Annotated in this window: 46 protein-coding genes and 1 rRNA gene (1 of these 47 only partly in view); 3 read left to right on the top strand and 44 right to left on the bottom strand. The window is 29.6% G+C overall.

What is annotated here, in order from left to right; genetic code table 11:
• A 16S ribosomal RNA gene (locus RDX53_RS00440) occupies positions 1-944 on the bottom strand; the annotation flags it as partial.
• 475 nt (positions 945-1,419) lie between these two features.
• On the opposite strand from RDX53_RS00440, the gene RDX53_RS00435 reads away from it, so the two are divergent.
• Positions 1,420-1,617 (top strand): hypothetical protein, encoded by a 198-nt coding sequence (locus RDX53_RS00435; protein ID WP_195931472.1) that lies wholly within the window; start codon positions 1,420-1,422, stop codon positions 1,615-1,617.
• A gap of 454 nt (positions 1,618-2,071) precedes the next feature.
• Here the strand turns inward: RDX53_RS00435 and RDX53_RS00430 are convergent, their stop codons facing one another.
• A complete protein-coding gene (locus RDX53_RS00430) occupies positions 2,072-3,214 on the bottom strand; it encodes a S41 family peptidase (RefSeq protein ID WP_195931473.1) in 1,143 nt (380 codons plus the stop codon).
• Positions 3,215-3,387: 173 nt separating this feature from the next.
• Here RDX53_RS00430 and RDX53_RS00425 point away from each other — a divergent pair, with 173 nt between their 5' ends.
• Complete coding sequence (locus RDX53_RS00425) at positions 3,388-3,957, top strand: 5-formyltetrahydrofolate cyclo-ligase (protein WP_195931474.1); 570 nt, start codon at positions 3,388-3,390, stop codon at positions 3,955-3,957.
• Positions 3,958-4,040: 83 nt separating this feature from the next.
• On the opposite strand, the gene RDX53_RS00420 is transcribed toward RDX53_RS00425, so the two are convergent.
• From RDX53_RS00420 to RDX53_RS14005, 9 genes are all read right to left on the bottom strand, one after another.
• Positions 4,041-4,481 carry a hypothetical protein gene (locus RDX53_RS00420; RefSeq protein WP_243269618.1) on the bottom strand — a complete coding sequence of 147 codons (441 nt, stop codon included), beginning with the start codon at positions 4,479-4,481 and terminating at the stop codon, positions 4,041-4,043.
• A 133-nt stretch (positions 4,482-4,614) separates the two neighbouring features.
• Complete coding sequence (locus RDX53_RS00415; RefSeq protein ID WP_195931475.1) at positions 4,615-5,553, bottom strand: transketolase family protein; 939 nt, start codon at positions 5,551-5,553, stop codon at positions 4,615-4,617.
• Positions 5,546-6,373, bottom strand: a complete 828-nt coding sequence (locus RDX53_RS00410) for a transketolase (protein WP_195931476.1) — start codon at positions 6,371-6,373, stop codon at positions 5,546-5,548. Before RDX53_RS00410 ends, RDX53_RS00415 begins: the two co-directional genes overlap by 8 nt.
• 221 nt (positions 6,374-6,594) lie before the next feature.
• Positions 6,595-6,960, bottom strand: coding sequence for a type II toxin-antitoxin system PemK/MazF family toxin (locus RDX53_RS00405; protein WP_195931477.1), 366 nt, complete (start codon positions 6,958-6,960; stop codon positions 6,595-6,597).
• On the bottom strand, positions 6,953-7,234 hold the full coding sequence (locus RDX53_RS00400) for an antitoxin (protein ID WP_195931478.1): 282 nt from the start codon (positions 7,232-7,234) through the stop codon (positions 6,953-6,955). The genes RDX53_RS00405 and RDX53_RS00400 overlap by 8 nt, the downstream gene beginning before the upstream one ends.
• 421 nt (positions 7,235-7,655) lie before the next feature.
• Complete coding sequence (gene gerS, locus RDX53_RS00395) at positions 7,656-8,252, bottom strand: germination lipoprotein GerS (protein ID WP_195931479.1); 597 nt, start codon at positions 8,250-8,252, stop codon at positions 7,656-7,658.
• 73 nt (positions 8,253-8,325) lie between these two features.
• On the bottom strand, positions 8,326-8,706 hold the full coding sequence (acpS, locus tag RDX53_RS00390) for a holo-ACP synthase (RefSeq protein WP_295574779.1): 381 nt from the start codon (positions 8,704-8,706) through the stop codon (positions 8,326-8,328).
• A gap of 51 nt (positions 8,707-8,757) precedes the next feature.
• A complete protein-coding gene (locus tag RDX53_RS00385; RefSeq protein ID WP_330593248.1) occupies positions 8,758-9,135 on the bottom strand; it encodes a LysR family transcriptional regulator substrate-binding protein in 378 nt (125 codons plus the stop codon).
• Positions 9,135-9,332 (bottom strand): LysR family transcriptional regulator, encoded by a 198-nt coding sequence (locus RDX53_RS14005; RefSeq protein WP_331606420.1) that lies wholly within the window; start codon positions 9,330-9,332, stop codon positions 9,135-9,137. The genes RDX53_RS00385 and RDX53_RS14005 overlap by 1 nt, the downstream gene beginning before the upstream one ends.
• 214 nt (positions 9,333-9,546) lie before the next feature.
• Here RDX53_RS14005 and RDX53_RS00380 point away from each other — a divergent pair, with 214 nt between their 5' ends.
• Positions 9,547-10,485 carry a DMT family transporter gene (locus tag RDX53_RS00380; protein WP_307993456.1) on the top strand — a complete coding sequence of 313 codons (939 nt, stop codon included), beginning with the start codon at positions 9,547-9,549 and terminating at the stop codon, positions 10,483-10,485.
• A gap of 65 nt (positions 10,486-10,550) precedes the next feature.
• On the opposite strand, the gene RDX53_RS00375 is transcribed toward RDX53_RS00380, so the two are convergent.
• The 33 genes from RDX53_RS00375 to RDX53_RS00215 all read right to left on the bottom strand — a co-directional run.
• Entirely contained in the window at positions 10,551-10,835 is a 285-nt protein-coding gene (locus RDX53_RS00375; RefSeq protein WP_195931148.1) for a hypothetical protein, read from the bottom strand.
• A 3-nt stretch (positions 10,836-10,838) separates the two neighbouring features.
• Entirely contained in the window at positions 10,839-12,230 is a 1,392-nt protein-coding gene (atpD, locus tag RDX53_RS00370; protein WP_195931149.1) for a F0F1 ATP synthase subunit beta, read from the bottom strand.
• A gap of 12 nt (positions 12,231-12,242) precedes the next feature.
• On the bottom strand, positions 12,243-13,109 hold the full coding sequence (gene atpG, locus RDX53_RS00365) for an ATP synthase F1 subunit gamma (RefSeq protein ID WP_195931150.1): 867 nt from the start codon (positions 13,107-13,109) through the stop codon (positions 12,243-12,245).
• A 29-nt stretch (positions 13,110-13,138) separates the two neighbouring features.
• Positions 13,139-14,641, bottom strand: coding sequence for a F0F1 ATP synthase subunit alpha (gene atpA, locus RDX53_RS00360; protein ID WP_195931151.1), 1,503 nt, complete (start codon positions 14,639-14,641; stop codon positions 13,139-13,141).
• A gap of 18 nt (positions 14,642-14,659) precedes the next feature.
• On the bottom strand, positions 14,660-15,199 hold the full coding sequence (locus RDX53_RS00355) for a F0F1 ATP synthase subunit delta (protein ID WP_195931152.1): 540 nt from the start codon (positions 15,197-15,199) through the stop codon (positions 14,660-14,662).
• A complete protein-coding gene (atpF, locus tag RDX53_RS00350; RefSeq protein ID WP_195931153.1) occupies positions 15,196-15,696 on the bottom strand; it encodes a F0F1 ATP synthase subunit B in 501 nt (166 codons plus the stop codon). Before atpF ends, RDX53_RS00355 begins: the two co-directional genes overlap by 4 nt.
• A 95-nt stretch (positions 15,697-15,791) precedes the next feature.
• Complete coding sequence (atpE, locus tag RDX53_RS00345; protein WP_007287638.1) at positions 15,792-16,037, bottom strand: ATP synthase F0 subunit C; 246 nt, start codon at positions 16,035-16,037, stop codon at positions 15,792-15,794.
• 86 nt (positions 16,038-16,123) lie between these two features.
• A complete protein-coding gene (gene atpB, locus RDX53_RS00340) occupies positions 16,124-16,828 on the bottom strand; it encodes a F0F1 ATP synthase subunit A (RefSeq protein WP_195931154.1) in 705 nt (234 codons plus the stop codon).
• Between the two features lie 3 nt (positions 16,829-16,831).
• Complete coding sequence (locus tag RDX53_RS00335; RefSeq protein ID WP_195931155.1) at positions 16,832-17,221, bottom strand: ATP synthase subunit I; 390 nt, start codon at positions 17,219-17,221, stop codon at positions 16,832-16,834.
• A 4-nt stretch (positions 17,222-17,225) separates the two neighbouring features.
• Positions 17,226-17,453 (bottom strand): AtpZ/AtpI family protein, encoded by a 228-nt coding sequence (locus RDX53_RS00330; RefSeq protein WP_295676491.1) that lies wholly within the window; start codon positions 17,451-17,453, stop codon positions 17,226-17,228.
• A 293-nt stretch (positions 17,454-17,746) separates the two neighbouring features.
• On the bottom strand, positions 17,747-18,376 hold the full coding sequence (gene upp / locus RDX53_RS00325; RefSeq protein WP_195931157.1) for a uracil phosphoribosyltransferase: 630 nt from the start codon (positions 18,374-18,376) through the stop codon (positions 17,747-17,749).
• Between the two features lie 74 nt (positions 18,377-18,450).
• Positions 18,451-18,903: a ribose 5-phosphate isomerase B gene (gene rpiB, locus RDX53_RS00320; protein ID WP_295574763.1), complete on the bottom strand. Its 453-nt coding sequence runs from the start codon at positions 18,901-18,903 to the stop codon at positions 18,451-18,453.
• Between the two features lie 307 nt (positions 18,904-19,210).
• Entirely contained in the window at positions 19,211-20,251 is a 1,041-nt protein-coding gene (locus RDX53_RS00315; RefSeq protein ID WP_307993453.1) for an L-threonylcarbamoyladenylate synthase, read from the bottom strand.
• A 20-nt stretch (positions 20,252-20,271) separates the two neighbouring features.
• Positions 20,272-20,952 (bottom strand): ZIP family metal transporter, encoded by a 681-nt coding sequence (locus tag RDX53_RS00310; protein WP_295676488.1) that lies wholly within the window; start codon positions 20,950-20,952, stop codon positions 20,272-20,274.
• Positions 20,953-21,121: 169 nt separating this feature from the next.
• Positions 21,122-22,186 (bottom strand): peptide chain release factor 1, encoded by a 1,065-nt coding sequence (gene prfA / locus RDX53_RS00305; RefSeq protein ID WP_195930122.1) that lies wholly within the window; start codon positions 22,184-22,186, stop codon positions 21,122-21,124.
• Between the two features lie 12 nt (positions 22,187-22,198).
• Positions 22,199-23,050, bottom strand: a complete 852-nt coding sequence (gene prmC, locus RDX53_RS00300; protein ID WP_195930121.1) for a peptide chain release factor N(5)-glutamine methyltransferase — start codon at positions 23,048-23,050, stop codon at positions 22,199-22,201.
• A 10-nt stretch (positions 23,051-23,060) separates the two neighbouring features.
• Positions 23,061-23,972 (bottom strand): DUF1385 domain-containing protein, encoded by a 912-nt coding sequence (locus RDX53_RS00295; protein ID WP_307993452.1) that lies wholly within the window; start codon positions 23,970-23,972, stop codon positions 23,061-23,063.
• A gap of 210 nt (positions 23,973-24,182) precedes the next feature.
• Complete coding sequence (rpmE, locus tag RDX53_RS00290; protein WP_039906460.1) at positions 24,183-24,383, bottom strand: 50S ribosomal protein L31; 201 nt, start codon at positions 24,381-24,383, stop codon at positions 24,183-24,185.
• A gap of 182 nt (positions 24,384-24,565) precedes the next feature.
• Positions 24,566-26,227: a transcription termination factor Rho gene (gene rho, locus RDX53_RS00285; protein WP_195930119.1), complete on the bottom strand. Its 1,662-nt coding sequence runs from the start codon at positions 26,225-26,227 to the stop codon at positions 24,566-24,568.
• 275 nt (positions 26,228-26,502) lie between these two features.
• Entirely contained in the window at positions 26,503-27,504 is a 1,002-nt protein-coding gene (gene glpX / locus RDX53_RS00280; RefSeq protein WP_295574752.1) for a class II fructose-bisphosphatase, read from the bottom strand.
• Positions 27,505-27,865: 361 nt separating this feature from the next.
• Positions 27,866-28,804 carry a UTP--glucose-1-phosphate uridylyltransferase GalU gene (galU, locus tag RDX53_RS00275; RefSeq protein WP_195931356.1) on the bottom strand — a complete coding sequence of 313 codons (939 nt, stop codon included), beginning with the start codon at positions 28,802-28,804 and terminating at the stop codon, positions 27,866-27,868.
• A 112-nt stretch (positions 28,805-28,916) separates the two neighbouring features.
• Complete coding sequence (pepF, locus tag RDX53_RS00270; protein WP_307993451.1) at positions 28,917-30,866, bottom strand: oligoendopeptidase F; 1,950 nt, start codon at positions 30,864-30,866, stop codon at positions 28,917-28,919.
• Positions 30,867-31,200: 334 nt separating this feature from the next.
• Positions 31,201-33,567, bottom strand: coding sequence for a stage II sporulation protein E (spoIIE, locus tag RDX53_RS00265; RefSeq protein WP_307993450.1), 2,367 nt, complete (start codon positions 33,565-33,567; stop codon positions 31,201-31,203).
• Positions 33,568-33,653: 86 nt separating this feature from the next.
• Positions 33,654-34,580 carry a Ppx/GppA phosphatase family protein gene (locus RDX53_RS00260; protein ID WP_307993449.1) on the bottom strand — a complete coding sequence of 309 codons (927 nt, stop codon included), beginning with the start codon at positions 34,578-34,580 and terminating at the stop codon, positions 33,654-33,656.
• Positions 34,581-34,728: 148 nt separating this feature from the next.
• A complete protein-coding gene (locus RDX53_RS00255) occupies positions 34,729-35,010 on the bottom strand; it encodes a septum formation initiator family protein (protein ID WP_195931359.1) in 282 nt (93 codons plus the stop codon).
• A gap of 1 nt (position 35,011) precedes the next feature.
• Entirely contained in the window at positions 35,012-35,506 is a 495-nt protein-coding gene (gene yabQ, locus RDX53_RS14095) for a spore cortex biosynthesis protein YabQ (RefSeq protein WP_195931360.1), read from the bottom strand.
• On the bottom strand, positions 35,507-35,761 hold the full coding sequence (locus RDX53_RS00245) for a YabP/YqfC family sporulation protein (protein WP_295574743.1): 255 nt from the start codon (positions 35,759-35,761) through the stop codon (positions 35,507-35,509). It abuts the gene before it with no gap.
• Between the two features lie 57 nt (positions 35,762-35,818).
• Entirely contained in the window at positions 35,819-36,061 is a 243-nt protein-coding gene (locus RDX53_RS00240) for an RNA-binding S4 domain-containing protein (protein ID WP_039906471.1), read from the bottom strand.
• 201 nt (positions 36,062-36,262) lie between these two features.
• On the bottom strand, positions 36,263-36,544 hold the full coding sequence (locus RDX53_RS00235) for an HU family DNA-binding protein (RefSeq protein ID WP_007287615.1): 282 nt from the start codon (positions 36,542-36,544) through the stop codon (positions 36,263-36,265).
• An 81-nt stretch (positions 36,545-36,625) separates the two neighbouring features.
• A complete protein-coding gene (gene mazG / locus RDX53_RS00230; RefSeq protein WP_195931677.1) occupies positions 36,626-38,074 on the bottom strand; it encodes a nucleoside triphosphate pyrophosphohydrolase in 1,449 nt (482 codons plus the stop codon).
• A 76-nt stretch (positions 38,075-38,150) separates the two neighbouring features.
• Entirely contained in the window at positions 38,151-39,767 is a 1,617-nt protein-coding gene (locus tag RDX53_RS00225; protein WP_295574733.1) for a polysaccharide biosynthesis protein, read from the bottom strand.
• Positions 39,768-40,033: 266 nt separating this feature from the next.
• Positions 40,034-40,573, bottom strand: coding sequence for a stage V sporulation T C-terminal domain-containing protein (locus RDX53_RS00220; RefSeq protein WP_195931679.1), 540 nt, complete (start codon positions 40,571-40,573; stop codon positions 40,034-40,036).
• Positions 40,574-40,898: 325 nt separating this feature from the next.
• On the bottom strand, positions 40,899-41,762 hold the 3' portion of the coding sequence (locus tag RDX53_RS00215) for a peptidylprolyl isomerase (protein ID WP_295574729.1). 159 nt of this gene lie beyond the right edge of the window; only the last 864 of its 1,023 coding nucleotides appear in the window; its start codon lies off the right edge, out of view; it ends in the stop codon at positions 40,899-40,901.

Genomic DNA, 41,762 nt, shown 5'->3' with positions numbered 1-41,762 from the left:
GTAAGGTTCTTCGCGTTGCTTCGAATTAAACCACATGCTCCACCGCTTGTGCGGGTCCCCGTCAATTCCTTTGAGTTTCACTCTTGCGAGCGTACTCCCCAGGCGGAGTACTTAATGCGTTAGCTGCGCCACCGAAGGGGGTAACCTCCGACAGCTAGTACTCATCGTTTACGGCGTGGACTACCAGGGTATCTAATCCTGTTTGCTCCCCACGCTTTCGTGCCTCAGTGTCAGTTACAGTCCAGAGAGCCGCCTTCGCTACTGGTGTTCCTCCTAATATCTACGCATTTCACCGCTACACTAGGAATTCCACTCTCCTCTCCTGCACTCAAGTCCTCCAGTTTCAAGAGCTTACTACGGTTGAGCCGTAGCCTTTCACTCCTGACTTAAAAGACCGCCTACGCACCCTTTACGCCCAGTAAATCCGGATAACGCTAGCCCCCTACGTATTACCGCGGCTGCTGGCACGTAGTTAGCCGGGGCTTCCTCCTCAAGTACCGTCATTATCTTCCTTGAGGACAGAGCTTTACGACCCGAAGGCCTTCATCGCTCACGCGGCGTTGCTGCATCAGGCTTTCGCCCATTGTGCAATATTCCCCACTGCTGCCTCCCGTAGGAGTTTGGACCGTGTCTCAGTTCCAATGTGGCCGATCACCCTCTCAGGTCGGCTACTGATCGTCGCCTTGGTGAGCCATTACCTCACCAACTAGCTAATCAGACGCGGGTCCATCCTGTACCGCCGGAGCTTTGATAAGAAAAACATGCGAATTTCTTATGTTATCCCGTATTAGCATACCTTTCGGTATGTTATCCGTGTGTACAGGGCAGGTTACCCACGCGTTACTCACCCGTCCGCCGCTCTTCTCCGAAGAGAATCGCTCGACTTGCATGTGTTAGGCACGCCGCCAGCGTTCATCCTGAGCCAGGATCAAACTCTCAAATAAAAGTTGTTTACCTGCTCAGACTAATCATTATCTGAAATATCTGGCTTGGTTTGTTGTTGGTTTTAATTCGTGTGAATTAAAGTTTATTAATTAACCTACTGTTTAATTTTCAAAGTTCATTTGCTTAACTTGCTTAACTTTTTAAGTTGTTTCGCTCGTTTCAGCTTCTTTAGTTTAACAAACTTAGTTTTGTTTGTCAACTCTTTTTTTAAAAACTTTTTTAGCTTTCGTCGCTCTTTCAGACTTACTCGCTTTCTAAGTTCTTGCCCTCTCTCAAGGACAAGTAATACTATACCACCATAAAATATATACGTCAACACTTTTTTTGATATTTTTTCATTTTTTTAATTCTAATGAAATTATGTATTATCTAGTCTATTGATAATACATAATTTCCAACTTATCATCAATACATATTCTTTTATAAAAAACCATATAATAAAAATAACCTTAAGATAAGGAAAGGTGATTTTTTATGTATGATTTTGAAAGTGTTAAAAACTTATATGAAGACGGATATAGATGTATCTACTATGACAATAACCAAAGTAATCCTGCTGTTTACTTAAAAAATTTTGAAAGCGAAGATTCTAAAGAAATCCAATTTGAAGATGAAGACCAATTCACACAATTTAAAGATTATCTAGATTCTTTAAATTCTCTTAGAGGATAATAAATCTTTGCATAAAAAAACTATACATATTTTAAAAAAAATATGTATAGTTTTTTATTTTTTAAATTTTAATAAAAGCGCTAAATTTCCTATTTTAATGTTGCTATCTGTTTAATAAGAGCTATTAGTTCATTTCGATCTATTTCTGTTTGTTTTCTTTTTTCTTTATATTCCTGGATGTTAACAACTTTTTTCTTAGTTTCTTTCATAAATTTCACTTCCTAATACAAATTATTAACTTATTTATAGATATTCTATACTAGATTATAATCTCCTTTATTTTTAAAAACAAATTTCCAATATTTTATCTAAAAAAGGATATATTTTTCAGAGATATGGTGTCATAAATCGAAAAATACAAAAAAATAGTATAAAATATCAATTTTTTAATATATTCTTAACTTATATTGTACTTAAAATATAAATTTAAAAGCTAGATAGAAATGTAATAAATTTATTTATTAGTTTTTATATATTCAATTGCTCTGTCTAATTGTTTCTCTTTATCCTTTTCTACTATGTCAGGCTTAATTCCTTGTTTGTTTATATAATCTCCATTTGGAGTATAGTATTGTGCTGTTGTTAATTTATATCCTGTTCCATCGTTAAATTCTTTAACGCTTTGAACAAGACCTTTACCATAACTTGTTGTACCAACTGCTATACCTGCTTTATTATCAACAATTGCTGCAGTTAATATTTCTGATGCTGATGCACTATTTTCATTTATTAAGACAACTATAGGTAAATCAACTTTATTTTTATCAGATTTATAGTATTGAGTTTCTCCTTTATTGTCTTTTGTATATACTATTGTTCCTTCTCCTAATAGATAATCAGCTATATCTACACATATATCTAATAATCCACCTGGATTATCCCTAAGGTCTATAATTAATGATTTTATATTTTTCTTTTGTAAAGAAGTTACAGCTTCTTTAAATTCTTTATATGTATTTTTATCAAATGATGTTATTTGTATATATCCAATATTATCGTCTTTTACTTCACTATGTACGCTATCGACGATTATTTCTTCTCTTTTTACTGTTACATCAAATTGTTTATCGTCTCTTTTTATAGTTAATACAACTGAAGTTCCAGCTTTGCCTTTTATTTTACTCGCTGCTAATGTAGATTCTGAGTATTTTACTTTATCTCCATCTACTTTTAAGATAATATCTCCTGCTTTAAGTCCGCTTTTTTCCGCAGGATAGTTTTTTATTACTGATTGAACAACAATGTTATCATTATCATTGCCACTCATATAAATTCCTATACCTACAAAAGAGCCTTGAGTTTGTTCTTTTAATAAATTAAATTCTTCTTTTGTATAATATTCAGAATAAGGGTCTTCTAAAGATTGTACTAACCCCTTTTCTGCACCAAGTATTAATTTATCTTCATCTACATCTTGATAGTAATCTTCTTCAACAATATTTTCTAAAGCTATCAACTTGTCATATTTTTTATATTTTTCGTATAAACTTCTAGACATAAATACCCCTTTAAATAAGAAAACTTGGACTAAAATAGTACATATTACAGTTGCTACAACTAAGCTTACAGACCCTATAATGAGCTTCTTCTTTGACATATTTCCTACATCTCCTTTTAAATAAACTATTACTATTATATGATAATCTATCCTTTTTATTACTATTTACCAAATTTGTTGATTTAAAGCAATCAACTATACTAGAATTTATAGTAAAGGATATTAATTATATCTTCAATATTATATCATATATATACAAAGGGGTAGATTTTATGAAAAAAGAATTTAGAAAAAAAGTAATTGCAGCAAGACAAGCTAAAGACAAAGACTTTATTGAAAAAAATTCAGACATAATAACAGAAAAATTACTTCAAATGGATTGTATAAAAAACGCTCAAAATATAATGCTCTATTTAGACTTTAATAATGAGGTTCAAACTGATCATCTAATTAACAAGCTTATCTCTCTTAGAAAAACTGTAACATCTCCTATAACTATTGTAAAAGATAGAGTATTAATTCCTGCACAAATTACAGATTTAGAAAATGGAATCAAGGTTGGAGCTTATAATATTAGAGAGCCAAAACCTGATGCTCCAACATTAGATGTTAAAGATTTAGACTTAGTTATTGTGCCTGCAGTTGCTTATAGCGAAGATTGTTATAGACTTGGCTATGGAGGTGGGTATTATGATAGATTTATTGAAAGATTGAGAGATGATGCAGTCACTATAGGTATTGCTTTTGAACTTCAGATTTTCCCAGAGGTACCAAAAGAACCTCATGATGCTCAACTCGACTACATAGTAACAGAAAGTAGAATATTAACTCCAAATAAGTAATCATTTATTTTTAAATTTATATAAATATTGATATATAAAAAGCACATGGGCATTATACTCATGTGCTTTATATTTTAAGTATATTATTTGCTATTATTTTGTCCTTGGAATTTCTGATTTAACTCAATCTTATCAGGTAATGATTCCATGTTTGTCTCTAAAACAACAAAAGGATATGCATCCTCTTTTTCTTTATATACAGCTTCAACTATCATAACCTGTTTTCCATCTTTATCTTGAAGATTTATTTTTTCAACATCTATACCATACTCTTCATTTTGACCCCTAGTTACTATAACATATACTTTGCCATCGATTATGGTAGCTAGTGCTCTTTCTTGGTCTATGTAATCATCCATCATATCCAGTATTTTATCTGGAATGGAATCTCTTTGAACTATAACATAGTCTACAGCTTTTATATCCTCACCAAACATTTTTGGAAGTATTATAAATCCTGCCAATATAAATATAATTAAACAAATGCCATAGACCATACCCTTCATATTGAATTTAACATCCAATTATATCACCCCCATATATTTAAAATATATGAGGCTTATATTTTTCCTATTCTAAAATTTTCAAATTAAAAAAACTGATTAATTCAAGATTTTTAATGTATCTTGCATAATCAGTTTATATTTATATTCAAAACTATGATTTATATTCTATAGCTTCTTTTACTTTTTTAATAATATTATCAGATGTTAATCCATATGCTGATATTAATTCTGATGGTGTTCCAGATTGTCCAAAAACATCAGTAACGCCTATTTTCTTTACTATAACAGGATATTCTTCCGTTACTACCTCACTTACTGCACTACCTAGTCCACCTATTGTACTATGTTCTTCAGCAGTGATAATTGCACCTGTCTTTTTCGCAGAATCAATTATTAATTCTCTATCAATCGGTTTTATTGTAGGCATATTAATTACCCTAACATCTATACCTTCTTCTTCTAATTGTTCGCTTGCTTTAATAGCTTCATTTACCATTATTCCACAAGCTATTATTGTTGCATCCGTACCATCTTTTAGTATTACACCTTTTCCTATTTTAAAGTCATAATCATTATTAAATATTGTTGGAACTGAACTTCTACCTAATCTTACATATACAGGTCCAGTATAATTTGATATTTCGAAAATCATCTTTCTAGCTTCAACACCATCTGCTGGAACTAAAACAGTCATATTAGGTATTGATCTCATTATCGAAATATCTTCTATACTTTGGTGTGATGCTCCATCTTCACCAACAGTTATCCCTGCATGTGTAGCACATATCTTTACATTTAAATTAGGATAGCAAACCGAGTTTCTTATTATTTCAAAAGCTCTCCCTGTTGCAAATACAGCAAAAGTACTTACAAAAGGTATTTTTCCAGTTGTAGATAAACCACAAGCAGCCCCTATTAAATTTTGTTCGGCTATACCCATATTAAAAAATCTCTTTGGAAACTTTTTAGCAAATTCACACGTTTTTGTCGATTTAGATAAATCTGCATCTAAAACTACTATATCATCTCTTAAATCGCCTAATTCCACTAAAACCTGTCCATAAGCCTCTCTTGTTGCAATATTATTCACGGCAAACACCTCCTAAATCCAATAAAGCTTGTTTTAATTCTGAATGACTTGGCGCATTCCCATGCCAACTAGCTTGATTCTCCATAAAAGAAACACCCTTTCCTTTTACTGTTTTTGCAATTATCATAGTTGGTTTACCTACTGTATCTTTTGCAATATCTAAAGCAGCAAATATTTGGTCATAATCATGTCCATCTATTGTTATTACATTCCATCCAAATGATTTAAATTTACCTTCTATTGGATTTACATTCATAACATCTTCTATGTTGCCGTCTATTTGAAGTCCATTATGGTCTAAAAATACAATTAGGTTGTCTAGTTTATAATGTGATGCACTCATAGCAGCTTCCCACACTATACCTTCTTGTATTTCACCATCTCCTAATAGTGCATATACATTCCATGGCGCATTATCTAGTTTTGACCCCATTGCCATACCACAAGCTACTGAAAATCCCTGACCTAAAGAACCTGTAGACATCTCAACTCCTGGCACCTTATTCATATCAGGATGTCCCTGTAACATTGCCCCAAATTTTCTAAAGCTCAATAATTCATTTTTATCAAAAAATCCTCTTTCCGCCAAAGTAGCATATAACACAGGTGCAGCATGTCCTTTAGACAAAATAAATCTATCTCTATCTTCCATTTTAGGATTTGTTGGATCTATATTCATTTCATCAAAATATAATGCCGTCAAAATTTCAACAGCTGATAAAGATCCTCCTGGATGTCCAGATTTTGCTCCATGTATCATAGTAACGATTTCTTTTCTTATGATACTCGCAATCTCATTTAATCCCTTATGGTCTCTCATGTGATTTACCTCCTAATTTTAAACTGATATCACTATATAGTACTATTATAATACTCATTCTTACTTATTATATCATTATTAAAATTATTTTTTAATCTTTATATTTTTATATATTAAAAAATTCGCTTCGCTCATGGCTCCAACGAATCAAAGATTCCGTTGCTTTAGTTAATAAGTTGGAAATTAAAAAAGACTATTGATTTTCTAATTTCAATAGTCTTTTACATATTAAACAAACCTAAACTTATTTGAAGGCTATTATCTATTTTTAACATCATGTTTTTATCTAGACAACCTATTTTTTCTCTCAGCCTCTTCTTATCTATAGTTCTAATTTGTTCTAAGAGAATAACAGAATCTTTATTTAGTCCATATTCATTGGCACTTATCTCGATATGTGTAGGCAACTTAGCTTTATTAATTTGTGATGTTATCGCCGCTACAATAACTGTAGGACTGTATTTATTTCCGATATTGTTTTGAATTATTAAAACAGGCCTCACACCTCCTTGTTCAGAACCGACAACAGGACTTAAATCTGCATAATATAGATCTCCTCGTCTTATCTCAGAGTTGAGATTACTCAACTTTTGCTATATCTCCTTTAGAGTCATTTTCTAAAGAAATCTCATCTGTCATTCCTAATTCAGCTAATGAAAGATTAATCCTTCCCATTTCTTTATAACCTTTTATCATAGTTTCTTTTAAGTTTAATTTCTTCTTTTGGGTTATATAAAATTGAAATGCAGCCTTTGCAAAATCTTCTCTATTACTATTTTCCATTTGAATAATTTTATCTACCTCTGATAAAATTCCCTCTGGCAAAGTAAATACAATTTTTTCTTTATTTTTATTGTTCACAAAACCGCCTCCTAGGAATACTATCTATTCTAATTTTACCAAATAGATACACGAATGTAAAATTGCATTTCTTACCATCCAATATACGTCTATATCCGATCTAGCTAATAGTATTCTATTCATTTTTTTATTTTTAATATTACTCCTTAAAGTTATAAAGAAACCTTTATTATAAAACCTTTTAAAGATGTATATTTTTTAAGGCATATTTAATGAAATTATATTTATATGAAGTATATAAATGAATATAATTTTTATATGCTATAAAAAATCTTCAATTTAAATATTTATAATATAGATTTTTAAACACTTTGCAATTTAAGTATTATAATCCTTTAAATTAGATTATTAGCTTAATTATATTAATGAGATTCTTATAAAATTATAGAGACCTTGTTATCTAGACTCAATTTAGAGGTTATTAATTCTTTGGTTGAAAATCGGTATAATTTACAATAAACTTTTTTTCACCTTCACTATTTAGTATTTCCATTTTTACAGGATTTTTAGTCTTTTTATCTATATACAATATTTGCTTGCTTAGACAAGAATTTTCATGTGATAAATCTCTTTCTAAAATTAACTGTTTTTCTGAAACACTCATATTTATAGAATCCTCTTGTAAAAAATCTTGCACAAAGTCACCTATAAATAAATATAGTTTATTATCTCCTACGTTTGGAAGTTCTATTACATCATCTAACTGTTTATTTTTTATAATTATTTTATCTTTATAGTACTCTGTAGTTTTACCATTTAAGTTCTTTGGTTCAATTATTTCTAGTTTATAGTATGACGGCTTTTTATAGGTATGATTCATTATGTATTTACTTTCACTTTTATTATTTATTATTGTTATTTCTGCTTTGCATGTATACGACGTCATCTTTGTTATTTTCTTTTGGAAATCTTCATATATATCTTCTTTTGTTTGTTTGCTTAAGTTTTTACATCCTACTAAGTTTATTACTGTAAATACTAATAGAAAAATTAATACTATCGTTTTTCGTTTTTTCATATAGTTAACTCCCTCCCCTTTTATATTAATATTCATGGAGGAAGTTAATTATTAATATTATTAGGACATTCTGTTAATTTCCACTTATTATTAGTGAATTTGCTACAGCATAATTTTTACTATGGGATATACTTACTTTTATTTCTTTAATGTTATATTTTATGCAAATTTCACTTAAATTATTATAAGTATTAACAATTGGTTTTCCTAATTCATCTCTTAAAATTTCTATATCTTTTAGCTTAAATCCCCTGATTCCTGTTCCGATAGCTTTACTTATTGCTTCTTTTGATGCAAAATTACCGGCAATACTTTCAAATTTAAAATTATTTTCTTTAAAATATAAAACTTCTTTTTCTGTAAAATTTCTCTCTAAAAACCTAGGATTTTTTTTAATAGCATTTTCTATTCTATCTATTTCTATAATATCTATCCCTATTCCAAATATATTCATATTTATTCTCCTTAAAATAAGTATGTTCTTCTATATATTTTTTAATACAAATTATTCTATATACTCCAAAAATTTTTTAACAGCTAATGACAAACTTTTTTTATTTCTATATGCTAGCCCTATATTTCTATAAGTAGCTACTTCTAATCGTTTTGCTGTAATTTTATATGGATTTCGTTGCAAAATTAGTCTTGGTAATATACTTATTCCCAAACCATTTTCAACCATAGACATTATCACATAATCATCTAATGTAGTAAAATGTATATCCGGTGTAATATTATACTTTTCAAATATCTCCGTAATTTCCATTTTTACTCCCTTTTCTAATAACATAAACGGATAATTTGATAATTCTTTTATTGGAAAATATTCTTTGTCAGCCAATTTATGATTTTCTGGTAAAACAACCATTAGCTCATCTTCCATTAATTCAACCCTTCTGATGTTAATTCAACACCTGATTTGCTGCGTTCAAGAAGTGATATATTCCATTCTTTTTCTAAATCACTAATCATTCTACTTATTCCAGATTGTGAATAATTAAGTATTTCTGCTGCTTTTGTAAAACTTCCATATTCAATAGTTTTAACAAAAGCCATATATTTTTGTATGTTCGTATCCATACATATTTCCCACCTTTTAAATCTGTTTTTGTAATGTTTAACATGATAAATATTCGTTTTTGTAATTTATAAACCAATGATATACTATAATTAAAGAGTTTTCAACGAAAACAAACTAATTGGTTGCGCAACCTTTTTAAATTTATAATATCTACAATTAAATAAAAAAGGCGGTGAATTCTTATACACTTTAATGCTAAGTGTATAACTAAAAATGAAAAAATCATATCTAAAATATATATCAGCATTATTTATTTTTGGTTCAAATGGAATTGTTGCAAGCTATATTCATTTAAATAGCTATGAAATAGTATTTTTAAGAACGCTAATCGCTAGTATATTTCTTTTATGTGTATTCCTGTTATCTAAACGTAAATCAGAAGTATTAGAAAATAAAAAGGATTTTTTATATTTAGTAGCTCTAGGAGTAACAACTGGAGTCTCTTGGATATTTTTATACCAAGCATATGCAGAAATTGGTGTTAGCTTAGCGACTTTAACTTATTATTGTGGTCCGATAATTATAATATTATTGTCACCTTTTGTTTTTAAAGAGAGTTTAAATATTTATAAGATATTAGGTTCTGTAGTTATTTTTATAGGAATGATTCTTACAAATGGTAACCAATGCTCAAATGCGGGTCTGTCATTTGGATTAGTCTATGGTATATTTGCAGCATTAACTTATAGTATATTAATTATATTTGCAAAACAAGTTAAAGTTGTATCTGGAATTGAATATACTTTAATACAACTTATCTCATGTTTAATTACAGTTGGTATATACTTAACAATAAAACAAGGACCTTATATTCCAAATCTTATGCAAAATATATTCCCTGTTTTATTTTTAGGAATTGTAAATACAGGCATTGGATGTTGTCTATATTTCTCAGCTATAAAAGAACTTTCTGCTGGAAGTGTTGCTATTTGTGGTTATTTAGAACCACTATCTGCATTATTATTTTCAGCACTATTATTGAGTGAGAGATTATCATTTATACAAATAATAGGTGCAATTTGTATCATTGGAGGCGCAATATTTGCAGAATCATATAAATATATAAAATTATCTAATTATCAATCAAAAGATTCATACTGTGAAATAGAGGATTCATGTGAATTATCAGCTGATAAATCAGTAAGCAAGTAAATAAAAAGGAGTTATCTTTTTAGTATTAAACTATTCTAGATAACTCCTCTTTTATTTATATTTTACTATATAGTTTCTTTTGCAGCTCCATTATCCCATGATGCTGATTCAGTTAATATAGTAGTTTTTTCTTTAGTAACAGTGATAAATCCTCCAGAAATTCTTCCTTCTTTAAATTTACCATCTTTTTTTATTCTTAATTGTCCTTCAACTAATCCTGCTACAAATGGTATATGGTCTTTTAAAATAGCTCTATCGCCTTTTGTAGTTCTCATTATTACCATTTCAACTTGATCGTTGTAAAAGATATTTTCAGGAGTTACTATTTCTAATGCAAATTGGTTTGCCATAGACTAATTCTCCTTTCCTTTCTCAACTGCTTCATCTATACTTCCTACGAATAAGAAAGCAGACTCTGGTAAATCATCATGTTTACCTTCTAATATTTCTTTGAAACCTCTTATAGTTTCTTTTACTGGAACGTATTTACCAGGTATACCTGTAAATTGTTCACCAACTGTAAATGGTTGAGATAAGAATCTTTGTATTTTTCTAGCACGAGCAACGATTAATTTATCTTCGTCACCAAGTTCATCCATACCAAGTATAGCGATTATATCTTGTAATTCTTTATATCTTTGAAGTATAGATTGTACTCCTCTGGCAACTGCATAATGCTCTTCACCTACTATATTAGGGTCAAGTACTCTTGAAGTTGATTCAAGTGGATCAACTGCTGGGTATATACCTAATGATGCTATAGATCTTGAAAGAACTGTTTTTGCATCTAAGTGAGTGAATGTTGTAGCTGGTGCTGGGTCAGTTAAGTCATCGGCAGGTACATATACTGCTTGAACTGATGTGATTGACCCTTGTTTTGTTGATGTTATTCTTTCTTGTAATGCACCCATTTCAGTAGCAAGTGTTGGTTGGTAACCAACTGCTGATGGCATACGTCCTAGAAGTGCAGAAACTTCTGAACCTGCTTGTGTGAAACGGAATATATTATCTATGAATAATAACACGTCTTGGTTTTCTTTATCTCTGAAGTATTCAGCCATAGTAAGACCACTTAATGCAACTCTCATTCTTGCCCCAGGTGGCTCATTCATTTGTCCGAATACTAGAGCTGTTTTATTTAAAACTCCAGACTCTTTCATTTCGAAGTATAAGTCATTACCTTCTCTTGTTCTTTCTCCAACACCTGAGAATACTGATATACCACCGTGTTGTTTAGCTACGTTGTTTATAAGCTCTTGTATAAGAACTGTTTTACCAACTCCGGCACCACCGAATAGACCGATTTTACCACCTTTTAAGTAAGGAGCTAATAAGTCAACTACTTTTATACCTGTTTCAAGTATTTCAGCACTACCTGCTATTTCATTAAATTCTGGTGCAGCTCTATGTATTGGATCTCTTGGAGCATCTTTTGGTGCTTCAAATCCATCAACTGGTTCACCAAGAACATTGAATATTCTTCCTAAAGTTTTATTTCCAACAGGAACCGCTATTGGTTTACCTGTATCTATAACTTCCATACCTCTAACTAGTCCGTCAGTAGCACTCATCGCTATACATCTAACTGTATCATCACCGATATGTTGTGCAACTTCAGCAACTATTTCTTGATCCCCTAACTTTATAACTAATGCGTTTAATAAGTTAGGTAGGCTTTGTTCATTTTCAAATTTAACATCTAGTACAACACCTACGATTGATACTATTTTACCTACGTTGGCCATTTCCTAACCTCCTTATTTTAGAGCTTCAACTCCACCTACGATTTCTGTTATTTCTTGAGTAACCGCACTTTGTCTTGCTCTATTGTAACTTAATTCTAGAGTAGAAAGCATTTCATCTGCATTGTCTGAAGCCGACTTCATAGCATTTCTTCTTGCTGATTGTTCTGATGCAAAAGATTCTATTACACCATCATAAACTACACCTGATACATATTTAGGTATTAGGTAGCTTAAAACTGCTTCTGGTGATGGTAAATATTGAACCCTAGCTCTACTTCCTGAATTATCTTTTGATTTTCCTTCTTCTTTATCGAAAGCTAATGGTAAAACCTTCATTAATTTAGGAGTTTGAGTTAGAGGTGATATAAACTCTGTATAACAGATATATAATTCATCTATCTCACCTTTTTTATATAAATCCATTGCTTGATTAGCAAGTGCTAATGTGCTATCATAATCACATTTTTCAACACTTTCTTCAGCGGCTAATATATCATAGCCTCTTTTTTGGAAAAATTCCGTTGCTTTCTTACCTACTGTCATAACTTTTTCTTGTTTTCCATCCATATGAGCAGTTGTAAGTTTGAATATATTTGAGTTATATCCTCCAGCTAGACCTCTATCTCCAGCTATTACGATATAACATTTATTTTTTACTTCTCTTTGTTTTAAGAATGGGTCTCTAACACCTCTTGTGTTAGAAGCTATATCTTTAACCGTTTCATACATTGTATTAAAGTATGGTCTACTAGCTAAAGCTCTATCCTTAGCTTTTCTCATTTTTGATGAAGAAACTAATTCCATAGCTTTTGTAACTTGTTTTGTACTTTGAACACTGCCTATACGGTTTTTAATCTCTTTAATTCCAGCGCCTGCCAATTAGTTTACCTCCTTTTTAAAAAGGATTCTTAAGCTTCAACAACAAATGTCTTTTTGAATTCATTTATTGCTGCAGTTAAATCAGTTGTGAAATCCTTATTTGCTAGTATTTTTTCACTTAATTCAGGATAATTTGCATCTACGAATTTAAATAATTCAGATTCAAATCTAGATAATTCACTAACTGGGATATCATCTACAAATCCATTTGTAACAGCAAATATTATCATAACTTGGTTACTAACATGAAGAGGTGCATTTTCGCCTTGTTTTAATACTTCAACGATTCTTTCACCTTGAGCAAGTCTTCTCTTAGTATCAGCATCTAAGTCAGAACCGAATTGAGAGAATGATGCAAGCTCTCTATATTGAGAGTAAGCAAGTTTTAATGTACCTGAAACTTTTTTCATTGATTTTATTTGTGCACTACCACCAACTCTTGATACTGATATACCAGGGTCAACTGCTGGTCTTACACCTGAGTAGAATAATTCTGGTTGTAAGTATATTTGTCCGTCAGTGATTGATATAACGTTTGTTGGTATATATGCAGAAACGTCACCTGCTTGAGTTTCTATTATTGGTAAAGCAGTCATTGATCCTCCGCCTAATTCGTCAGATAATTTAGCTGCTCTTTCTAATAATCTTGAATGTAGATAGAAAACATCCCCTGGGTATGCTTCACGGCCTGGTGGTCTTCTAAGTAATAATGACATTTCTCTGTACGCAACTGCTTGTTTACTTAAATCATCATATATTATTAGAACGTGTTTTCCATTGTACATGAATTCTTCACCCATTGCAGCTCCTGCATATGGTGCTAAGTATTGAAGTGGTGCAGATTCTGAAGCTGTTGCAGAAACAACTATTGTGTAATCCATTGCTCCACCATTTTCTAATCTAGTAACTAATTGTGCTACTGTTGAACGTTTTTGTCCTATTGCAACATATATACATATAACATCTTTACCTTTTTGGTTTAGTATAGTATCTATTGCTATAGAAGTTTTACCAGTTTGTCTATCTCCGATTATAAGCTCCCTTTGACCTCTACCGATTGGTATCATTGAGTCAATTGATTTTATACCTGTTTGTAATGGTTCAAAAACTGATTTTCTTGCCATTATACCAGGTGCTGGAGTTTCAACTGGTCTAGTTTTGTTAGTGTTTATAGGTCCTTTACCATCTATAGGTAAACCAAGTGGACTTACAACTCTACCTATCATAGCTTCACCAACTGGAACTTCTACTATTCTTCCAGTTCTTTTTACTATGTCTCCTTCTTTGATTCCGCTGTCATCACCGAATAAAACGGCCCCAACAACATCTTCTTCTAAGTTAAGTGCCATCCCAAATACTTCACCTGGGAACTCAAGTAATTCACTTGACATAACATTTTCTAATCCATAGACTGTAGCTATACCATCCCCAACTTTTAGGACACTTCCTGTATCTGTTAATTCTATTTTATTATCATAGTTCTTTATTTGTTGTTTAATTATAGAACTGATTTCTTCAGGTCTTAAGTTCATGGGTTCACCGCCCTCCTACTAAATTACTTGTGAAAGTTGATTTTTTAATCCATTTAAACGAGTTCTTATTGTTCCGTCTATTTCCGTATTACCAAGTCTTACTAAAACTCCACCTAATACATTCTTATCAACTTTATTTTCTAAAGTAACATTTTTATTATATTTTTTAGAAAGCTCTGTCTCAAGCTCTTTGATTTTCTCGTTATCCATTTGAACTGCACTGATTACATATCCTTCTAAGATATTGTTCTTTTCATTTAACAGTCCTTTATATGTTGCCTCTATTGCACTTATAGATGTGATTCTACCTTTTTCAATTAATATTTTTAAAAAGTTTTTTAAATCATTGTCTATTTTTCCAGCAAATAAAGTATCAATTAATTGGATTTTTTCCTTTTTTGATACTAATGGAGACTTCATAACATTGTTTAATTCGTTATTTGTAGTTATTAGAGAAGATACTTCTTTTAGTTCATTATATAGGTTATCAGTTTTATTTTCTTCTTCACCTATTTGAAATAGAGCTTCAGCGTATCTGTTAGCTATTACATCTATCATTCAGCTTCCCCTACCTCTTTTATAAATTTTTCGATTAAATCTTCATGTTTAGATTTATCTATATCTTCTTCTAATACTTTTGATGCTGCTAGTATAGCTATATCTGATATATCATTTCTGATTTCAGCAATAGCTTGTTCTTTTTCTTGAGCAATTTCTTTTGTTGCTTTTGATTTTAATGAAGATGCTTCAGCTTGTGCATCTGCGATTATTTGGTTAGATTTTTGTTCAGCTCTAGCAGTAGCTTGTTTTATTATCTCTTTACCTTCTTCTTTCGCTAAGCTAACTTTTTCTTCATATTCTTTTCTTAAAGCTATACCTTCATTCTTAGCTTTTGCCCCAGCAGCTAAATCATCTTGAATCATATTTTCTCTTTGTTCAATTATGTTTAGAACTGGCTTGAATAATACTTTTTTCAATACTAAGAATAGTATAACTGTATTTATAATCTGGAATAATAATTCCCATGATATGGTTACAACCGGTTTAAAATCCATAACTATTCCTCCTCTTGACAAATCCTAAAACTTACATTTAGGAGATGACCAAACACCTCCCAATTGTAAATTTGAAAATATTTTTATTTGATTTTTTATACCCATGGATTTGCGAATAAAAGGATTATAGATATAACTAGACCATATATACCTGTAGATTCTGCAACTGCAGCCCCAAGTAACATTGTAGAGATTATATCTCCTTTAGCTTCTGGTTGGTTCCCAACTGCTTCTGCACCTTTCCCAGCTGCGTATCCTTGTCCTATACCTGAACCTATACCTGAGCAAACCGCTATTCCTGCTCCTATAGCAGATCCTAATACCATTAATGCTTGTTCCATAATAAATTCCTCCTTGAAAGATATAATTTTATTTTCTTTTTGTTTTTATTTTTTGTTTTAAATTTTAAAATTTTAAATTTAGCTTACTACTCTGTTGCATTTGAAATAAATACCATTGTTAACATTACAAATATAAAGGCTTGTAGACAACCTGAGAACAAGTCAAAATATAGATGTAAAGGCACTGGTATTACTAATTGTAAGAATGGAATTGATACACCAGGTATTAGTGTTGATATAAATGCTAATAACTGATAAAGAAGTCCCATAATTACAGTACCACCTAATATATTACCGAATGGACGGAATGTAAGTGATATTGGAGTTGCTATCTCACTGACTATATTTAAAGGTAATAAGAATGGAACTGGTTCTAACAGACCTTTCCAATATGCAAGTCCTTTTGACTTCATACCTTCGAAATAAATTAAAAATACAGTAAGTAATGCCCATCCAAGTGTTGTGTCGACGTCTGTTGTCGGAGATTTAAATCCAACTAGTCCAATTAAGTTCGAGCATACGAAGAATAAAAATAATGATCCTATATAGTAGAACATATTAGGCATTTTCTTAAATATATCTTTACCCATATTGCTCTCAACTAAATTTTTAAGCGTAACAACTGCATATTCCAACATAATTTGTACTTTACTAGTTGGGATTAACTTTAAATTTCTAGTTAGGAAATATGATGCTATTATTAAGAACGCCATGATTATCCAGCTCGTAACTACAGTCTCACTTATACGGAAACCATTTGAAAATGTAATAATCCATTGTGCGTATTTCACAACCTATACCTCCTTTCTCTTAAATTTTGAAACTATAAATGTTTTTATAAATATAACAACTTGAGTACTTATTAATCCTATTGCAGTACCTATTATATGTAAATTAGGATTCTTAATAGATACAATAAGTGCCGCAGCGGTTATTGTAAGCCTTATCATATATCTAACGCCAGTATATGCTTGTGCCTTTCCTGGTGGTAGATTTACTGCTTTTTCTAATGTCAGCGCTAACAGCCTAAAGTTTAAAACAGCTATAATGCTCCCAAATATTATTCCCATAAGCATAGGAATACTAAATTGTGATATTACCATTAATAAGATAACAGCCACAACATCAAATATAGGAACTCCAGCTGTAACAGCTTTGACCTCTTTTGCTACTTTGACATCCATCTAATCACTTCCCTTTTGTGTATTTGCGAAGATATCTATATACAGAGTTAAATCCACTTGCAACTCCCAATACTAAAAATATAATTGTAAATATTGGCTTAGTATTTAGTTTGGAATCTATGAATTTTCCTACAAAGAAACATCCAAATATACAAACTAATACGATTATTCCAAGCTGACTTATCAAAGATAGCATTTCTGCTGCTATGCTAAATACACTTCTGTTTTTCATGATATAAACACACCTTTTTAATTTATTAAAATATAGCTACAATTCACATATTTACTACATAACTATGCTTTTAAATTGATAAATAAATTTAATTAAAATTATTTATTTATTTTATCATACTATTAAAATTTTTCAAATATTTTCTATGAATTTCGCTAATTTTATTCATTATTTTTCCATTTTATAGACACATTTCGCTAATGTGTCTATTTTCTATTGTGCGCAATTATGTATACAAAATATTCAGCCAATTTCCAATTTTGAAGGACCTATATTTCTATAGATCCCCCTTATTATTTTGTTCCGAATATTCTATCTCCTGCGTCACCTAATCCTGGCACTATATATCCATGATCATTTAACTTTTCATCAATTGATGCAACATATATATCTACATCATCATGATATTTTTGTACTTCTGCTATACCTTCTGGAGCTGCAACTAAATTAACTAATTTTATGTTTTTTGCTCCCCTTTCTTTTAATACGTCTATAGCAGCTATAGCAGAACCACCTGTTGCAAGCATTGGGTCTACAACTATCATTTCTCTTTCTTCTATATCTTGTGGTAATTTACAGTAGTATTCAACTGGTTTTAAAGTTTCTGGATCTCTATATAGTCCAACGTGACCTACTCTTGCAGATGGCACTAATGTTACGAATCCTTCTACCATTCCTAAACCAGCTCTTAATATAGGTACTATTCCTAATTTTTTACCTGATATAACTTTAGATTTTGTTTTTACGATAGGTGTTTCTATTTCTGTGTCTTCTAACGGTAAATTTCTTGTTACCTCATAACCCATTAACATCGATATCTCTGTTAATAACTGTCTAAAATCTTTTGATCCTGTTGTCGTCTTTCTCATAAGAGTTAACTTATGTTGTATTAATGGATGATCTGTAACTATTACTTTGCTCATCATTTACCTCCTAGATTATTGTATTTTAATTATATTTTTAGCTTGTTCTATTTCTTATAATTCCTATAAGTTTATTATTTATTATATTTCTTTTCTATGTCACCAAGTAAATCTACTCTTCTTTGGTGTCTGTCACCTTCAAATTCTGTATTTATCCATGCCTCAACTATCTCTAAAGCCAAACCTTTGCCTAATACCCTTTCACCTAAAGATAGCATATTAGCATTATTATGAGCTTTTGACATTTTTGCAGAGAATGTATCTGATACTACTGCGCATCTTATTCCTGGAACTTTATTTGCTGCTAGTGATATTCCTATCCCCGTTCCACAACATAATATTCCATAATCAACATCTTTTGCTACAACTGCCTCTGCAACTTTTTGTCCATAGATAGGATAATCTACAGATTCTTCAGCATTATTTGTACCATAATCTACACATTCTACTCCCTTAGATTCTAAATATTGCTTGATTTCTAATTTTAAATTGTAACCGCCATGGTCGCATCCTAAACCTATTTTCATTTTATAATACTCCTATATATATTTTAAAATGATTGATTATTTTTTAACTATTACATTATAATAGTACAATCATTTTTTGTAAACCACCATATATTTTTTTAGATTTCTAATTTATATTATGAATTTTTAACATTTACCTATTATAAAGTATGTATTATTTGCTCTCCCTGTTTGAATTTTTTGCTCTAATTTATTGTATTTTTTTTAACCAAATTTATAATTATTGCTTATTAATTCATTTAGGAAAACCATTCCAAGGTAATAATAACTTAAATTTATATATAATTTCAATAAAATTAAATTATTATCAAGCGTTTATAATCTTATATCCGGCAGACTTTAAAAGCCTGTTCATTATTGCACATCCTATACCCTCATTTGTAAACGATTCAGAGTATATTATATCACATTTTTCCTTATCTGCTTGTATTAATGCATCAAATAGATTTGAAGCTACATCATCTAAAGTTTCTCCTAGACATATAGTTTTTCCTATATAGCGTTTTTCGTTAGATTTTAGACATATAATACATGTTTTTAAATTTTTAGCATTATTTTCTTCTGTTAATCTATTTATTTTATCAATAACCTTCGATTGTTCACCATCTACTATGTATACATCTGCATTTGGTGAATAGTGTGTATATTTCATTCCAGGTGCCTTAGCTTTGATATTATCTTCTTTTTTTGCTAATGCTGGGTCTAATTGAACGTTTCCTAATTCTTTTTCTAGTTGTTCTTTTGTAATACTTCCTGGTCTTAAAATTGTTGGAATATCACCAGTCAAATCTAAAACTGTTGATTCTAATCCATATACACAGTCATTTCCCATTATTATACCACTCACTCTATGATTCATCTGTTCATAAACATGGACTCCTCTTGTTGGTGATGGTCTACCAGATATATTTGCTGATGGAGCTGCAATTGGAAGATTTGCTTCATTTATAAGCGCACTTGCTATTTTGTTTGAAGGCATTCTAATTGCAACTGTATCTAAACCACCACTTGTTCTTTCAGGAATTATATCCTTTTTCTTTAAGATGATAGTTATAGGTCCTGGCCAAAATTTATCCATTACAATTTCAGCTTGTTCAGGCACATCACAAACTAGATTATATATTTGTTTTTTGTCCCCAATATGTACGATTAATGGATTATCGCTCGGTCTACCTTTAGCTTCATAAATTTTGCTAACTGCATCCTCATCTAAAGCATTGGCTCCTAATCCATAAACTGTTTCTGTTGGAAATATTACCGTTTTACCAGCCTTCAAAATTTCTGCTTGTTTTTTTATTTGTTCCATGTCTATATTGTCTACGTCAATTTTACTAATCAATGTATCCATTTTATTCCACCTCTTTTAATTTAGATGCAATATACAATTATTGTTCCTATTAAAAATCCTATTATGCAAAAAAGATTTGTAGTTCTTGGCAATATTTCTTCAAGAACAACATACAACATAGTTCCTGCTGCAATTGATAAAAATACACCAATTAGGTAATTAAAGTTTCCTGCAAAATATACACCTAGAAAACTTCCAATTCCCATAGGAATTCCTGCTATAACTGTATATAGTATTATCTTACTTGTCTTCATTTTAGTTCCTGCCAGGGTAAGTGCAGTAGCAAGTCCTTCTGGAACGTTATGTATACCTATTACTAAAGCTAGTGTCCATCCTAAAGTTTCTGCTGATACAAAAGATGAACCAATAGCTAACCCTTCTGGCAAATTATGTAGTAAAATACTTATAAATATAAGGTATCCAGCTTGTTTATCTTTAGACATATGTAAATTTTCTTTTATAAGCATTGTTATAATTACACCTAATAAAGTTGCAATTACTGTTATCCAGATACCCTTTTGGTCTATTGCTTCTTTCATTAAGTCAAACACTACAACTGCTAACATTATGCCACCTGATAAACCCATAAAAAAATCTATGTACTTATCTACCTTTTTTTTAAAGATTCCAGATAAAACCCCGCCTAAACCAGTTCCTAATACGCCTGCCATTAAACCAATTAAAGTAATTTTTAAAATCATCTTTGTCCTCTCCTCAAAATTTAATTTATTTAATTATATGAGGCCAAAATATTTAAAATTAATATTTGGGAGAGTTAATATTTAGTATAAGGTTTTAGAAAGTCATTTTATTATAGTTTTTATAAAAAAGCCAAATGATATTCTTAAATCATTTGGCTCATTATACTTATTATATAGCTGACATTTTTTTAGTTTGATCTTCTGTTATAAGTGAATCTATCATTTCATCTAAGTCTCCATCTAAGAAAGAGTCTAATTTATATAATGTTAGATTTATTCTATGGTCACTTACTCTACCTTGTGGGAAGTTGTAAGTTCTTATTCTTTCAGATCTGTCACCAGTACCAACTTGGCTTCGTCTTTCAGCTGCTATATCATCATGTTGTTCAGCCAATGCTTTATCATATAATCTAGCTTTTAATACTTTCATAGCCTTTTCTTTATTTTTTAACTGTGATTTCTCATCTTGGCAAGAAACTACTTCTCCTGTTGGTATATGTGTAATTCTTACTGCTGAGTCAGTTGTATTTACACATTGTCCACCATTACCAGATGCTCTGAACACGTCTATTCTTAAGTCATTTGGATTGATTTCTACTTCTACATCTTCTACCTCTGGTAAAACTGCAACTGTTGCTGTTGAAGTATGGATTCTTCCGCCTGATTCAGTTGATGGTATTCTTTGTACTCTGTGAACTCCTGATTCGTATTTAAGTCTTGAATAAGCACCTTTCCCTTTTATCATGAAAGAAACTTCTTTATATCCACCTACTCCTGTATCACTTGCACTTAGAAGTTCTGTTTTCCATCTTCTTCTTTCTGCATATCTTGAATACATTCTGAATAAGTCTCCAGCGAATAAAGCAGCTTCATCTCCACCTGCTCCACCTCTGATTTCAACTATAACGTTCTTTTCATCATTAGGGTCTTTTGGTAATAATAATATTTTTAGTTCATCTTCTATTGGTTCTACTCTAGATTCTAAATCAGATAATTCCATTTTAGCTAATTCTCTTAATTCTTCATCAGATTCTTCTTCTAGTATTTCTTTTGATTCTTTTATATTGTCTACAACTTCTTTGTATTCTCTATATTTCATTACGATTGGCTCTAAATCAGCATGTTCTTTCATGTATTTTTGCCATGTTTTTTGATCATTGATAACTTCTATATCACTGATTTTTTCTGTAAGTTCTTTGTATTTATCTTCTAATACTTGCAGCTTATTTAACATCTTTTCACCTTCCTAATTATTATAAAATCCTATTACTACTCTTTCGAATCCTTGTAAATCGCATTTAGTATATATACCTTCAAAGCCATTTTCTTGCATAATTTGACTTACGTCTTGTGCTTGGTCATGGCCCACTTCGTATGCTAAAATTCCTTTATTTTTAAGAAAAGCCTTAGATTCCTTTGTAATTTTTCTATAAAAATCAAGTCCATCTTCTCCACCTTCTAGCGCATTATAAGGTTCGAAATCTTTTACTTGTCTATCTAATCCGTCTATATCTGCTTTTCTGATATATGGTGGATTAGATACGATTAAATCAAATTTTTCTTCTTTTGGTACATTTGAAAATACGTCTGATTTAATAAAATCTATTCGTTCATCTACATTATTAGAAATCGCATTTTTTGATGCTATCTCTAAAGCAATATCAGAAATGTCTGCTGATATTACATGTGATTTATCTAAATATTTTGCTAGGCTTATCGTGATTGCTCCTGAACCTGTACCTATATCCAAAATATTCAATCCTGTTCTATTATTGCATATATTTATTATTTCTTCCACTAATGTTTCAGTATCCGGCCTAGGAATTAATACACCTTCTTGTACAAAAAAGTCTAATCCCATAAACTCTCTATTACCTATAATATAAGCAATCGGTCTTTCATTCAATCTTTCTTTTATCATTTCTAGAAAATATTTTTCTTGTTCTTCAGTTAATTGTTTATCTAAGTACATTCTTATATACATAGAATCAACATCTCCTAAAGCCTTTTTTAGAAGCATTTCTACATCTAATCTAGGTGTATCACTTATATTTTCTAGTTCTTTAGAATATTGTATAAGTATTTCTTTAATAGTCATAAACTACCTCTTATTTTTCATTTAATGCTGCTTTAAGCGCTGCTAAAGCAACTTCTAATTGTTCGTCATCTGGTTCTTTCGTTGTTATTTTTTGCATCATCATTCCCGGATATGCAACAATTTTACTCAAAATATTATTATATTTACCAAGAAACTTGATTATTTCATAAGCTATGCCAGCTACTACTGGAATGCATACAATCCTTATTGTTACTCTTAGTAATGGATTTGGCCATCCAAAAAACGAAAACAATATAATTGATGTAAACATAACTATAAATAAAAAGTTAGTTCCACATCTAGGATGCAATCTGCCGAATTTTCGTGCATTCTCTACAGTTAACTCTAAGTCATTTTCATAACAATAAATTGATTTGTGTTCCGCTCCATGATATTGAAATAACCTTTTGATATCGGAATTTAAAGAGACTAACGCCATATATAGTATTAATATTGCAATTCTAATTGCGCCTTCAATTAAATTAAGTAGTATATGGTTATTTATTATTCTTGCAAATAATCCCCCTAGAAAAGTAGGTATTAACACAAAAATTCCAATAGAAAGTAATATTGATATTATTAAAGATACTGCAATAATTGCATCATTAGCTTTATCTTTAAATACCTTTTTAAGAAATTTATCTATAGCATCTTCCTCTTCTTCATCATCTAAGAAGAAAGATGATGAGAAGTTTAAACTATTCATTCCGCTGATCATTGTATCTATTAAGATAAAACCTCCTCTTAAGAATGGGATTTTATCTATTTTTTTATCTTTTACCCAGCTTTTGATTCTTTCTTTTTTTACTTCTATTTCCCCATCAGATTTTCTAACTGCAATGGCCCTATAATCTTGTGATTGCATCATCACACCTTCTATTACAGCCTGGCCTCCAACTTTCACTAATTTGTCTTTATTCATAATTCTCTCCTTAACCTAAGATTAAGTTAACATATTAATTTTACACAACTACTATTATATCAAATTTATAATATTAAAAAAGGGCATGTTAGAAAATAAAAAATCTTTTATTTTGTACATCCCTTGTGCTTATTAGAATTATCTTAAAATAAATTTCCTATGCATAATAAAATAGAGGTTGGAAAAACCAACCCCTGTTTTTTATGAATATTATTCCATGTTGAATCTTTTTTTGAATTTGTCGATTCTTCCACCTTTTTCTATATTCTTTTGTTTTCCAGTATAGAAAGGATGGCATTCAGAACAAATCTCAACTCTTATTTCGTCCTTAGTTGAACCAGCCATGAAAGTATTTCCACAAGCACAACGTACTTCTACTTCATTGTATTTTGGTTGTATATCTTTTTGCATCATTGTCACCTCTTTTTTCTTTTATATTTTAAAATTAATTATACTAATTTTTTTACTTCTTCAATATCAACTATCACATTATATCATATGTTTTTGAAGGGTTCAAGCATTTTTCATACTCTTTACTTTTTATTATTAGTTATTTTACTTTTTATTTCCAATTTTATTTATTACAAAATTTGTTAAATTCCATTTATATTATTTATAAACTCTTCATTAGTTTTTGTTCTTTTTAATGCCTCTAATATATTATCTGTTACTTCTAAGATAGAACTGTTACTCATTTCTTTTCTTAATTTCCATAAAGCAGCCTTTTCTTTGTCTGATAATAATAAATCTTCTCTTCTTGTTCCAGATTTATAAATATCAACTGCAGGGAATATTCTCTTTTCAGCTAATTTTCTGTCTAGATTTAATTCCATATTACCTGTTCCTTTGAATTCCTCAAATATAACATCATCCATTCTTGAACCAGTTTCAACTAGTGCAGTTGCAAGGATTGTAAGTGAGCCACCTTGTCTTATATTTCTAGCTGCACCAAAGAATTTTTTAGGTCCATGTAATGCTCCTGGATCTAAACCTCCAGATAAAGTTCTTCCTGTTGGTGAAATAGTTAAGTTATACGCCCTAGCTAATCTAGTTATACTGTCTAATAAGATAACTACATCTTTTCCATGTTCAACAAGTCTTTGAGCTCTATTTAAAACCATTTCAGCTACCTTTACATGGTGGCTTGATACTTGGTCAAATGTTGAATATATAACATCTGCATTGATAGACTCTTTCATATCTGTAACTTCTTCAGGTCTTTCATCAATTAATAGTACTATTAATTCTACATCTGGATAATTTTTAACTATACTGTTTGCGACACTTTTTAAAAGAATTGTTTTACCTGCTTTTGGGGGTGCAACAATTAATCCTCTTTGTCCTTTTCCTATTGGTGATATTAAATCGATTAATCTTGTAGATATTTCATTTGGTTGTTTCTCTAAAGTTAATCTTTCTTGTGGGTATATAGGAGTTAATGTTTCAAAGGCTTTTCTTTGTATTGCTGTTTCAGGGTCTTCATCATTTATTTTTTGAACAAATAAAAGTGCTCTAAATTTTTCACCTGTTTTTGGATGTCTTGTTATACCTCTTATTTTATCCCCTGTTTTCATATTGAATCTTCTTATTTGGGATGGTGATACATATACATCGTTTTCTGTTGATAAATAATTTGAACCTCTTAAGAAACCAAATCCATCTGGTAATATTTCTAATACACCTACTACTTCATCTTCTTTAGAAGTATTAAACTCATTAATTATTTTAGATTCTTCTACTACTTTTGGTGTATAATTTCCCTTTATATTGTTACTTTTTTGAATTTTTAAATCATTATTAGAAAGCTTATTCTCATTATTATTTAACTGTTTATTATCATTTTTTTGAAATTTATTATAATTTCTTTGTGTATTTATATTTTGTTGAGTATTATTCTTATTATTGTAATTTCTATTATCGTATTTATTATTTTTATTATTTTCAGATTTAAATGCTGGTTGTTTTGTATTTTCTAAATTTGCACTATTATAATCATCTATTTGAGTATTTTTCTCTTCCTTTTTCACATTGTATTTTTTAGCCGTATCTTCAATGTTTTGTACTTTTTTATTATTTTGTTTTAATTCGTCCGAGTCACTATTGCTTGATTTGTTAGCATTTTCATTTATTTTATCAATCAGTTCAGCTTTTTTATACTTAGTAACTGATTTGATATTTAGCTCTTTAGCTATTTCTCTTAATTGAGCTAGTGTTTGATTATTTAAATCATTTAGATTGATATTTTCTGTATTCAAAAAACTAGACCTCCTTGCTCTCAATTTTTAATAGTTTCATTGGAAATAAACGGCATGAAAAAGAGAAGTTGTTTTTACTATAAGTTCGAACATAATAACAACTTAATAATAGCATTATTTTTGTATTATGGTCAATAAATAAAATAAAATACATATTTATAGCCTTTATTTTACATTTTAATTCATTAGTAACTTTTATCTTATAATTATTTATAAATTAAAAATAATCTATCGTAGTATAAATACAATAGATTATTTTATATATCTTTATTCTCTTATTCCATATTATATTTTTTCATTAAATCCACTAATATTTCATTTTTATCTAGATTATGTATAGCATTAACAAATCTTATAGTTCCTGTTTTTCCTCTCATAACTACAGATTCTGTTTTTGCCTTATTTCCGCCCATATTAACAACACCTTTTAATAAGTTTCCTTCTGTTATTCCTGTAGCAGCGAAGAATAAGTCATCACCTTTTGCTAAATCATCTATTGTTAATATCTTTTCGATATCTTCATCTGAATATCCCATCTCATGACATCTTTCTCTTTCTTGATCACTTAATGGATATATTTGAGCTTGCATATCTCCACCCATGCATTTTATTGCTGCTGCTGTTATTACGCCTTCTGGTCCTCCACCGATTCCCATAAGCATGTCAACTCCTGTTTCTTCAAAACAAGTTGCTATACCAGCTGCTATATCTCCAGCATCAAACATTCTTATTTTACATCCTAATTTTCTTGCAACTTCAAATATATAATTATGTCTTTCTCTATCTTGAGCCATAATTGTCATTTGAGTAGTTTTCTTTCCTAATGCTTTTGAAACATTTATTATATTTTCTTCCACACTTTTATTTAAATCTATAGCACCTTTTGCTTTTGGTCCTACAACTATTTTTTTCATATATGTATCGGGTGCATTTAATAGAGAACCTTTTTTCCCCATAGCTATTACCGCTATTGCATTTGGAAGGCCTTTCGCTATTAATTCAGTACCGTCAAGAGGGTCAACTGCTATATCGACTTCCATAGCTCCATCTTCTTGACTACCTACTTTTTCACCTATATATAACATTGGGGCTTCATCAATTTCCCCTTCCCCAATTACAACTTCACCTTTAATTTTTACTGATTCAAAGGCTCTTCTCATAGCTTCTACTGCAGCTCCATCAGCTCCATTTTTATCTCCTCTTCCCATAAATTGTGATGAAACTAATGCTGCAGCCTCTGTAACTCTTACAAGCTCTAACGCTAAATTTCTATCCATAATTCTCTCCTTTTTATAATTTTAATTTATATCATTCTAATTAATTTAAATTATATGTATTTTTTTAACTTTTTTATTTATTATTACCACTAATATTATACCTTATATTCATTTAATGTCTACTATTTAATTCCAATAAACATAATTTTATTAATATATTCAAAATCATAGATAATTAAAATCAAAAAAAAAATGTAGGAAAACAAATAAAAATTTATCTTCCTACATTTTTTTATAAATACCATGAAATAACACTTATTAACGTAGTTAAACTAGTTACAAGTAATACTACAGCTATTCCAATAGCTAGAATTTTGTTCATCTTAGCTTGTCTACTTTTAGCCAACTTTATTCCCTCTTTCTATTTTTCAGTATTGTCATCTTCAGAAGTTAATTCTGCAGATAATGCTACTTCTTTCTCAACAGTTCTTTCACTACATACTTTTTTTAAGTATTCCATAAATGGACCTTGAAGTTCTGGTTTCTTTAAAGCAAAGTCAACTGTTGCCTCTAAAAATCCTAATTTATCTCCAACGTCGTATCTTCTTCCTTCAAATTCATATGCATACATTGCTTCTTTTTTAGATAAAGTTTTTAATGCATCTGTTAATTGAACTTCTCCACCTTTTCCTGGTTTTTGATTTTCAAGAATCTCAAAGATTTCAGGTGTTATTATATATCTTCCTAATATGGCGATATTCGAAGGTTGTTTGCCTGGTTCTGGTTTTTCCACTAGATCCTTAACTTTGTAAACACTATCTTCTATATATTTAGCATTTATTATTCCATATTTATTAGCATCTTCTGGTGCAACAGATTGAACACCTAATATAGTTGTTCTGTATTCTTCATATGCTGACATTAATTGTTTTAGGCAAGGTACATCATTATCAACAATATCATCACCTAACATAACAGCAAATGGTTCATCTCCTATAAAGCTTCTTGCACAATAAATTGCATCACCTAATCCTTTAGGTTCTTTTTGTCTTATATAGTATATATTAACCATTTTTGTTATATTTCTTACAATTTCTAATAATTCAGTTTTTCCTTTTTGCTCTAATTCTAATTCTAGTTCAACTGATTTATCAAAATGATCTTCTATAGATTTTTTATTTTTTCCTGTAATTATAAGAATTTCTTCTATTCCCGATTCAACAGCTTCTTCTATTATATATTGTAATGTTGGTTTATCCACTATTGGTAACATTTCTTTTGGTTGAGCCTTTGTTGCTGGTAAAAATCTAGTACCCAATCCTGCAGCTGGTATAACAGCTTTTCTTATTTTCTTTTGCATATAAATCCTCCCTCCAAAATGCATTGTTATACAAAAATATATCCTAAATTAATTATTAAATAAACTATCATATTTACATATTATTCTACATTATTAATATATTTTTGTCACTTTAATTATTAGTTAACTTCTCTAGCTCAACTAATAATTTATTGAATTTATCTATGCTTACTTGGATGGATTTATCATTTGTTAAATCAACACCGCCACTTTTTAATAAATTAAGTGGTTTATCTGAACCACCTTTTTTTAGGAAGTTTAGGTAGTCTTCTGGCCCATCATTTAATATGTCTTGCGCAAAACTTATTGCACTGCTACATCCTGTAGCATATTTATAAACATAAAAACTATTATAAAAATGTGGTATTCTAGCCCAACCTATCATTGCGAGTGGGTCTACTTCAAAGTCATTTCCATAATATTTTTTTAATAAATGTGACCATAAATCATTTAATACTAATGTATTTACATTTTCGTTATTTTCTAACATAGCATGCACATCTCGTTCAAACTCCGCATACATAGTTTGTGTGTAAAGAGTATCTTTGATAAAGTCCATATATTGAGTTATATAGTACGCTTTTTGTTTATCATTGCCTGCATTTTTTATTAAAAATTCATATAGTAATGCTTCGTTTGTAGTTGATGCAACTTCATGTGTAAATATTGATGGTTGTGCATTATAATATTCTTGATTTTTTTGACTTAAGTAGCCATAAACACCATGACCTAACTCATGGACTAATGTAGATACAGAGTCTAATGAGTTATCGTAATTAAGCAATATATATGGATGATTGTTATATACAGATAGACAGTATCCGCCCCCTACTTTATCTTCGCTGGAATATACATCTATCCATCTTTCATTAAAAGCTTTATATGCTATATCTTCATATTCTTCTCCTAATGGTTCAAGCGCAGCATAAACTAAAGGAATTGCCTTATCATAAGATATATAGTTCTCTTCTTCTTCAACAATTGGCACAAACATATCATAATAATGTACTTTATCGATATTTAATATTTTCTTTCTTAATGAGATATACTTGTGTAATGATTCACTGTTTTTATTTACTGTATCTATTAAGTTATCATAGATTTTGGGATCTACTTCATCACTATCTAAATACATCTCTAAACTTGAATTATATTTTCTAATATCTGAATAAAAAATATTAGTGTTCGCCTGTCCTATTAATAATCCTGATAGTGTGTTTATATTGTCATTATATATTACAAATTCATTTGTAAATGCTGTCTTTCTTGTTTCTCTATCTGATGATTTAATTTTAGATGAATACTCTGATGGAGTATCTCCACTATCCTTATCCATATTACTGAATAAGTCGTATATATCTGAAGGAAGTGAAAGTATATTTCCCATTTTGTTTAATATACTTTCTGATTTTTCATCTAAATAATGTTGTTTACTTTTTCGAATTTCTTGTAGATACATTTTAAACTTTTTTTCTACTTTTTTACTTTTCGTATATTCCTTATAAGTAGAATCAGGTAATTTAAGTATTTCTAATTCTAATTCTGCACATATTCTGCTGTATTTTGAGTCAACCTTGCTAACTTTATTTATCATGTCTAAATACTTATAAGAATTTTTATTTATATCTTTGCTTAATTTAGCATAAGCATATAATTTTTCTAATCTTATATCTAGTTTTTCTTTAATTTTAAGTGCTGATACAAAATGAGTTTTTGATTTAGTCACTTTGCCTACGTAATTCTCCAATTCATTTATATCTTTATTAAATTTGGATAATTCTTTTTCCCATGCTTCATCTGATTTAAATAGTGATTGTAGATTCCATGTCACATATTTATAATTTCCATGTGATTCTTCATCACCAACTTCATTTCTATTATAAGTAGGAGAAAATACACTACTATATTCGTTATTATTTAAATACCTTATCTTATTATTAGTGCGTGATGATGATACATTATTAACTTCCTTTTCGTTATAATTATTTATTCCATAAAAAATACCGCCTGTAAAAACAGTTATAAATACTATTATTCCTATTATATTTAACTTTTTGCCCATAAAAAGTCATCCTTTCTTATTATTACTTAATATTAGGATGACTTTTTTTTATTTTATTATTCAATTTTTATAAGTTTTATACAGTTTATAATCAAGTTATCCACAATCTTATCAACATATCAACAAACCTTTTCCTTGTTCATATTTGGCTTATTTAGTCCGCTTTATATTTAGTTATATATTGTATAATTGTGAATATTTTTCATATTTATCAACACTTTTCATCTATTTATTAACAGTTACCTATAAGTTGTACACATTTTTTGTAGATAACTGGAGTTTAAATTCATCTTTTTCAATTTTATCAATACTCCTAATCGATTACGTATCGAATTTATTTTATCTTATTTACTTTTGTGACCATAACTGTCATGTCATCTTCAATTTTATCAAGTTGTAATTCTAAAGCCCTATCCACTATCTTATCTATCATTTCTTTTGGATCATAAGTATTTAATTTTTTCAGGAAGTAAATTAACCAGTTTTCACCGATATCATTATTTTTACCTGCGTCTATAATCCCATCAGAAACCATGATAATGTAATCTCCATCGTTTAGTTTATAATTATGTCTATCTAGTTTAATATCAGATAAAATTCCAACAGGTAGTGATGATGATGATATAAAATCTATATCATTATTTGCTCTTTTGATATATGTTGAACAAGCACCCATTTTAACAGTCTCTAATTTGCCCTGTTTCAAATCTATAATGCCTAAATCTAATGTTGAAAAAATCTCATCTGAATTGCTAAGTAAAAGCATATTATTAATTGTCTTAATTACAATTTCATTATCAATTCTCGCTTCAATCATTTTCTCTAGTATATCGATAGTCGTCGAAGATTCATCATAGGCTCTTTTCCCTTTTCCCATGCCATCACATATGGCCATCATATATTGCCCATTATCAATCTCCATATATGTATAATTGTCTCCGCACAATACGTGTCCGTCTCTAGATAATGAAACTGCTTGGGTTGTAGCAGTGTACTTCTCCGCTTTAGTAAGAACTATTTTACAAGTATCTTTGTATATATTACAACCATACTTTTGGGCCGATAACTGTTCTCCTAAATAATCTGATATTATTTTTATCAACTTTTCATCGCATAACCCCCCATTTGCACATGTATTTTTATCAATTGTGATTTTAAATTCATCTTTTCCTTTTGTTAAATAGTTAATCTTATTAACTATGATATTATGTCTTTCTAATTCTTCTAGTATGTTTTTTTCTTTGACTAAATCTAGCATAGCACTATTTTCGATATCCTCAGATAATCCCTTTATTGATTTGGAGATATTTCTTATTTGGTCCGCTATTAGCTTTCTACCCTCTTCAAACTTCATGCTCCAATCATAATTTAGAGCAAATAATTTATAATAATAATTAGCTATTTTCATAATTTGCTCTGGATTCATACAAGATCTTCTAAATTCTTCTGGTATCGCCTCTGTACTTAACTGACCTTCTTCTAAATTCTGAATCATATCGTATATAAGTGTATATGTTTTATTAAATCTCACCTCCCAACATACTTTTTTCATACTACAAGAAGTACACTCATCTGCATAAATCATGTCAATTAACTCTGCCATGTCATTTTGATTTATGATTTCATCTTTTTGTCTTATTTTTTCAAATGTGTTTGCAAGCTCATTATAAGCTCTTTGCATATTTTCTAATTTGCTATTTGTTAAATTTTTAGTTCTCATTATATAATTGTTCACTGATTGGGATGTATTTATATTTATTTTTATAGCCGATTCAACTCTTGAAAATAGTGATTTTGGAAGAACTGATACAATCAAGGCTCCTATCAATATATCCCTTATTGAATTTATATTTGATTCTATTCCAGAAGTATATGCAAATATAATTATCCAGCTCAACACATACCCCAGAATACATAAATATCTATTTACTTTATTAAATGCGCCACCGATTAATCCTGCAAATGCATATATTCCCATATATATTGCTGATACTGCATTATTGATTATAAAAGCTAGTCCAACTATTACTCCGCAAGATGAACCTACACTTGCTCCTCCTACAACGGCTGATATCAATATAAACACTGTTGCTAAAACTGCTCTAAGCGAAATCCCCAATATAGCAGTTTGTCCTACTCCCATTATGCTGAAAGTAGCTAATAAACTAATAGATATTACTTCTTCTGTTTTTATCGCCATTTTATTTTGATTTGATATTAAGAATTTTACACCATATGCAAATATAAAAGATGATGTAAATACGATCATTGTTTCTATTCCTACAATTATAAAACTATATAATCCTGGTTTAGTGATGCATGTACATATTATTGATGCTGGTAATATTACGAACACACCTACTAAACTTAATTTAATTATTGCTGTAATTTCTTTAATTTTTTTACTAAAAATCAATATTAAAGTTAAGCATACAGCATATTTAATTATTATCGTCATTTCGTTAAATGATAGTAAGGTTCCAGCTAGGGTTGCAATATAAACTGGTATACGATATTTGTCTACTTTACATATATATAAGAAAAAAGCTAATCCTAATGGAGCAATTCCATCAATTAAGATTGATCTGCTTAATAAAAATCCAATTATCATGAAAATGAAAGTCTTTGAATCAAACATTTTCGAGAGTTTTAAGTTGTTGGTACTCAACCTCTTATTTTTAATGGTCATTGTTCTATCCATAAAAAATCTCCTCCTTTGTTTACATAAAATTGTAGCAAAGAAGGAGAAATTAATTTGTCATTTTCAGTACATAGAATCAAAAAACTTTAAGACATCTTTTTTGCTATTTGACACATTAAGCCTTCCAAATTATCGTATTCACTTACAATTATTTCGTTTAATTCAAGCTTTTCCATTATTATATCCAAAATTACTACACCAGCTGTTATAATATCTGCTCTTTTTGGTTGTAGCCCTTTTAGTCTCTTTTTATCCTCTAGTGTCATATTTTTTAGCATTTGTAGAATTTCGTCTAATTCTTTTTTGTATATTTTACTATTATGCACCTTTTCCATAGAATAGACTTCTAATTGTTGGTTCATTGCTGATACAGATGTCACTGTGCCACCTATCCCAACTAATTTTTTTATATTTTTGCTTTTTATATTATTAATAGTATCTTCTATTGTGTCCTCGATAAATGAGATAGTTTGTTTTAATCCCTCATCACTAACTATCTCATGTTTTAAAAACTTTTCTGTTAATCTAAGTGCACCTATATTTTCACTTTTGCAGAAATTAACGCCATTTTTATCTCCAACGATAAACTCAGTTGAGCCACCACCTATATCGATAACTAATATTTCTTCAAGTTCGTCCTTTTCAACGCCTTCTAACACTCCTAAAAATCCTAAGTTAGACTCTCTATCTCCTGTGATTACTTCAACATCTACCCCAGCTTCTTCTTTAGCTAATGCTATAAATTCATCAGAATTTTTGCTATCTCTTAATGCTGATGTCCCCATGCAACAAACATATTCGCATCCTTCTTCATCACATATAGCCTTAAACTCTTTTAAAGCTTGTATATTCCTATCAATCGCCTCTTTTGATATATAACCATTATTGTCTACACCTTGACCTATTCTAGTAGTGTTTACATATTTTTTTCTATTTATTATTTTTCCATCTTGATAATCAGCAGTTAATAATCTCATAGAATTTGTGCCTATATCTATTGTTCCTATTTTCATCTTATCCTCCTAACTATATAATTACCTTTAATTATATTTTCCTTGATAATTATTTCATAAAAATCAATTTGTTTATTTATATAGTTTTTATTATAAAACAAAAAAGGCAACCCAAAAAGAGTCACCATTTGCTTATTTTAATATTAAATTATTTTTCTAAATATATTATCTCGTTTTGTTTTACCATTCCTAGTTGATTTCGTGCTAAATCTTCTAATTCTGCATCATTCTTATAAGCTTTACTATTTTTAACGCTTTTTAGTTGTTTTTCTGTATCATCTAGTTCATATTTTAGTGTAGTTATTTGTTCTTTATAGTCTCTTATGTTCTGCAATTGAACTATAACTCCTATTATTAGAGAAAAAATTATAAAAAATGCAAACATACATATCAACATATATTGACCCGAAAACTTTTTTCTTAAGTTCATACTACACACCCTTTTTCATCTTCTTTTTTACCAAAGTTTTTTTAGATATATTCTTCTTTATTGTAAAAATGATGTTTGGTATGTAAAATATGATATCAAATAAAAAATGGATTGTATAGACTATAACGTAATACAAATTCTCCAATATTGCGACTAAAGTCAATATTATTTTCTTTATTAATGACTTTATGAAATTTATAACCATATTATTAAACTTAAGTATAAACTTGCTTATAGTGTTGTAATATAAAACAAATCCAACAACTAGTGCTACAAAATGATAATATCTCAGTTGAAACTTACTGATTGTATTAACAACAATAAAAATTATAGCTGTTATAATCAGCCAAAACAGTATATCAAATATAAAAGATAACTTTTTAATAAATTTAAAGTTATTTTTTAATGACCTGTTAATATCAAATAATATTCCTATTACTATTCCACCGTAAATAGTTGCATAAAATACATTTAAATCTTGTATAAAGTAATTCATCTATTTAAATACCTTTTTGAAAAAACTTTCTTCCGGATTTTTAGATTTAGAATATACGATGGAGTTTATAGTACCTTGAACACTTATTATATTTTCTTCAAGATTTAACTTATTCATATCTAAGCCCTCTCCATCTATAACCATCTTACCCTCACAAGTCTGTATCTCTACTCTTTTGTCGCTAAAGGAATATATATGTTCCACTCCGGATATTAACAAATCTGATCTACCTTTTAAACTTATACTATGTTCCACTTTATCACCTCAAATTTATTTATATATTAATATAAATATACTGAGGATTTTTTAATATTATTCTACTATTTCATACATTTCCTTTGCATCAGCTTTTAAAACGTGCTCTTTTATCTCACTTATTTTAAACTTCATTTTTTTCTCACCAAAAGTTATTTCTAATACATCCCCTATTTTAACTTCCGAAGATGATTTTGCAACTTTACCGTTTATTGTAACGATTCCTTTATCACATGCATCTTTTGCTACGGTTCTACGTTTAATAATTCTTGAAACTTTTAAGTATTTATCTAATCTCATGAAACTTCCTCCTTAATTGTATGTAAAAATATTTGGTATTTATAAGTATCTAAAATTACTATAAAAAGGCAAAAAAGAACTAAGCATTATAATTACTTAGTTCTTTTTATCTTAAAAATATTATTCATCTCTTGCAAAGTAATTATTTAAAATTACTATACTATATTATTAATGTTTAGATTTTAAATACCTAAATTTATATTATGCTTCGTTTATTGCTTCTTTAAGAGATTTTCCAGCTTTGAATACTGGAGCTTTTGAAGCTGGTATATCTATTTCTTGTTGTGGGTTTCTTGGGTTTCTACCTTTTCTTGCAGCTCTTTCTCTAGTTTCGAAAGTCCCAAATCCAACTAATTGAACTTTATCTCCTGATACTAATGCTTCTTGGATTGATTCCATTAAAGCGTTTAATGCCATTTCAGCTTCTTTCTTTGTTAATTCACTTTTTTCTGCCATTCTTGATACTAATTCAGCTTTATTCACAATATTTACCTCCTAAATTGTTTCTCATATAAAACTTATTAATTCTTAGTTCTATACGTACTAGAAATTTCCTTCTAAAATTTATTGAAATTTAGCCTTTTCCCAAAGTTCGTCCATTTCTTCTAGTGTCATATCTTCCAGTCTTTTGTTTAATTTTATAGCACCCTGCTCTACAAAGTCAAATCTTTTGATAAATTTGTCATTTGTAAGGTTAAGCGCCTCCTCTGGATCTACCTTTAAAAATCTCGCTAAATTTACTATTGAAAATAATAAGTCTCCCAACTCTTCCTTTATGTATTTTATATTCCCAGATTTACATTCGTCAAGTAGTTCTTTATATTCTTCCTTAACTTTTTTGTGGACATCTTCGATATCGTCCCAATCAAATCCAACTAAAGCCGCCTTTTTTTGAATTTTTTGGGCTTTCATTAAAGCTGGTAAATACGCAGGAATTCTTTCCAATCCTTCTGTAACAGTTGTTTCACCTTTTTCTTCTCGTTTAAGGTCTTCCCATGTTTTATCAAACTCATTCATATCAATTTCTTGATTTTTAAAAACATGCGGATGTCTATGTATTAATTTCTTACATATTGCACTTGTAACGTCTCCTAAGTTGAAGTATCCATCTTCTTCCCCTATCTGACAGTGGAATATTACTTGTAATAATACATCTCCTAGCTCTTCTATAAGTTCGTCTATATCGTCGTTGTCTATTGCTTGATTTACTTCGTAAGCTTCTTCAATTAAAGATTTTTTTAATGTTTCATGAGTTTGTTTTCTATCCCACTCACATCCCTCAGGACTTCTTAAAACTTTCATAACTGATTGTAAATCATAAACAGTATTATACATTTTTGTTGCAGACTTAGGTATGTATAAACTTGTTAAGTAGTTAAATAAATCTCTATGTCTGTCAATTTCGTATAATTTAACTAAAACCTTTTGTTCTTGACCTTTGATTCCAGCTCCATTTACGATATATACTTCTTGTTCGTCGTCATAGTAATCCATAAGTTTAATCTTTACGTTTGATGCAATAAACTCATCATATACCTGTGTGATAATTGTATTAGTTCTTGGATCAATAGGCGAATTTTCAAGTTCAAAAGCATCTATTAATCTAAATCCATCTGCTGGGTCTACTGCTAAATAGTTGAACATAGCGTCTACAAAGCTCATAGAGGCTACTACATCTACTTCTATGTTGTTTTGTTTAGCTAAATCTTCTATTATTCCTACAGTCTTTTCTGCGACCCTTGGATGTCCAGGAACTGCATACACTAAATCTCCTTTTTTAGATTCTTCTATTATGAATTCTGATATGTGAAAATATACATTTTCAAAGTTTTCTTCTTTTTCATAGAAGTAATCTAAACTTGTATAGTTTATTTGTTGTTTTAATTGATCCACAGTTGGATGCTTTTCTGTTCTCAGAAAAATTCTATCAGATGATTGTAATAATTCTAAGGCCCCTTGGCTTATTAAAGAATAATCTCCAGGTCCTAAACCTACAATTGATATTTTACCCATTTTACCACTCCTAATGACTACACTTTAAAACAATATCATTATAATTATTGTCTTTATCTCAATATCTATTCCTATTCTAATTCATTAACTTTAATTTTTTTAACATTCTATAGATTTTTTCACCTTTTGGCATTAGTAATATTTCTTCTTTTCTCATACCACCGATAGCAAGTAATACTATAACGTATACTAATCCACCTATCATGATTGATATTAAAGTTGAAAGTGTGTTACTAGCTAATATTTTGAATGTTAATGCATAACTCATTTTAACAACAACAAACATAGTTATTACTGTTAATAATGGTTTTAATAAAAATTCTTTTTTCGAGAATTTCATATTTAAGTGTTTCTTTATGTATAAAAACTCTATTAACGCTGCAACTGCATATGCTGTTAAAGTTCCTATAGCTGAACCAAATATATTTATAGATGGTATTCCTGTTAATGTATAACTTAGTATTACTTTAAATACCATACCTATTGCTAATGCAATAACTGGTACCATTGGTTTACCCATACCTTGAAGTATACCGTTTTGCGCATATATTAATCCTAAGAATATAGCAGAAGGCGCACAAGCAAATAACATTTTTCCTATTGCCCCTGTTTCACTTGGATATAATAAACTCATTATTGGAGTTGCTAATGCAGCTAATCCAAATGCACATGGTAATACTATTATTAATATTAATTTAATTCCGTTTCTAGCTTCTTTTTTAACTCTTCCACGTTGATTTAACGCATAAGCTTCTGAGATAGATGGAACTAAACTCATACCTATAGCTTGATCTATAAATACCGGTAAGTTAACTGTTGCCATAGCCATACCTGTTAATTGACCTAATAAAGAGTTTGCTGTATCAACATCAAATCCAGTTTCTTGAAGTCTTCTTACAACCACTATACTATCAACCATATTAACTAAAGGCATAACACAAGCACCTATAGTTATTGGTACTGCAACATATAAAATTCTTTTTAATACTGTTTTTGTACTTTCAACTCTAAAGTTCTTACTTAATTCAAGTTCTGCACGACGCTCTTTTGAAGTTCTTAAGTACGCTAAAATTAAAAATACTATTGATGCAAATCCACCTATTGCTGCTCCTAATACACCACCAGCAGCTCCTTGTTCTGGTCCAAAACTAACCATCCAATAATAAGCGATTGCTATACCTAAAACAACTCTGAAGAATTGTTCTACCATTTGAGAAATAGCAATTTTGCTCATTTCTCTTCTACCTTGGAAATATCCTCTGAATGAAGACATTAACGGTACAAATAAAAGTGCTGGCGCTATCGCCTTCATACTTGCTAATGCACCTTCATTTTTCATAATACCATTAACTATGAAATCAGCTCCAAAATAGAATATACAGAATGAAACAAGACCTGTAAGGAATAATACAGTTGATGCCACTCTGAACGTCTTAGCAGCTCCGCCATAATCCCCAATAGCCCTTTTTTCTGAAACTAATTTAGCTAAGGCAGTCGGAAACCCAGCTGTTGCTAATGTTAAAAATAATGTATAAACAGGGTATACAGCTTGGTAATATCCCATACCAGTAGAACCTATTAAGTTCCCAAGTGGTATCCTAAAGAATGCCCCCATTATTTTAACAACAACACCTGCTGCACCAAGTATAAGTGCTCCCTTTAAGAAGGAGTCTTTATTTTTGTTGTTATCCATGACACATGACCTCCATTTTATTAAACATATGAAATTATATTCATTCAAATTTCAAATAATATCATTTCATTTTAAAATACAAAGACTGCTTATATACAAACTCCGATTCTTTGTATATAAACATTTGTAATAAATTTTAATATATCACACTTCTAATGATTTATTCAATATTTTCCACATTTTTAATAATGTCTTAAGATTTTGTTTATAAATCGTTTCAGAATATCTAAAAATTAAAGACCCTATAAAAAGGGTCTCTTGATAAATTATTGAACTTGCTTTCCTAAGAAACTACATGCTACTTTAAGGATTTTGTCGATTCCTTCTTGTAACTTTTCGTTTTCTTTAGCAACTATAACTATACTTCCTATACAGTCCCCAGATACGCTTATTATAGGCATTATCATTTGTTCACTATATGAATTGCTATCTTCTTTGTATAGAGGTATTTTATTCTCGTCTTTTATTTCTTTTGTTTCTCTATTTTCTATTAATTGTTCTAATTCTTTACTTATACTTTTTTCTTTGTAATCTTTTTTAGGTAATTTTGATACAGATATTATAGAGTCTAAATCTGTTATAACAACTCCGTATCCTAATGTTTCACCTAATGTTTCAGCATATTCTTGTGAGAATTCATTTAATTCACCTATTGGAGAATATTTTTTTAATATAACTTCTCCGTCTTTAGCTGTGAATATTTCTAGCGGATCCCCTTCTCTTATTCTTAAAGTTTTTCTTATTTCTTTTGGAATAACAACTCTTCCTAAGTCATCTATTCTTCTAACTATACCTGTCGCTCTCATTTATGATAATCCTCCATTAATTTCTTTTATTGTATTTTTGCCATTGAAAAGAAAAATATACAAATTTCGGTTACAATTATATAATAATTATTTATTTTTTGTCAAAAATTTTTTCTATTTTAATTATATTTATAATTTTAAAATTTATGTATTTTTTTATTTTCGCTTAAATTCGATAAATTTTTACACCGTTTTTTTGGCATATCCCCTTATTTTTTAAGATAATATCCATTTTTTACTATATTTTTATTTTTTTTCAAAATAATAAGGGGAACAAATTTTTCAATTTATTCCCCCATTTTTTTGACTGTATTTTTTGTAAAATCTATTTGTATGAAATAGATTTTACAACATCATCTTTTTCTTCTATTTTTGCTTCTTCAAATAATTTTGTTACTTCTTTATTAAATTTTTCAGATAAAACAGCAGATTTAACGCGGTCTTTTGCTTTATTAAATGTAGTAGCTTTATCTGTTACTTTAATTATATGATACCCATATTGAGTTTCAACTATGTCTGAAATTTCATTTTTATCTAATGCAAATGCAGCATTGCTAAATTCTTCAACCATTTCTCCAGCAGTGAAATCGCCTAAATTACCTCCAGATGAAGCATTTGCACTATCATCTGAATATTCTTTAGCTAATTCAGCAAAGTCTTCACCTGATTTAGCTTTTTGAAGTACTTCTTCAGCTTTTTGTTTAGCTGCAGCTTTTTCTTTATCAGATAACTCATTTCCACTATCATCTTGAGTTGATATTAATATATGAGATGCAGTTACTGTATCATATGACTCTTTATTTTTTTCATATTCTTTCTTTAAAGTACTTTCATCTACTTTTGTATTTTTATTATAATACTCTTTATAAGCACTATATGCTAATTCTCTAGTTAAAATATATTTTAAGAATTCATCATTTATACCAGCTTTTTTAGCTTGTTCTTTTGTCGAATCATTGCTATTTACAGTTTCATTAAAAGTATCTACTTGTTCTTGAACTTCTTTATCTGTTGGAGTTACTTTAACTTCTTTAGCTTTTTGATATACTACTTCTGATTGTTCCATTGATACAAGTATTTGAGATTTGAAAGCATCCCAATAAGTTTGTTTTTCATCACTTTTACTTTTTGAATCGCTAGAACTTGCTGTATCTTCCATTTCAGTTTTCCAAACTGAAGATGTATATCC

This window comes from uncultured Intestinibacter sp. (assembly GCF_902468165.1).
Classification (GTDB): Bacteria; Bacillota; Clostridia; order Peptostreptococcales; family Peptostreptococcaceae; genus Intestinibacter.
This window is presented reverse-complemented; position numbering and strand designations above follow the sequence as displayed.

Coding starts and splice junctions, on each gene's coding strand:
- RDX53_RS00435 (WP_195931472.1), top strand. CDS start 1,420: ATGTATGATTTTGAAAGTGTTAAAAACTTATATGAAGACGGATATAGA.
- RDX53_RS00430 (WP_195931473.1), bottom strand. CDS start 3,214: ATGTCAAAGAAGAAGCTCATTATAGGGTCTGTAAGCTTAGTTGTAGCA.
- RDX53_RS00425 (WP_195931474.1), top strand. CDS start 3,388: ATGAAAAAAGAATTTAGAAAAAAAGTAATTGCAGCAAGACAAGCTAAA.
- RDX53_RS00410 (WP_195931476.1), bottom strand. CDS start 6,373: ATGAGAGACCATAAGGGATTAAATGAGATTGCGAGTATCATAAGAAAA.
- gerS (WP_195931479.1), bottom strand. CDS start 8,252: ATGAAAAAACGAAAAACGATAGTATTAATTTTTCTATTAGTATTTACA.
- acpS (WP_295574779.1), bottom strand. CDS start 8,706: ATGAATATATTTGGAATAGGGATAGATATTATAGAAATAGATAGAATA.
- RDX53_RS00385 (WP_330593248.1), bottom strand. CDS start 9,135: ATGGAAGATGAGCTAATGGTTGTTTTACCAGAAAATCATAAATTGGCT.
- RDX53_RS14005 (WP_331606420.1), bottom strand. CDS start 9,332: ATGGATACGAACATACAAAAATATATGGCTTTTGTTAAAACTATTGAA.
- RDX53_RS00380 (WP_307993456.1), top strand. CDS start 9,547: ATGAAAAAATCATATCTAAAATATATATCAGCATTATTTATTTTTGGT.
- RDX53_RS00375 (WP_195931148.1), bottom strand. CDS start 10,835: ATGGCAAACCAATTTGCATTAGAAATAGTAACTCCTGAAAATATCTTT.
- atpD (WP_195931149.1), bottom strand. CDS start 12,230: ATGGCCAACGTAGGTAAAATAGTATCAATCGTAGGTGTTGTACTAGAT.
- atpA (WP_195931151.1), bottom strand. CDS start 14,641: ATGAACTTAAGACCTGAAGAAATCAGTTCTATAATTAAACAACAAATA.
- RDX53_RS00355 (WP_195931152.1), bottom strand. CDS start 15,199: ATGATAGATGTAATAGCTAACAGATACGCTGAAGCTCTATTTCAAATA.
- atpF (WP_195931153.1), bottom strand. CDS start 15,696: ATGGATTTTAAACCGGTTGTAACCATATCATGGGAATTATTATTCCAG.
- atpE (WP_007287638.1), bottom strand. CDS start 16,037: ATGGAACAAGCATTAATGGTATTAGGATCTGCTATAGGAGCAGGAATA.
- RDX53_RS00335 (WP_195931155.1), bottom strand. CDS start 17,221: ATGGATGTCAAAGTAGCAAAAGAGGTCAAAGCTGTTACAGCTGGAGTT.
- RDX53_RS00330 (WP_295676491.1), bottom strand. CDS start 17,453: ATGAAAAACAGAAGTGTATTTAGCATAGCAGCAGAAATGCTATCTTTG.
- upp (WP_195931157.1), bottom strand. CDS start 18,376: ATGAGCAAAGTAATAGTTACAGATCATCCATTAATACAACATAAGTTA.
- rpiB (WP_295574763.1), bottom strand. CDS start 18,903: ATGAAAATAGGTTTAGGATGCGACCATGGCGGTTACAATTTAAAATTA.
- RDX53_RS00315 (WP_307993453.1), bottom strand. CDS start 20,251: ATGGATACATTGATTAGTAAAATTGACGTAGACAATATAGACATGGAA.
- RDX53_RS00310 (WP_295676488.1), bottom strand. CDS start 20,952: ATGATTTTAAAAATTACTTTAATTGGTTTAATGGCAGGCGTATTAGGA.
- prfA (WP_195930122.1), bottom strand. CDS start 22,186: ATGTTAAATAAGCTGCAAGTATTAGAAGATAAATACAAAGAACTTACA.
- prmC (WP_195930121.1), bottom strand. CDS start 23,050: ATGACTATTAAAGAAATACTTATACAATATTCTAAAGAACTAGAAAAT.
- RDX53_RS00295 (WP_307993452.1), bottom strand. CDS start 23,972: ATGAATAAAGACAAATTAGTGAAAGTTGGAGGCCAGGCTGTAATAGAA.
- rpmE (WP_039906460.1), bottom strand. CDS start 24,383: ATGCAAAAAGATATACAACCAAAATACAATGAAGTAGAAGTACGTTGT.
- glpX (WP_295574752.1), bottom strand. CDS start 27,504: ATGGATAGAAATTTAGCGTTAGAGCTTGTAAGAGTTACAGAGGCTGCA.
- galU (WP_195931356.1), bottom strand. CDS start 28,804: ATGCAAAAGAAAATAAGAAAAGCTGTTATACCAGCTGCAGGATTGGGT.
- pepF (WP_307993451.1), bottom strand. CDS start 30,866: ATGGGCAAAAAGTTAAATATAATAGGAATAATAGTATTTATAACTGTT.
- spoIIE (WP_307993450.1), bottom strand. CDS start 33,567: ATGGATAGAACAATGACCATTAAAAATAAGAGGTTGAGTACCAACAAC.
- RDX53_RS00260 (WP_307993449.1), bottom strand. CDS start 34,580: ATGAAAATAGGAACAATAGATATAGGCACAAATTCTATGAGATTATTA.
- RDX53_RS00255 (WP_195931359.1), bottom strand. CDS start 35,010: ATGAACTTAAGAAAAAAGTTTTCGGGTCAATATATGTTGATATGTATG.
- yabQ (WP_195931360.1), bottom strand. CDS start 35,506: ATGAATTACTTTATACAAGATTTAAATGTATTTTATGCAACTATTTAC.
- RDX53_RS00240 (WP_039906471.1), bottom strand. CDS start 36,061: ATGAGATTAGATAAATACTTAAAAGTTTCAAGAATTATTAAACGTAGA.
- mazG (WP_195931677.1), bottom strand. CDS start 38,074: ATGGGTAAAATATCAATTGTAGGTTTAGGACCTGGAGATTATTCTTTA.
- RDX53_RS00225 (WP_295574733.1), bottom strand. CDS start 39,767: ATGGATAACAACAAAAATAAAGACTCCTTCTTAAAGGGAGCACTTATA.
- RDX53_RS00220 (WP_195931679.1), bottom strand. CDS start 40,573: ATGAGAGCGACAGGTATAGTTAGAAGAATAGATGACTTAGGAAGAGTT.